Origin of the sequence: Gordonia sp. NPDC062954, assembly GCF_044543825.1 — a bacterium.
Classification (GTDB): Bacteria; Actinomycetota; Actinomycetes; order Mycobacteriales; family Mycobacteriaceae; genus Gordonia; species Gordonia tangerina.
Map to the genome: position 1 here is coordinate 57672 of NZ_JBITWL010000017.1, position 54878 is coordinate 112549.

Here is a 54878-nt window from a genome sequence, read left to right on the forward strand (position 1 = left end):
CCGAGTAGAAGACGGCGGTCAGACCCGCCAGGTTGTGCGGTCCGGCGATGCGCTGCACCTCCAGCAGGCCCGCGATCATGGCCATCCCGTAACCGCAGCCCAGCACGATCGCGGCCAGCAGTGACACCCAGACGGCGAGGGTGTGTGCGGCAGCTGCCGCGAGGGCCATCCCCGCGGCGAGCACGATCAGCGCGAGGACCGGCCCGCGTGCACGGTCCGGGTCGTCGAGCCGACGTCCGAGTGACTGGATCCCGAACCCTGCGCCCAGGCCCAGCACGCAGCACAGCGCGGCGAACGCGATCGGCGCGCCAGCGGTCCGGGCCGACATCAGCGCCGGGATGACCGCGTAGGCCGACGCCGCGGCACCGAAGACCCACGGCGCGACCGGGACCACGACGAGCAGGAACCGCCGGTTGAGTACACCTGTGATGCGCAGATCGTCGGCGAGTCGGCCACGGTCGGTGCCCCGGTACCGGGTCTCCGGTGCGCCGGCCAATGCAACGAGGGCGATGCAGGCGAGTGCGATGTTGACCGCGTACGGCGTCACCGTCGGCCACGGCCCCCATTGCGCGAGCACACCCGCGATGCCCGCCCCGACCCCGAAGCCGGCGGTCAGGCTCATCGCCGCCCGACGCGCCCCTACCCCGGCGCGGTCGCCGTTGCGATGACTGATCTCCGCCAGCCAGCTGCCCCCGACCGCCATCGACAGGCCCAACGCGACTCCGCTGGCCACCCGGCCGACGCTGAGCAGGGCCAACGAGTGCGGTCCGAGTGCCAGCAGCAGCGACCCCAGTCCGGCGAACATCGGCGCCGGCAACATCAACGGCCGCCGGCCGTACCGGTCGGACAGTGGGCCGCCGATCAACAGCGCCGGGACGATGCCCAGCACGTAGGTGAACAGCAGACTGTCGACGGCGACAGCCGACAACTCACCTTGCTGGCGGTACATCACCAGCAGCGGCGTGAACTCGTTGCCACCCCACGCGGCGGTGAACAGTGCAGCCGCCACCGGCGTCCACGAACCGGGACGCGACGACGCGGGCTTCTCGACCGAGGTCTGGTCAGTCAGCGTCATGTCCGAGGACCGAGGTCGTGCACGGATGCCAGATGCGCGGCCAGTGCCGCGGCGTACGCATCGCTGTCGCCGTCGGCGACCGCGGTGAGCAGTTCGCGATGGTCGGCCAGGATGCGGGCGGCAACCGTGTCGTCGCGGCGCACGCTCGTGGTGGTCATCCTTCGGTGCCGTTCGCCGAGGCTGACGAAGAAGTCGGCGAGCAGCGGGTTGTCGCCGGCGGTGACAATCAGCTGATGGAACTCCGCGTCGATGCGGGCGAATTCTGCGATGTCGGCAGGGTCGGCCGCGCGGTGGGCGGCGAGATTGCGTTCCAGGCGCGCGGCGAGATCGGCGCGTCCGGTGGGGTCGCCGGCCAACGTGCGCACGGCGTGTTCCTCCAGCAGGATGCGCGCCTGCACCACGTCGCGGGCCTCTCGGTCGGCAACCGGAACCACCAGTGCGCCGCGCTTGGGGTACAGCCGCATCCAGCCCTCGGCCTCCAACCGCAGGAACGCTTCCCGCACCGGCGTGCGACTCACGTCACATTCTGTAGCGATGTCACCTTCGCTGATCAGCTCACCGCCGACGATCTGGTTTGTGAGAATCTGGCCTTTGACCTCGCGATATACGCGTTCAGCTGCCGATTCACCGGTTGCGGACAACATAGATACAAGTTGTACCTTATCGACCCGATCGATCAATCGGGGGGCACCTTGATCGGCCTGTGGACACGGTGCGACACTGAGGCGGTTCCGCAGCCCGGCCACGAACGTGATCCGGGTCGCGACGGTTCGCCGTAGTGCCGAAGCGCACACGCTTCGCGCCACGGACCGGCAGTTGTAGGGGCGCCCCACCGTTGTGGCGCCATTGTAGAAACCCGCCATTCGATGCGGGTGATCCAGGAGGAACAACCGTGGCCAGCACGGCAGACAACGCCCCCACCCACCGCACTGCGTTCAACGAGCCGTCGATCGCCGAGTTGCCGATCACCGACGAAGAGATCTTCATGGCGCACGTGGGCGGCAAACTCTCGGTGGAGTTGCGCGCGCCGATCGACACCCAGCGCGATCTGTCGATCGCCTACACCCCGGGCGTGGCCCAGGTGTCACGGGCGATCGACGACAAGGCCGAACTGGTGAATCAGTACACCTGGACCCAGCGGCTGGTGGCCGTGGTCTCCGACGGCTCTGCCGTCCTCGGCCTCGGTGACATCGGTCCGCGCGCATCGCTACCGGTGATGGAGGGCAAGTCGGCGCTGTTCCGGTCGTTCGCCGGACTCAACTCGATCCCGATCGTCCTCGACACCAAGGACCCCGACGAGATCGTCGAGACCCTCATCCGGCTGCGACCGAGCTTCGGCGCGGTGAACCTCGAGGACATCTCCGCTCCCCGCTGTTTCGAGATCGAACGGCGCGTCATCGAGGCGCTGGACTGCCCGGTGATGCACGACGACCAGCACGGCACCGCGATCGTCGTTCTGGCGGCACTCAAGGGTGCGATGGCTCTACAGGAACGCGATCTGCGCGACCTCAAGGTGGTCATCTCCGGTGCCGGTGCCGCCGGTGTGGCGTGCGCCAACATCCTCGAACACGCGGGGGTGAGCGATGTGGTGGTGCTCGACTCAAAGGGAATCGTCAGCTTTCACCGCGACGACCTCAACGAGATCAAGCAGGAACTCGCCGAACGCACCAACCCGCGCAGCCTGTCCGGCGGCGCCGCCGAGGCGCTGGACGGAGCCGACGTGTTCCTCGGTGTATCGGCCGGTCAGATCGACGAGAACGCCATCGCCTCGATGGCCGACAACGCGATCGTGTTCGCCCTGTCCAACCCCGATCCGGAGATCCACCCCGAGGTCGCGGCGAAGTACGCCGCGGTCGTGGCCACCGGCCGTAGCGACTTCCCGAATCAGATCAACAACGTGCTCGCGTTCCCGGGTGTCTTCGCCGGCGCGCTCGACGCCGGTGCGCGTCGCATCACCGAGCGGATGAAACTCGCTGCCGCAGAAGCGATCTTCTCGGTGGTCTCCGACGACCTGCGGGCCGACAAGATCGTGCCGAGCCCGCTCGACGACCGCGTCGCCCCGGCGGTCGCCAAGGCCGTCGCCGAGGCCGCCAAGGCCGAGGGCGTCGCCTAGACCGGCCAGCCCGATTTTGTAGTACCAACATGCGGAAAACCGCATGTTGGTACTACAAAACGGGTCAGTCGCGCCCGCGCCATGTGCACAGACAGATCTCGTTGCCCTCGGGGTCGGCCAGCACCCACCATTCCGGCGCGAACTCGTCGGTGACCAGCCGACCGCCGGCGTCGATCGCAGCCGCCATTCGTTCCTCCACGGCGTCGTGTGGGAGCCACAGGTCCACGTGGACGCGGTTGCGCTGCGACCTCGGTTCGTCCATCTGCTGAAACCACACCCCGGGGAGGATGCCCGCCGGGTCGGAGAGGTCGATCGACGTCTGCTCGGGCTCGTCGTCGTAGCCGAGGACCGCCTTCCAGAACGGGCGGACCTTGTCGACCTCGAGAACGTCGATGCCCAACTCGAAGCGTCCCGGCGGGGCGGCCGCCGGCTCCAGAGCGAGGTCGGCCGCGATCGATGAGATCCGGTTGGCCAGCGCGACGTCGGCTTCGGTGAGTCGATGAGCACTGTGCGTGGTGAGCGCCAAATGCACTGACCCGTACCGCAGTTCCACATCTGGGTGATGCCCGGCCGCTTCAGCGGCCTCGATGATCCGGGCGACGAATTCGCCACCGCGCACCATGTTCTTGGTCCGGAAGGCGGCGTAGATGGTGTCGGCCAACACCCGCCACGGGTCGGAGAGGGCCTCGGTGGCCGCTGCCGCGCTGACTGGGGTTCCACTGGATCCGGTCATGATTCGACCCTACGGCGAGGACGTCGCGCTCGGTACCCTGTCGATGTGCTTCTTCCGGCGCGGGTTGCGCAGGGTGTGGCGGACGGGTCGGTCGACCTGGCCTTCCGCCGGTGGAAGGTCGCCCGGGTCTGCACGGGATCGACGTTCCTGAGTTCGGCCGGATTGATCGAGATCCTCTCCGAGCGGCAGGTCGACATCGAGGGGATCTCCGACGACGACGCGCGCCGCGCCGGCTTCTCGACAGCTGCGGCCGCGGTCGGGAAACTCCGCCGCACCGACGACCCCGTCTTCCGGATCGAGTTGAGGTGGGCCGGGCCCGACCCACGGATCGCCCTGGGCGCCGACGACGCACTCTCCGACGACGACGTCGCCGACCTCCGCACCCGGTTGCAGCGACTCGACGACCGGTCGTCGCACGGCCCCCGGACCCAGGCGACACTGCAATTGATCGCGCGACGACCCGCGGTCGTCTCCACCGAACTCGCATCCGAATTAGGCAGGCCGCGAGCTGATTTCAAACTCGACGTGCGCAAACTCAAGAAACTCGGGCTGACCCGAAGCCTTGACGTCGGGTATGAGCTCTCGCCCCGAGGGCGCGCTCTGCTGCAGCTGCTCGACGACCCGCGGGCCGGCGGCAGAACAGGTGACACACCGCCGACGTCAGAACGGCAACCGGATTGAGCATCGTCGGGACGGACACCACGAGTTTCGCCACGACGTTCGAGCAGAGCCGGACCCGGTTTGGTCGCGCGCCACCGGCTCGCTAGACTCGTGGGCGCTGCCACGCGCAGCACGCCGCCCTAGCTCAGTCGGTAGAGCAATTCACTCGTAATGAATAGGTCAGGGGTTCGATTCCCCTGGGCGGCTCCAATAAGGCCAGGTAGATCGCGGTTTACAAACCGTGTCGCCTGGCCTTTGTCGTGTCCAGGGCACGGATACGGCACGGAATCACGCCAGCTTGTCGAGCACGTGCCGCGTGTCCGGTGCATCGACGGCCCGCTCGACGTAGTGCCGTTCGGTGACCGCGGTTCCCGAGTGTCCGAGCTGCACCGACGCCGCGCCGACACCGAGCTCACGCTCGACCATGGTGCCGACCGTCTTGCGGAAGTTGTGCGGCTTCACCCAGGCGTATTCGTCGCCGCGGGCCTTACGCCAGGCGGTGCGGACGTTCGCCGGCCAACGTGCCGAGCCCGTCCGTGTGGGGAACACGAGACCCTCCGCTGAGGGGATACCGCGGTCGCGCTGTCGACGGAGCGCGTCGATCGCGAACTGCGGCAGGATGACGGTCCGCCAACCGGCCTCGGTCTTCGGATGGTCCTGGCGGTAGCAACCGCGACCCTTCGACGTGACCACGGTCCCGGCGATGGTCACCGCGACACGCTCGGCGTCGAGGTCGGTCAGATCCTGCCACCGCAGCGCCAGCACCTCACCGATCCGCGCGCCCGTGCCCAGCATCACGTCCACCACCTCCACGAGGTCGTAGGCTCTGCGCGGTCCGAGTCTCTGCTCGTCCTGCCACGCCTTAATCCGGCGCCGCAGCTCGTGCACGTCGGCGACGGTGAGCGCTCGCGGCTTCGACCGGGATGCCGGCGGCCGATAGGCGTCGGTGACCGGATTGTGCGGCACGCAGTCATACCGGGCGGCCAGCGCGAATGCCTGGCGCAGCACGACCCGCGCGTCCCTTTGGCCCGAGACGGACGGGACTGCACGCAGGAACCGGTCGATCTGGCTGGTCGTCGATTCCCGCAGGGTCACGGCACCGAGCCCGGGCTTGATGAGCTTCTCGACGGCCCGCTCGTAGTAGTCGACGGTCTGCTGAGCGCGGTCGGAGTTGCGGACGTCGCCCAACCAGCGGTCGAGGAGTTCGGCGACGGTGCTGTCGGCACTCAGTTCTCCGCCGCCAGCCACGCGGTGACGTTCCCGTAACGCATCCTTTAGTGCAGCTTCGGCTTTCGCGCCGGTTGCTCCGTGCGCCTTCACCTGTCGTGTGACTCCGTCGAAGTCCCGGTAACGGGCCCTTGCCATCCACCGCCCGTCGTCGAGCTGAGAGCGTGTGACCCGGCCGTACGTGCCGATCGCGAGACGCGGCCTACCCATAGTCTTCGCTGGTTTCGCTGTCCATCTGATCCGCCGGAACACCCCAGTAGAAGGGATATGTTGCCTGCCTCATCGAACGCTGCACTAGGTCGACATCCTTTGCACTGGTGCGCAGTTCGTCAATGACTTCCTTCGGCAAATCACTGAGCGTGCGCGCGTCGACCAGTGCGAGCGTGCCTGCGCCGACGCCGGCAGTTGCCTGCGCCCACTCGCGCGACATCGCCATCACGTCGATTGAATCGTCACCGGTCTGCGGTTGCGGCATCTCTCCCGAGAACATGCGCGCCGCATCTATCGCTCTGACTTTGAACCCAGGAGCATATTCCGTTGGCGCACTGGGAAGTCCCGGAAAGAGAATCTGAACCGGAGGCACCTCGAGAGCCATCGCGAGGACGATCACCTCCTGCACGGGCAACGCACCTTTGCGCCGCCCGTTCTCCGTCTCGGAAATCGTCGTCCGCGGCACGTGGTAACCGAGTTCGGAAGTCCGATCCGACAACCACTGCGCGGATCGCTTTCCTCGAAGCCGCTTTATCTCCGCGCCGACCCGCATTGTTGTATCGCTCACCCATGACGCCATGCAGTCAGAATACAGAGTTCTAGACGGACCGTCGTCGGCATGGTAGGAATGACGTGGCGCAGTCAGATAGATCATCGTCTGACGCACCACAGTCAACTAAGGAGCATGATGACCCCCGAAGAGATCGACGCCCTCGGCGTCAGCACCGACCTCGTCACCGCTGCGCGGGCACTCGGCATCAGCAAATCGACCGCCTACGCCGCAGCGCGGAGCGGCACATTCCCGGTTCGCACGATCCGCGTCGGGTCGCGATACGTCGTCCCGACGGCCGATCTGAAGGCCGCCCTCGGCCTCGCTGCATCAGCATGACTGCAGACCCAAATCGATACGCCACCCTCGACTCGCATGCCGATGCCGGCCTAGGTGCCGATGAGCCCGGCATCTGTCGGTTCACCCGGCCATGTGAACGTGCCGAACTGCATCAGGCGCAGCTCGACCGGCTCGCCGATGAGGCGTGGGAGCGGATGGACGAGGCGCGTGGCACCGACCGGTTCGACCGACTGCGTGATCTCGCGGCCCAGGCGAAAGACGATGCCGACGCCTTCGGGCGGTCTGTCGATGCGGCTCAGCGCGTGTTGCGCGGCCCAAATCCACCGACCTCGTTCCAGGAGCTCGTCGACCGGACCGCGACCGCCGATGACAGAAAGACGCCCCCGACCAGCACCGCCAAGCACCATGTCGAGGGCAACACCAACGATCACGAGAGGACCACCGATGTCTGATCAGAATACCTCGCCGACCAACTGGCGAGCGTACGCCGCCCAGCTCACCGCCCGCCAGCGGCGCATGTGCGAACGGTCCGAAGCCGAGTCGTCGAGCGCCGAAGCCGCCGAGATGGCACGGGACTTCGCGACGGGCAACGACTTTCAGCATCAGTGCGAGGCCGAACGCGCTTCACTCGACGTCCCGCCTGTCGGCGGGATCCACCATGCCGGCGAATGGTTCACCCCCGACGACGACCACCCGATGACCTGGCGTGAGCTCTTCGCGCACCGCCAGGCCTTCGGCGACGTCTCGGTCGAGTTGTGCATCACCGAGACGCTCGACGCCCAGGTCGTGTCCTCGGTGATCCTCATCGACATGCTCGGGAGCCGTGATTACGGCGAGCTCGACGCCACCCAAGCCCGCGCGTTGTCTACGCACCTTGACCATCTGGCGGCGCTGCTTGAGCGAGGCACACGATGAACGACGACCGGGTCGCACTGTACGTCGACGACTGGCGGGTTTGGCAGCATGCGGCCCGCCTGTCACCATCGATGATCGGTGAACGATGCCGGCTCATCGACCGGTTCGCTGCCGAGTCCGACTGTCAGCCCGCGCATGCCGACGCCACGGACATCGTGGTGTGGTTGCACTCGCACGACGACTGGGGGGACTCGACGATGGCGACCTACCAGTCGTACCTCGGCGCCTGGTTCAAGTGGCTGCAACTCACCGACCGCCGGCCGGACAATCCGATGATCAAAGTCGGCACCGCCCGCTACCCCGATCGGGAGCCGCGGCCCGTCACCGACGCCGACATCCCGCGGCTGATGGCCACCCGCATGTGGCGCAGCACGAGAGTCATGATCTACCTCGCACTCCTGGCGGGTCTGCGCGTCCACGAGATCGCGAAGGTCCGCGGCGAAGACATCGACATGTCCGCGCGAGTGATCTGGGTCAAGGGCAAAGGCCGCAAACTGCGGTCGATCCCGCTGCACCCGATCCTGACCGAGATCGCGTCGACGATGCCCGAGAAGGGCTGGTGGTTCCCGATGCGCGGCCACCCGGCGATGCATGTACACAGCAAGTCGGTCAGCGATGTCGTCGGCCGCACGATGCGCCGCGCCGGCGTCAAAGGAACCCCGCACTCGCTGCGGCATTGGTATGCGACCACGCTCCTCGACGACGGCGCCGACCTCCGTGTTGTGCAAGAGCTGATGCGCCACAAGTCGATCCAATCGACCGTGGTGTACACGAAAGTGCCCGATGCCCGCCGCAAACAGGCCGTTGACCGCCTCGACCCGATGCGCGCCGCGTGGTCGCCAACCAACCGTCGCGTCGAGGTCCCGATCGGAACCTGACCACCACGTGCGTGCTGCGGCCGGGACTTCTCACTCAGGGCCTGCCAACTCTCCCGGCCGCGGCGCGCCACCCCACCACGAGACACGAACGCGGAGAGGACATGACGACAGCACCAAGCATCGCAGAGGCAGGCCCGCCATCCACGATCCCCGTCGGCCGCTACGAATGGGAACGCCTGATTCGGGACGATCCGACGCTGTCCACCACAGCCAAGGCGATCGCGCTGGTCATCGGCACCTACGCCAGCAAAGACGGCGACGACATACACCCTGGCAACGACAAGTTGGCCGCCGGTGCGTCAGCGAGCCGGTCGACAGTCCAGCGCACCCTGGCCCTGCTGGCCGAGCGCGGTCTGATCACGAAGGTGCGGCAAGGCAACCGGTACCGCAACCGATCCGACGAGTGGCAACTGTCGATGCCGGACCTGCTCGCCGATCCTGTCGAGGAGCCAGCGTCCGAGCCGGACTCGGCGCAGCAAATCGCCAACCCAGCCGCGAGTTCGGACCGCGGCGGCGGCGAGTTTGCGACGCCGTTCGAACGCGCTCGCCGCAAGGTCTCCGATGCGCTCGATGGTCTCGAACCCCGATCGGCCGAGTGGGAGGCGCGTCGTGCCGAATTGGCGATCGAACTGGACACTCGGGTGACCCGATCTGAGGCGCGAGAGCTGCTGGAGTACTCGGAGATCGAGTACCGAGCGGTGATGCGACGGCGAGGACGCACGGCGTGAAGTCCGGAGCTCACATGTCGGCCCTGTGGATAACTCTGCGGGTCATCAGGCGACACACAGACTCCGAGTCTGTGTGTCGTCAGATGACACATAGAGATGTCTGCGGGTCATCAGGTGACACACAGAGATTCACGTGCAACCGGGTGGCCACTGATTCTCTCACGAGAGCGAAAGTCTATGTGTCACGGGAGGAAAGTCTATGTGTCACCCAGCGAAGTCTATGTGTCACTGGGAAAAGTCTATGTGTCATCAGACCCGAGTCTGTGTGTCACAGCTATGACACACCACCACCCATAGATCACCACCCAAGTAACCACCACCCAGGAGATCACCAGCCGATCGCGCGTCGCGGTCGCACCACCCACCAGCTGATGACGACGAGTGCGAATCGGTACGTGAGTAGACGCACGCGCGAGCAACGAGCCCCCTCGAAAAGAGAAACTGGGATGAATGATCACGAGCACGAGCACGACCACGAACCGCGCACGAAGCTGCTCGACCCCCTGGCCCGAGTTGCGCTAGGCCCCCACGGTTCCCCCGGGTTCGAGGCTGGCGAGACCGTCGACGCCGACGGGAACCGCCAACTCTGGATCGTCGACACCGGCCAGCTCGACGCCGACGTCGTCGATCTCGGCAACCAGAACCCGGTCCACGAGCAGGCGGGCCTACTTCCGTCCTCGTGGGATGACCGGATCGCGGCGGCGCCACTGCGCTGCTGCCGGCCGACCGCAGCGGGCCGGCCATGTCGCCAGATCGTCACCCGACCGGGTGTGGCCTGCGCCCAGCACCGGAGCGGAGCCCGCCGATGACACCGACGGGCCGCGCCCACAAGGGTCATGACGGAACTGTCGACCTGCTGGCGCAGATCCTCGACGGCACCAAAGAGCTACGTGGAGCCCGCGCGGCCTGTGCGGGCCGTGAAGCGTTTTTCGAGCCCTCACCCATGTCGGAACCCCAACAACACCGGTTTCGGCGGCGAGCGGCCGCGCTGGCCCTCTGCGATGAGTGCCCCTTGCTGCCTGACTGCCGCCGCTGGCTCGCCAGCGAACCCCGCAGCCGCTGGGTCGGCTGGACCGTAGCCGGCCAACTCATCACCGCGGGCGCCTCATGAGGGTTCACGGGCTTACCGCGCCGGCCCGCGTACGCCGCACCGGTGCCGCCGACCGGCCGATCCAACTGCGCATCGGCTCGACCCATCGTCTCGATGACCGACGCCGAAGCGCTGCAGCTCGCCGACCAACTCGTCGACGCCGCCGAACACCAGGAGAAACAACCATGACCCGCCAATGCAACGAGATGACCGGCCAGACAGGCTGGTTCCGATCCCCACACATCTGGCCTCTACTGGCCGACGTCACCGAACACGAGCTGATCCTGACGCCGAGAGGCAACGCCGAGGCGGGGGTGAGTAAATGAGCCAGCAACCGATCGCACCAGGTCTCGACGACGCCCGCCGCGCTGCGGCCCTCATCCTCGCCGTCCACCGCGACGACGCCGACGGGCAACGCGAAATCCTCGCTGCCACCGCGGAGTCAGGCCGACCACTCGAGTTGATCATCCACCTCGCCCACCTCGCCCACTGGCTTGCGCCCGACCGTGTCACTGACCAACTCACCGCCTACCTGCGTCAACTCGCCCACGACGAGGCGAACTCGTGACCGCGATGCCGGTCCGCGGTGTCATCCTCAGCGGCGACGACGCCCTGTTCCTCGCCGCCGCGTTACGCGTGCTCGACCAACTGTCCGGCCGATCGGGCCTTGGCGCCCGCACACGCGTCCGCGAACTCGAACGCCAACTCGCACGTTCCGGAGAATGTTCCGAAGCCCCAACAACGGAACAGACTCCCGACACCGTTGTGTCACTGTCACATTCAGACGGCACCATCGGAACCGACCAAGCCGCACGGCTACTCGGATGCAGCCGAGAGAACGTCCGCGGACTCTGCCGCCGCGGCGCGCTCCCCGCCATCCAAGTCGCCGGCCGCTGGCAGATCCCCGCTGATGCCGTCACCGACCGACTCACAGAAAGGGCCACCCGATGCCGAACCTCGACGTCACGGTCTACGAAGGACGCGACCTCACCGCGCGTGCCACCGCCACCATCACCACCTCCCGCTTCGTGAAGATCAGCGGGAACCTCGCCGACGGCGACGTCGCCGCAGTCGCCCCCGCCGACGCCGGCGGCCGAATCGCAGGCGTCGCCAAATACGGCGGCGCCACTGGCGAACTCGTCGGCCTGGCCCGCGGCAACGCACGCGTCGTGAGGGTCACCGCCGGCGAATCCATCGCCGCGTTCGCCGAAGTCGAAGTAGGCGCCTCCGCCAAGGCCGTCACCAAGTCCACCGGAGTCGCCGTCGGCTACGCACTGACCGCCGCCACAGCCGACACCGACGCCCTCATCAGCCTCTACTGAACCCGGAGCCCCACACCATGACCAACATCCTGACCCCGCAACTCACCGACCAGCGCGTCAGCGTCGCGACGATCATGTCGCAGCCCACCTGGATTCGCGTCAAGATCGGCGAGCTCGCGGAGAACAACGAACTATTGAGCGTTTTCTACACCCCACTCGGCACCCCCGTGCAAGGCGGCGGCATCCTGCACCCGCGGCTGTCCGGCGCCGAACGCTACACCGCCGACGACGTCGTCGAACGATCAGCGGGCAACGAATACCAGCGCGTGCGGGCCGTCGACCCCGAATACCGACTCGCCCTCGTCCGCGACTACGGCGCCTCCGTCGAGATCACCGACGAAGAGATCGACCGAGGTGACATCTCGGCGCTCAACAACAAAATCCTGCAGCTGACCAACACATTGGTGCGCAAGCTCAACGTGAAGGCCCTCGCCGCGATCGACGACGCGAGCCCCGACACCATGCCCGCCTCCGAGGCGTGGGACACCCTGGTGACCGTCGGCCCTCCCGAGCAGCTGACCCCGAACGCCCAACGCCCCCTCGCCGACATGATCCGCACCAAGCGGCTGTTCTCCGACGACCGCCTCGGATTCGTCCCCGACACCCTGCTCGTCTCCGCTACCGACGCCGAGAACCTCGCCGTCGGCTACGGCGAGGAACTCGACAAGGTGATGACCGCCGCCGGCCTGACTCTGATGACCAACCCGTACGTCGCAGAGGGGCGCAACTACGTGCTGCAGAAAGGCAAACCCGGCATCGTCGGCTACGAACGACAACTGACCGTCGACATCATCGACGAGCGCAAGTACCGCCACAAGCTCATCCAGGTGTACGCGGTGCCCAGCTACGCCGTCGACCGGCCCCAAGCAGTCAAGGTCATCACCGGCACGGTGACACCGTGAGCCTCGACGTCGACGGGTTCCTCAACGCCGAGCAAGTCGAGGAGCACGGCCTCACCGACACCGTTGCCGCCGCCCACCACACCGAGCGCCGCCGCCACCATCAACGCGTCATCGACGCCGCGATCGCCGACGGCCGGCTGCCGCAGAGCCGCCGCAACTTCTGGCTCAACCACCTCGACAAACACCCGGCCGACGCGAAGTTCCTCGCCAACATCCACCCAGCCACGTCGATCACCGACATCAACTGGCCCGACCGATAGAAACATCGGCGTCAAACTCACCGCACACCTGGTTCTCCATCCCCAGGCCGCGGAATGCATGGCGGCGAGGGTTCTTCTCGCACCGCGAGGCCTTCCTCCCGCAGACCCGCCAGCGCCGACACGATGCCCCCGCGATACCGCCACACGGTCCGCGGGGGCATCACCACATCACCACGCCGACAAGACAGGTGTTGCCCATGCCCAAACAGCACCGCAAATCCACCACCGCCCGCGGACTGGGCTGGACCCACCAACAGAACGCCACCCGCCTCCGACGCCGCCACATCGACGGCACACCCTGCTGGTGGTGCAACCGGCCGATGTACCTCGAACGTGAACGCAACTTCGACGGCCAACCACTCGGCGCCGATCACAGCACCGCCCGCAGCCGAGGCGGACACACCGCCGACCGCCTGCTGCACCAAACCTGCAACTCACAACGCGGCGACGGCAGCCGAGACCACCAACGCCCAGCCCTCACCGGACACACGCCCCAACCCGCCGGCCCCACCGACATTGGCCACCTCGCGATCGACTGCTGGCCAGACTGACCCCACCCCCTCAAAGTCCTGGCAGGGGGGTACACACCTGACCCCGCCGGTGAGCCGACCCCGCAAAACCACCACCCAACGCGGACTCGGCTGGGACCACCAACAACACGCCCGCGGCCTCAAGAGCAAGCACGTCGACGGCACACCCTGCTGGTGGTGCGGCCGCCCCATGTACCGCGACCGCACCCGCAACTTCGACTACGACCCCACCAGCCGCGACCCCGCATCCGGCAGCCTCGCCGCCGACCACAGCCAACCCCGCGCACACGGCGGCACCAAAGCTGACCGACTTCTGCATGGACTGTGCAACAAGGAACGCGGCGACGGTAGCCGCGACGACCAACGCCCAGCCCTCACAGGCACCCAGCCCCCACGACCAACCCCCAACGACCTCGGACCCCTCGCCATCACCTGCTGGCCCTGAGAACCACACACAGCCCCCGCACAACCCCACCCAGCACCCCCACCCCCCTCAAGTCTTCAGAGGGGGGCCACCCTGACTGCCACGCCGGTGGTCAGGGATTTTTTTGCGCGGCACTCCTGCTTTCCGTGCAGAACGATGCGAAACCGTCACCGTTAGCCGCTACGGTGATCCGCATGGCGACGTCGGGGCTGGAAGTCACCTTCCACCAGGGGCGAGAGCGTGCACAGGTGATGCGTTTCACTCACACGCTCGACGAGGTCGTGCGCTCTCTACGCGAGATCGATCAGGTATATCTCGCCCGCGCAGCGCGCGCTACGTGGGTGCTCGCCTCGCTGGATCAGAGGGCAAACAAACTGGTTGTCCGTCTCGAGGCGAGCAACGTCCCCAACGGCCGCGGAGTTGCAGACATGCTGGTGCCTGCCGAGGCGTTCGTCGAAGGCGCAGAAACGCTCCAACAGATTGCCACAGTGCCCCGGCTATTCCGTCCGCACACGGTTACGCGCATGGCCCACCTCGCAGTTCCAAAGAGCGGTGTACAGACAGTGTCGGTGGCGATGTACAACGGCAGTCGAGGGCCGTCGGTCGAACTCTCGGACCTCGAGCGCCGATGCAGCCAACACGATCCTGTCCGCGTTGACGGCGTCGAAAATCGCTTTCGCGACCGGTCGGGTTTTCGGGGTGCGCGAGGTGCGCAAGGGGAAAGTACGTGCATGACAACGCGACTCGCGCGGTGCAGCCTTTCAGCATCTCCTAACGTGATGCGGCCGTGCATCGTCTGGGAGGTGACCCTCGAGGACGAGCTCGCTGAGCTCGAAAGCGAGGCCGCGGACACGTCTAGGGCACGCAAACGACCGGAATAGCTGACTGAGTCCGCTCCACACACGACGGTCACAACCGATCGACCAGCGATAACCGGAATGAGCGAACCTCGACGTCCTATCTGACTCGACGGTTCTCAGTGAATAGGTCAGGGGTTCGATTCCCCTGGGCGGCTCCATTGATGCATTTCAGAGAACATGTCTCGGCCCCTCGGCAGTGGCGATGGCTCCCCGATCCAACACTTATCCAACAGTTTGCCCTGATGCAGCAACCACTCAGACGATGGCAGCGCGTGTAGGTGCGCGCGCCGCGCGGGTCTCTGCCCGGGGTCGGCAAAGTTGCAACTTTCTGTCAACAAAGTTCACAGCCCATCGCCGCAGGTAGAGCTACTGGAAGTCAGCCGAACTCCGGCAAGGAGCAGGTTGTCATCAACAATCAGCGGTCCGGTGCAGCCCAGAAGGGCACATAGCGCATCACTCGCGGCCCCGCCGCGGGGTCGTATGGCGTGACCAGTTCGGCGTCGATAGCCTCCCTGATAATCCGCGAGGCCAGTGCCTTGTTTCGGTCGGAGATCCCGAACCGCTCACGAATGCTGGCGTTGTTGGTGGGCTCGTTGCTCACGTACCTGAGGCAGGCGTGTTGGTAGACAGCGGACACCCTCTCCGGTTTGTCCATCTTCGTCAACGACTTAGGAGCGAAGATCGTCACTCGGGTTTGCTGATCTCGAACCTCGATCTGAGCAGGAGGCAGCTGATGGAACTCGATCTCGGACGCCACCTTGTCCCAGCCGCTACCGCGCTCCTCCGCAACGCCAATCTTCCGCATTGACGCTGCCAGAAACTCGTTGCGCGATCGCGCAGGCAGGTCAATGAACCGCAACGGGTCGAGGAGTGGGACACCCGGGTTCGTGATCTCCATACGATCATCGAAAATCTCCACCATAGGAGCGGTGCCGGTGATCGTGAGGTCTTGGTGGATCAGCGCGTTCGCGACCAGTTCTCTGATGACCAGTTGCGGAAATCTCAGTTCATCCATTCGCAGGCCATCCTGGATTACTTCACTGTTTGGCAGTTGGGCGGCTATGTAGGCGACCAGGCCCTGAAATCCGGAGGCGTATCCGCGGTGCCCGACTTGTTCCTTCTTTGCCTTAATTCTGGATGTGCCGTCATAGAGGATCACTCGTGGCGCTTTCCTCGCCAACCGCGGGAAATGGTCGATGTCACGCGCATACAGCAGGCCGCCACCGTTCGTGATCTGCCATTGAGACTCCACGTCGTGGCGTATCAGACCAGCATTCTCGAGTGCCTCGATGATCGCTGACCGGCTTTCTGGCAGCGGAGCTTTGTGAAGTGCGAAGAAGGCCGGGTAGTCGAGGAGTTGAACGATGTCTTCCACGGCCAGGTCACCTTTCGCCGTACCCTGCTCGAACGAATACGCCTCGAGCGCCCGCCACAGGCGCCGTTGGTGGTCAGGATGACTATTCAGCGGCTTCTTGTATGAGCCGATCCGGACGTACGGAATGTTCTTGAATGTGACTGGATGCTTGGACGCGGCGTCCACCCTCATGACGACCAGGTCCTTGCCCGCCTCCTCGACCGAATGCAGCGAGAAGTCGACATGCGGGTTCAGTAGTCGCAGTAACCACGGACGCAGGTCCTCGCTTCCCTTTTTCGCACTTTCCGGTCGAAATGACGTACCGACTATCGCGTGGGTTTCGTCGTGAACGCCCCAGACCATGAACGCCGTTTCCTGACCCGCGATGGCCGCGGAGTTGGCTAACGCAGAGATATACTCGCCGATCTCGACCGGATCCGCATTGTCGACCTTGAACTCCACCCACTCGTTCTCCCCCGAGAGCGAACGGAGCCGGTGCACGAGCGCACGCATGTCGTCGGGGTTGTTCCAATCCATACCGTTCATGATCGCCCAAGTCGCTCCCGAGTCACCTTCCAGGAGGCTGCCCGGGAAAGCTGGGGTGCATATCGACGAGGAAGAAGAAGGTTCGCGGACGTCGGCTAACCTCTTTGTGTGGCTCCGTCAGGCAATGCGTGGATCAGCCGGCAGGTCGGACTTGACGAGGCCGTCGAGATAGTCGCCAAGTGGCTCCGTGAGACTGGGCATGACTACCACCGGCGGGCCCTGCTGATTCCACAGAAGGGCGATCTACGACACCCAAGCCCAGCGATTGAGCAGTTCATTGCGAACCGCAACGTGGGCAGCAGCAAGAGCATGACAGCTCGGCCAGGAGGTCCGGTGCTCGCATTGGTCCCCCGATCAGAGCTGCTCGCCGACGCGATGCGTCTGGCCGACGGGAACGCCCTCGGTGTCGTCGAGCACGGCGAAGGTGAAGTTGCCGGCTGGGCTGCCGCGACGGGCGCAATCGACCTCAGCACTGGCATACCAGCTCCCGACATCGATTCGGATCTGCGCGAGGCCATGGAATCGGTGCACGATGCCGGCTACAACGGCTACTCGGTCAGAGACTCTTTTCTCCGCAAGCGGATCGATGAGGACGTGCGCATGCTGGTCGACGCAGGTTTCCCGTTCGGGTTTGTCGGGAATTACCTCGTCGGGTTGGGAGCGGGTGGCCACCGGCTTGAGGGGCTTGAAAAGATCTACCGCGAGTACGAGCGTCCGTAGCGGATTCGCTGCCGGCACCATCACCGGGACCCGCTACATTCGTCGATGTATAGAGACATTCACCACCGTGGCACGTGGCTGCCCTTCGTGCCGTCTTGGCTGACACTTCATCGACGGGAGTTGACACGGTGCGCCGAGCACCCAGTACGCAACGCGCCTGGAGGAGAATCGTCACTATGAGTAACTGGATTGCTGGCGCGGAAGGTTTCGCCCGACGTGCAATCTGGGAGGGGTACCTCGGCCCCGTCCAGGTGTTCTACGACTTCATGCTGACGCTGCAAGGGTTGCCCGGCTGGCCGCCGCTCGAGGACGTCGTCGCCGAGGAAAGCCTCACCGACTTCGTCGTCCGACGCGACGAGACACTCGCCGCCATCGATCGTCGCGAGGTGGCGATACCACCCGTATTCGAAGCGCCGGGCGTCGCGTATCTGTTGTTGCGCGCCGAGGACGTCGAGGACAACTCGGTGGTGACCCTGGTGCGCCGACCCCACATCGCCGATAGCCGGACTGCACATGACCACTGGCGGGTCCTCGCGGTTGGTGAGCTCGTCGAGGCCGAAGACATCGCGATCGCGTGACCGCTACCGCCGGCGGTGTCGTGACCCCCGGACCCGGCTGCGGGCTCCGCGCCGGCCTCTCACCGTCACCGTAGGGCTCATCTCCGGCTGCTCTTCGCGCTGCGACGGCACCGACCGCAGCACCGACCCGACGTGCATGGTGGCCGCGGTCGGCCCGCTGACTCGTAGCCGGGGTGTTCGTTGCGCCCATGCCCAGCACTCTCGGCGCACCGGGCATCCGACACAGGTCGCCGCCACCTCGCGGTGCCGCTCGTCGGCGGACGCGTAGCCCAGCGTCCGGTGACTGATGTCGGGATCGAACAATCGCGGATGCGATGTGCAGGCCGCGCCGTGAAGGTCAGCCGATCCGGCAAGGATCTGTTCGAGCAGGCTCACCACGTCATAGCTCGCCGGCCTCGCAGTGCGCCGAGCGGCGCCGGTAGTCGAGCCAGTCATGCGGTGATCGACCCCGGTCGTAGTGTGTCGGTCATGGTCCGATGTACCTCCGCATCCGACGCTTGCGGGCGGCGTCGACCTCCTGCGCGATCTGCTTGCCGCTCTTGCCGTCCGCGTAGATGTTCACGACCATCGGCGGCAGATCGCGAACGAGGTCTGTGAGGTTCTTGGTGACAGCGCCGTCCTCGGCACCGGTGCTCGCCGGATTGTCCTGCTGGTATTGGGAGATCGCCGACAGGATCGGTGGTGTCCCGGAGTATCCGAACGTGTCGAACACCGCCCCCAGTTGGCCGCCGAGGAACGCGTCAGCCACCCCACCCACACGGCTGCCGATGGTGGTTTGCGCCTTGCTGTTGTCGTAGCCGCCCAACAATCCGGGGGTCGCGGCGATACGGTCGTCGATCGACGTCACCAGCGGCGCCCGAATCGCATACGCGGGCAGATCAGTGAGACTCGACGGCAACGACTCGTTGAGCCCCTGCCGCTTGTTCATCTTGTTCTGCTCGGTCGCAGCCTTTTTCGCGGCCGCCTTCTCATCCTTGGCGCGGGCCTCCCCGATCGCGGTTTCCGCGATCTGCGCTTTCTCCGTCGCCGACGTCACCTTGTCGCGGGCCTTGCTCACCGCGGCCTCCGCGGCGGCGATCTCCGACGGCGACGACTTCGGATCCCCACGCACCTGATCGAGTTTCGCCTCAGCCTGCTCCTGACGGTCAGTGGCGGCGGCCACCGCATCACGGGCCTTGGCTGCCGCCAACTCGGCGCGCGCCTCCCGCGTCGGATCATCACCCAACTGGGCGGCACTGTTCGCCTGCCCCGTCTTCGTTTTCGCCTGATCCACCGCATCCTGGGCGGCATCGACAGCCCGCTGCGCCGTTTGGATGCGCTGCGACTTCGCCGCTGACTGTGACGCCCGCGCCTTCGCTGTCTTCCCGTCGATCGGCGCATTACGGGCCTCGTCGAGCCGCATCTGCGCGACCCGCAACTTTTCGGTCGCCGCGGCCTCGGCACGTTTCGCGTCGGTGACCGCCTGCTGCGACTTCAACGCCTGCGCGGTCGACGCCTCCCCGGACACATCACCGGCCGACGGAACCACATCGCTACCCGCCGACAACCCCGACGGCGCACCAGCATCCACCCCCGCCGTGTACGCACCCGTCGGCACACCACCACCGGCGACCATCGCGGCGGGCCAGTTCTCCACCCACACCGGGGTGATGCCGTTCGACTTCGCCGCGGCCGCCGAACCGATCGACGACGTACCACCTGCGTTGCCGTAACTCGCCCCGCCCGACGACCCGCCACCGCCGCCGGACCCGAACGGGCTGCCCGCCAAATCGACACCCGGTGTCGCGGTGGTTGGCGCCCCCGCATCCAGACCACCGAAATACTCGGGCGGAAGGTGGGCGTGGTCGGTGAAATCGGGGTGGTTGGCGCCGGCCGCCTGACCACCGAACTGGCCGTCGCCGCGCGCCCCACCCATCTCGAAGTTGGTGCCATCGGGCAGGGTGGCGGCGGTGTGCCCGCCGTACGGGCCGCCGTTGTACCAGCCCACGTTCAGCGACCCTGCCGGCCCCAACCCGGGTTGGAAGCCGCGGGCGGCGAGCTCACCGGCCTCCGATGCGGTCGCGAAGCGGGATCCGAACGGGTCTCGGCCGGTCGCATAGTTGGCGATCGCCGACACCGCACCCGAGCAGTCACCCCAGTTGACGCCACCCCACTCGTACGGTTTGCCCTCCACACCGCGCGCGAAATTGACCAACTGGTCGGCCGACACCTGCCCACCACCAGCGAACCCCGGGAGCAGTCCAGCGAGGTCGCCGTTGCGGGTGTTGCGGTAGTCGCCGGTGACGACAGCCCGCACAAACTCTGGTGACGGCGTCCACCCCCGCCGGATCGCCTCGAGGATCGGCAGTGTGCGGCGGTTGACGACCCGTTCGGGTTCCACGTATTCGCCGTCGGACAGCCGCGACAGGATGCTGTCGGAGGTGCCGGTGCCGGGCCCCGACGTCCGACCACCCCGCCGGTAGTCTTTCACGGGCCCGCCCGTCGCGTATCCGGCGATCAGGCCACCGCCGGCGTGCCCGCCGAGGAACCCCAGGCCCGGGATTTTCGAGATGATCCCCTTGACCGCGTTGAACCCGGACTCGATTTTGCTGAAGATGCTCGACAGGGTGTCCCACACGCTGGAGGCGACATCCTTGACCCAGTTGAACGCCCCGGCCACTATGTCTTTGAATCCGACCGCAGCGTCGCCGATGCGTTGGAACCCTCGCTTGAAATGCTCATAGATCGGCGAGATGAAGTCCCACGCCGCCGAGATCGCATTCTTGATGCCGTCGAAGGCCGGCACAACCGCGTTGTTCCACAACCACATGACGACCTCGACGACCTTGTCGATCGCCGACTTCCACGCGTCGAAGATGCCCTTGATGATGTCCCAGGCCACCCCGATAGCCCGCTTGATGCCGTCCCAGGCCGGCACTATTGCGTTCTGCCACAACCAGACCGCAGCATCACCGACCCACTTCACGGCGTTCTTCAGGGCCTCGAAGATCGGTTTGATGAACTCCCAGGCCGTCGACAGCGCCGACTTGATGCCGTTCCACACGGTGTCCCAAATCTTGCGGCCGGTCTCGGTCTTGGTGAAGAACGCCCACAACGCGACCGCCAACCCGGCGACGAGCGTGCCGATCAGGATGATCGGGTTGGCGCGCATCGCGATGTTCATCAGCGTCTGCGCCGCGGTGATCGCTTTCGTCGCAGTCGTCCACAGCTTGAACGCGCCCGCGATACCGACGATGGTGGGTGCGAGCTGGATCAGCATCGGCAGGATCGGCGTGACGAGGCGGATGATGTCGGCGAACGCGTCGCCGAGACCGGTGATCTGTGGCGCTGTCTGGCTGATGCCGCGGCCGATGGCCTCGATCGCTGGTGTCAGCGCCGGCCCCAGAGTCTTGGCGAGCTCCGCGATGATCGGCGCTACCTGTGTGCCGATCACCTCGACCACCTTCAGGAACACCGGCACGATTGCGCCCATCGCTTCACGCGCCGAGGTGAAGAATGTGGTCAGCGCGTTCTGACCGCCTGCACTGTTGGCGAACTCCGACACCTGCCGCAGCGACTGCAGCAGTCCGCCGAGCAGGTCACCGCCGCCAGCGGCCGAAGCCGCCCGGAAGACACCGCCGAGGATCGATCCGACTGTGCCAAGGACCTGCCCGAACTGGGTGGCCAGATCGACGGCGTTGCGGAAGAAATCGGCGATCTGACCTGACTGCTGGGCCTCGACCAGAAAGTCCGACAACGATCGGGTAGCACCAGCGATCCCGTCGGTCATGGGGGAGAACACGGCCAGCGCGCCCTGCGCTACGGCCGCCAACCCGGGCAGCAGGTTGCCGAGTGCGCTGCCGAAGTTGGCGCCGATGTTCGCCGCCCCCGCCAGGATCGCCGACAACGACTGAAACCCGGCCGTCGAATCCATGAACGCGAGCGCCGATTTCGCGCCCTCGTTGAAGCCGTCAGCGATCGTGAGCATCGCATCCCGCACCGCCGGGAGGTAGCGGTCCAGGGCGGCCAGCCGGTCCCCCAACCCGGCGAACAGTGCGTCCTGCACAGCCAACTGGGCGCCCGAGTTTTTCCACTCCGCCACCAACCCCTGCACCGCAAGCACAGTCGACTGGGCTTGTGGTGCGAGTTTCGCCAGCGCCTCATTGAATTTGTCGGCCTGCTCGGGGTCGAACGCGTTCTTGAACGCCTCCCCCATCCCGGCAAACGCCACTTTGAGTGTGGCAGTGGTCGCGGCGACCGCAGTCAACCCGGCGACACCGGCGCCGGCGGCAGCCCCACCCACAGCGAACAGGCCGGCACCCAACGCCGACACCAGCGGCACCAGCGACCCCACCGACACCACCGCAGCCCCAGCAAGGCCGGTCCACTTCGCGAACGACAACGACGCCTTGGCCGCCCCATCCGCCATGTCGGCGAACGGGTTCCCCCGCTGCCCACCCAACCGTTGCGACGTCTGCTGCACCCGATCCAGATCACGAATCAGGCGGGTCACCGAATCGTTGTCGATATCCAGGCGCACCTGCAGTGGGTTGCGATCCAACCACGTCTGCATCTGGGCGTGCACCCGGCGGAGGTCGGCGAACGCCTGCGTCGAATCGATGTGCAACTGCACCGACACATCCGTGTCGAGCGCCCGCCGAATCTGCTGCCCAGTGCGTTCGGCGTCGCGCCGCATCTTCCCGAACTCACGTTCGTAATGCGATGCCGTCTGTTGAGCTTGCCGTTTAGCGTGCTTCTCGAGGCCGTCGAAGTGGCGTTGACAGGCGCGCGTGGCCACAGCCACCGACTGTGTGAGTCGGCGCCGCAAATCCTCGTCGATGTCGCCGTAGTCGAGGCTGGCCTCGACGGACGCCTCAGCCCACGGTGCAGTCAATGTCGCGCTGGCCTTCCAAGCCCGGTCGCCCGGCCCACGGCCAGCAGCGCGTTACTGTTCGAAATTCAGAGTATCGCCAGTCCCCGACACTCCCCAGGTCTTCGAACCGCGCGTCTCAGATACGCGAGTTTGGGTCGAATTTCGGGCCCGATATCGAACCTTGCCCCCATGATGGGAACAACGTTTACGCAGGCCAGGCACTTTAATCGGTCAATAGAGGATACAATGCGAACCGTATCCTCCTGTGCCACAATTCTTTTCAAATCCATGAACGTGTCTTACGCTTTGCGGCATGACGATCAGCGAATACGGCAGCGCACCTTCAGGGACGTCGGAAACTGCCCGTGAGGCGAGGGCTCACTTGTCCCTCGCCTCACGGGCCGCGCGCATCCAAGCGGAGTCATCATCAGCCGTCACTCACGGCGCGGCGCCGAGCGACGAACACAACCATGGCGGAGAGGACACAATGAACGACCCTGAGGACACAATGCCCGGCAACGACCAGTGGTGGGACGACGAACAGACCTACAACGACACGGCGGTCTACCGGTCTGCATGGCTGCTGCAGCTGCCGTTCCCCGCCGAAACCCGCTCAGCCGGCGGCTACCGGCTCGGCGTGCACCTCGAGTACGAGTCCGACATCAACCTCACATCGAGCCTGTCTCTGGCGATCTGGAACGAACTCGCCATATCGCTCTCCGCCCAAGAAGCTGGCGACCTCGCCGCCGCCCTGCTACGCGGCAAAGGCATCATCGACGCCGAGTTCGACGCCGGCCTCGCCCTACTCACCGAGGACGGCACCGCATGACCACCGACCAATGGGGACTCAGCCACGGACCGGCCACCTACGTCGGACTGCTCGAGCGACAGTCGCTGCGCTGCCGGATCGTGCGCTTCCGCAAAGACAGCGTGGTCGTGCGATGGGCCGACGGCACCACCGACACCGTCCATCCCGACAACCTGCGACAGGACCCAGCATGAGACCCGCAATCCAATCCCGCACCAGCCTCCTCGACACCTGGTCACGCCCGATCGACCGTTGGGCTGATCGCTCCCGCGCCGGCGGAACCGCCGAATCGACCGTCCGGACCCGCTGCACCTGCCTACGCAACCTCGCCCGAGCCATCCAGGACGACACCGGCGACCCGACGCAGGTGACCGCCGAGGTGCTGCGCCGCTACATCGACGCCCGCACCTGGCAACCCACCACCTACCGCAACAACGTCAAGGCCATCCGCGCATTCTTCCGACACCTCCACGAGCAGGGCATCATTCCGGTTGATCCCGCCCGAACACTGCCAGTAGCGATCGGCGCGGCCGGTGACCAGCGCTTGCGGGACCGCGCATCCGCCAACCCCGAACGGCCGCTCACCGGCCCTGCACCACTCCCAGTCCCTTCGGCGTGGGCGTCGTGGATGGAGAGCTATCGCCGCTACATGCGAGCCGGCGGACAGACATCTCCCTCGGTGACCACCCGCATGCAGCAACTCGGCACCCTCGCACGCTGGATCGACCCCATCGAACCCGGCGAGGTCACCCTCGACGACCTGATCGACTACATGTCCGAGCGCGACGACTGGAAACCCGAGTTTCGTCGGTCCGTGCGAGGCAGCATCCGCGCGTTCTACGCGTGGGCGGTCGTCGACGGCCGCATCGAAACCAGCCCCGCCAATCACCTACCGCGCGTGAAGGCTGGCCAGAGCGATCCCCGACCAGCCAGCGAGCGCGCATACGCCGACGCCTTCACAGGCGCCGAGGAACGCATCAGGCTCATGATGCGGCTGTCCGCCGAACTCGGGCTACGCCGCGCCGAAGTCGCGTGCGTGCATGCCAGAGACCTCACGCGCGCAGACGAGGGATGGCAGCTCCTCGTGCACGGCAAGGGCGAGAAGGACCGCATGCTGCCAGTGCCCGACGGTCTGGCCGCGGCGATCCGAGCCGAGCTCGACGGGCATGTCCGCTATCTGTTCCCCGGCCTGGACGACAAAGGCCATCTGTCGCCGCGCCGCGTGGGTGAACTGGTCCGCCGACAACTCGGCGACACGTCGACCACCATGCATCAACTGCGGCACCGCTTCGCGACCCAGGCGTACGCGACGAGCCGCGACCTACTCACCCTGCAGCGACTGATGGGTCATTCATCGGTCGCGACGACTCAGCGTTATGTGGCGATCGATGACTCGACGATGCGCGCGGTCGTCAACGCCGTGTCGCAACACGGTCCGCGTCATCTCAACATCGCAGGCTGATGAGGGCGAATCATGACCACCACGGTTGAACCCACCCACATCGATCGGTGGGCTACCCACATGTACGCCGAAGGCAAGACTCGGCGCACCGTCCAAGACCGCACAGGAACAATGCGGAGGTTCGAACGCGACAGCGGAATGTCCCTGCTCGACGCAACAACCGGCGACCTCGCGATGTGGCTCGGTCGACCCGATCGTGCAGCGGTCACCAAGAGCGTGTTCCACTCCCACCTGAAGATGTTCTATGTCTGGGCCATCGGCCAGCACCTGCGCGAGGACAACCCGATGACGACCATCAAGGCCCCGAGACGTCCGCCCGCGCATCCCCGCCCGATCGCGCCCGAGCAGTACGAGCATCTCGTCGACACGGCCGACCGAGCCGACCTCAAGGCGATGCTGTTGCTGGCAGGGCTCGCTGGTCTTCGGGTCGCCGAGATCGCCCGGTTCGCTGCACGCAATCTCAACCTCGGCACCAAGACCATCGAGATCGCCGGGAAGGGCGGCGGCCGCTACGTCATTCCCGCCCACCCGCGACTGATCGAGCATGCCAAACAGATGCCCGCCTCTGGGTATTGGTTTCCGTCGCAACGTGCACGCCACCTCGGTGGCCGTGAGGTCAGCATGCGGCTGCGCCTGCACATGCTTCACAATGGTGTCCCCCACACGACCGCCCATCAGTTGCGGCACACATTCGGCACCCGACTGGTCAACGAAGGCGCCGATCTGCGAGTCGTGCAGGAACTGATGAGGCACGCGACGCTGCAGACCACCGCGATCTACACCGCTGTCTGCGACGAGCGGAAACGTTCAGCAATCGACCGCCTATAGATCAGATCATCCATTTGGACGATTCCAGGCAAACACGTGATCGCCTGTCGGGCCTCGCGATTACGATCCCGCTCGACCTACTCGGATTGGAGAACCCCCACTATGACCGGACCCGCTCTCAACCTCGTACCCATCCGCAAGCAAGGCGCCTGGGGACTGTGGTGGCTGTGCGTCATCACCTTCGGCATCTACTACCTCGTCTGGTACCACCGCATCAACCGTGAACTCGCTGCTTTCGTCCGCGAGGATCACGCCGCGTGGGGTCGCTGGTGGTCGCAGATCATCCCGTTCTACGGGCTGTACGGGCTGTCGAAGACGGCCAAGCGTCTCAACGACGCGCACGCGATGATCGGGTCGCCGACGCGGGTGTCGCCGGTGATGACGTGGCTGTGGTCGGGTCTCTGGTTCGCGTCGACACCGCGGTATGTGCAGCGGCGGATCAACACCCTCGCCGACATTCAGGCCAGCCATCAGGTCACCCGCCCCGCAGCAGCCTGACGGCGCGGATCGGGTCTCAGCTTCACGGGTCTTGACCGCGAAGTACGCCTGCGCCGCCGCCACCTCCGCCTTGTTCGGATCGCCGTTCATGGCCACGAGGTACGCCGCAAATCGTGTCAGTTCGAAGTTCTCCGCGTCTGGCCCCGGAGACCCGGTGACTTTGCGGGATACCGCAAAGTCACGATCGACGTCGTGCCCCTGGTTGCGAGCGGCTTTCATCGCACGAGTGAGCGGTACAACAAAGTTCCGCCAGGCGCTGTATCCCATCAGCGGCATTAAGTCACGAGCCGACCAGTACTCGGTGCCGCCCTCTCGCGTCTGACGGATCGCGTCGAACGCGCGAGCACAGGGAGTGGGTGACAAGCTGTCACTGACTCCCCTTTGCGTTGGAGGTCACCCCCCGCGGTTCCCCAGGTAGAGAGAGCGATCACTTGCCGCGGCGGGTGTTCACTTCTCGCATCCTGGCGGCGAGGTTGGCCCTGTAGCCGTGCCGCCACGCGACCGCCAAATGCCCGCGCCCAGTGAATGGATTCACGGCACCCACCTGGGCGCGGCGACCAGCATCACGGGCCGCGAACATCTCCGCAGCACTCGGCCGGTTCACACCGCCGCATCCTCGGTGAACATCTCCGAAGAGAGCTCATGGGCGCGCTGACAGTCCAACGCTCGCTGCACCTGAGCCGGATACCAACGGGCGTTCCCCGACCCGGTACGGACGTCGTCGGCCATCAGCCCCGAGGCGATCGCCCGCAGACTCTGCCCACGCGACGCCTCGCCGATGATGCGCCGCAACACATCGTCACCGAGCGCAGTCGGCTTCCCGAGGCGCACCCCAGCCGCCTTGCGCGCCGCCAGAGCGTCCCGAGTCCGCTGCGAGATCATGCCGCGCTCAAGCTCGGCGAACGTCATGATCATGTGCGCGGCGGCCCGGCCGTGCGGCGTGCTGGTGTCGGCGGCCATGTCGCAGGTGACCAGCTGCCAGCCCTCGCGGGTCGATCGGTCCAGCAGAGCCGCAGCGTCGGTCATCGACCGCGACAGCCGGTCCAGCTTGGCGGCCACCAGGATCGCCGCCTTGCGGTCACGCACCGTGGTGAGCGCGTTCGTCAGGCCCGGCCGCTTCGCCGGAGCAATCCCACCGGAGATGTCGTCGACGTCCCAGCCAACGATGGTCCATCCCTGCCGCTGCGCTTCCGCTTCGATCGTCGCCCGCTGCGCGGCGAGGCCGGCACCCGATGCTGCCTGTTCTTCGGTGGACACGCGCACGTAGGCGACAGCAGTGTTCGGCGGTGCAGACGCGGCGTTGCGACGGCGGCGGCCGGGGATTGGGTTGGTGGGTGCACTCACCACCCCACTGTAACACTGACGGTCGTCACCGTTACGTGTTACGGGGCCACTGTTACGGTTCGCGGTCAGCGACGGCACGCAACGCGAGGACTGCACCTTCGATCCGTGTGGCCTCACGTTCAGTTGCCTTGACCTCGCCGGCCTCGATCAGCGTGAGTATCCGCTCAAGGTATTCGGCCACAGTTACGGCGGTGGCGAGCCGTTGCGTGGGCGGGCCGGTGAAGGCCGCGCCCAGCGCCTCGGCCGCGATCGAGCGTGGTGTGTCCACGTCGGTCACGCTACTCACGATGCTGATCACCCCGCTCGTACGACCGGTGCGCCGGCGCCGACGTAGGTCCAGGGCGAGTCGATGTCGGCTCGGCGGTAGAGGTAGTGCTCGACCTGCTGCTCTGACAGCAGCTCTGACAGTGCCTCGATGGCGTCGCGGGACTCGATGATCTCGACACCCTGCTCACCGAACATCAGCTTCCACAGGTTCCGATTCATGACGTGAGTTTCCTTCCGATAAGTCCGGTCTAGGTGTTGGGGATCGCGGAGAACCGCAGCCTGCCTGCGGTTTCGATGTACGTGTGGGCCGGTGGCTGCTCAGCCGCGCGTGCCCGATCGACCGCGGCGACCTTGCCCGGGTCGGTCGGGAACCGATCGCCCGGCCAGGGCAGCAGTTCCTCCGCCGCGTCGACGATCGCGGTAGTGACGTACTCGAAAGGGCACAGGACGTCGCCATCAGCAGCCTGTTGCCAGTAGCGAGCGCCGTCGATGAACTCACGGAGCGCGTCGCGCACTTGGCCGTCCAACCGTTCCCACGTACCGGTGTCCGAATCCCAGGTGTGGAGTATTCCGAGGATGCGGGCGATGCCGCGCCCTTCGCTGGTGTAGCACTGCTCGGCGACCCACACCTGGGCGACCGACAGCGGTTCGAGCGGAGAAGGCAAAGCGTTCTGTTCGCCACGGCGCGCCCACGTGGGTGGAGGGTCGGTCGGGCGGGTGCGGATCGGCGCATCTGCTGGGGCGCGGTAGAAGGTGCGCAGGATCTCGCGAGCAGCCTGCTCGAGTGCGTCGAGGCGGCCACGGAGACGGTCGGTGGGCCATCCGGCAGCCGCAGCGTGTTCGGCGAGCTGTGCGCGGAACTCAGCGGGCCGAATCGGCTGCCACGTGTAGTAGCGGCTGCGACGCACTGGGGTGCCGTGTCCGTCGGAGCTGACACCGGCTGCGTGAGCCCAGGCGGCGGCGAGTTTCCACGGGTCGAACCGATGCGGCGCCTCGGTGGGCGGGGCCGGCTCCACGGCCTGTTCTTCAGTGTCAGCGTTGCTGATCGGGTGTGTTGGGTCTGTCATGGTGGGTTGGCCTCTCGAGTGTCGGCGGAAGATCATCGGCAGCTTTCGGGGTCGAAGACGGACCGGCGGGTCGCCGGATAGGTGTGCTGCGCGGACGCGGTCAAATTGCCTCGACCTGGTGCATGGCCGGCTTCGACGATGCGCGACAGCGCTTCTCGCAGAACGGTGACGAGGTCCGCGTCGCTCTGGATAAGAGCTGCAGCCACCCCGATGGTCTCGTCGATCTGCTGACGCGTCCGAGCGACGACGAGATCGCTGGCGAGCGCTGCGCCAACCTTTCCCGGATCGTGGCGGCCTTCGGCCGGTGTCTTGTGTGTGGGTGTCCTGACGATGTGACTGTTCATAGGTGGTCGTCCTGATGTCGGCTGCATCGTTCTCCGTCGTTGTTGACTGCTTGCTGGCAGAGGCGGCCGTACCGGGTGGGTGCTCCGCATCGGCTGGTGATGATTGGGGCTAGGTGCTGGCGGTGTGTTCCGTATATGCGGCGTCGTGCTGCTCGAATTGATATGGCGTTCTGGCGTGCCTGGGGTTTGGGTCTGCCATGTTCGTCGAGGTTGTCGAGGTCGATGAACTCGTCGGTCACTTCGCCGTCGGTGGTGTAGCTCGGTATCGCGCTGACGTGGTCGAGCCAGGGTTCCTCGACGCGGCAGCGGTCGCTTTCGATGGCGGCGCGCCTGCGCATGTCGGCGAGCTTGGCGGGCTGTTCGCGCTGTGCTTCCTCGATTTGCGCGAGGAGTTGGCGGGCTGCGGCAGCGCCTTTGTTGATGAGGTTCATGTCGGCGGCGTGCTGGTCGGTCATTTCGGGTTCCTTTCGGTGGTGATGGCGCCGAGGATTTCTCGGGCCGGAGGGTGTTGGAGGTAGGTGACGGCCCGGCGGAGGGCCGCGAGGGACCAGCGGCCGAGGAGTCGGTGGTTGCACCAGTGGCAGAGCAGGCCGCGGACGTCGCCGGTGGTGTGGTCGTGGTCGACTGCGAGTCGGCGGGAGCGGGTGGGTTTCTTCCAGCAGATGGCGCAGCGGCCGCCTTGGGCGATGAGTAGGCGGTCGTAGTCACCTGGGTCGAGGTCGAAGTCGCGGACGACGCGGGTCTGGTGTTCTCTGGCGGCGACGATCTTCTGGCGGGTGCGGTGGTGTTCGAAGCAGCGCGGCCCGGGCCATCGAGCTTCGAGTGTTGATTCGGGTGGGCAGTCTTTGCAGCGGCGGGGAGTCGTCATAGCCGACCTGCCGATTCTTCCGCTGTTGAGGTCGATCTCAGTCGCAGAGTCTCATCCCGGGCCACCCTAAGGGTGGTGGCCCGGTGAGACTGAGACCGTTTCGGTGAGATTCGCGTGAGACCTGCGTGAGACTCGTGAGACATCAGCGGCCACCCATCTGCTGACGACCCAGCTCGGTACCGACGTATGCTGGCCGCTTCTCGGTCCCGATGTTGCGGACAAAACCTTTGCCTTGCAGCGTTTTTAGTGCTCGGAAGACTGATGCCCGGCTGGCCTCTGACAGCTCGATCAGGACGCTGGTGGACAGTCCTGCGCTGGTTGGGGCGGTCTCAATGGCGTCCCACACTTTGGTCTCACTGGCCGTGAGATTTTGGCCTTGAGTCTCATCGTCGATTGAGACTGTTACGAGGGTGCGACGTGCGGTTTCTCTGACACCGGGCATCAGGTCCTGAGACACCGTGTGGTGCACCATGCGGAACTGGTGTTCGCAGCCTGACGGGGCGTCCTTGTGCTTCTCGCACTTCACTTTCGCGATGAGGTCGGCGCCCTCCATGCGTAGGTCGGTCCACACTCCGCCGTCCCAGGCGGTGGAGCCGCGCGGGTTGGTGCCGTTGCGGCCAGCGTGGTGGATCGCGAACACTGTGCAGCCGGCCGCGGCTTGGATTCGTTCGGCCGCGGCGATCGCTCGACCCTGCTCGGTCGCGCTGTTCTCCTCGAGCCCGAGAGTGCATTTTGCGCGGGTGTCGAGGACGACGAGCCCGGCGCCGACTTGCTGCGCAAGTTCGCAGGCCTCGGATACATCGACGACGTCGTTGAGTTGGATCGGGCAGGGCAGGACGTAGAGCTGCCCGTCGAGGCGGGCCGGGTCGTAGCCGGAGAGCTCGCACCATCCGAGGATGCGCGCTCGCAGTCCGGACGCGCCCTCAGCTGCGACGTACACGACTTTCTCGGCGGCGGGTACCGCGTGGCCCTCCCAGTTCTCTCCCAACGCGATGGAGCAGCTCATGGCGATCGCGACGAACGTCTTGTAGCTGCCGGCGGTGGCGGCGAGTTGGGCGAGGGTGTCGCGGTAGAGCAGACCTTCGAGCAGCGGGGTCGGCGGTTCGAGGTCGGCGAGCTCTGACACGGTGAGCAGGCGATCTCGGAGCGGGATGCGCCGCGCCGCGGTCGACTCTTCCGGTTCGTCGGTCAGCGGCGGCACACCCGCGTACGGATCGTCGGGCTCGGATCGCTCGAGGATTTCGCGTGCGACCGGCGAGTGGTTCGGTTTCACGCGATCACTCCCCCGCGGTCGGCGACCAGCGCCGCGAGGTCCCGGTCGCTACCGCCGCGACGCCATAGCGCGCGGGCCACGGGCGCGGGAAGCATCGGCGTGAGACCCGCGGCGAGTAGCGCATCGACGGCGTGCGCCCATGCGTCCACCGCCGCGAGGGACGCGTCGTTTTCGCACCGATGAGGCCATGGGTCGACAACTCCCTCACCGCACGTCGGGCATTCGCCGATCGCGAGATACGAACGCGCTTCGCCACGTCGGCGGAGACCGGCGGCGAGTTCCCGGGAATTGTCGGTGTCCCGATTACACTGGTGGATACGCGTCGTCGAGTCGTGTGTTTCCGAAAGGGTCCCGGTTGCCTCGGGGCCCTTTCGCTGTGTCATGGGCATGGGTGTCTCCTGGTGGTGGGAGAACCCGGCCCACGGCCAGCAGTTCGATTGCGTGAAGCGACAGAGACGCAGGTCATCTGCGGCGGTTATCGGAGACTCTTCGGATCGGTGACGTTGTCCGCCAGCCACTCTCGGACATCTTCGGGTCGATAGCGGACAGACTTCGGGCCGATCTTCAGGTAGCGAGGTCCGCGGCATTCGCTGCGCCACCGAGCAAGGGTGGCGAGATGCACATGAAGAAACTCCGCGCAGACTTTCGGAGTCCAGACTTCATCATCGGTCCGATTCGCGGATGCGCTTGCGGCTAGATCGGTTACGGGCATGGGTGACCGCCTCAAAATCGAGGTTGATCGCCCGGCCCACGGCCAGCAGCGCTAACACCCGCAGCCTAACGCACCTTGTCGCTCTCACCAAGTAACCTTTGCTTAGTCGTGTCGGAAGGAACAGGCGAATGGCGAGACGACGCTTCGAGATCGGCGAGATCGGCAAGGTCACGCGCACCCAGCTCGAACCCGGTAAGTGGCGAGCGAAGTGCCGTGTTCGATGCCGCGATGGCCGTATGCGTCTCGTGCAGTCCGACGCTACGTCCGGTGCCCGGGCGGAGGCCGCCGTCGTCAAACGGGCAGCTGAGGTGGCAGTCTCGTGTGGCCGCGGTTCATCAGCTGCGCGGACATCTGAACTCGTCCCGACATCCACAGTGAGTGCACTGGGCGCGAACTGGATCGCGCGGATCGAGGACCAGGGCAAGGTGGCGCCGCAGACGATCGCCGAGTACAGGCGATATCTGGGCCTGATCGACAGTGGCGTCGGCGCCTTGCAGCTTCGCGAAGTCACGCCCGGCGCACTCGATTGGTTCGTCTCGCACGAGGCGCCGGAACAGGCGAGCAAGGCGCGCATGCTGCGGATGGTGTTGCGCGGCATGTTCTCTCTGGCGATTCGCATGGACGCATACGAGGGTGTGAACCCGGCGACCGAGGTATCTGTCGCGGAGTCGAAACGTGAAGCCGTCCGAGCACTCACGCTCGACGAGCTACGCGCCTACCGAGAGCGGGTCCGAGAGTGGGAGCAGGACACCGACCGCAATCCGCGCCAAGGTGGGCGTCGGCGAGCCCGCGGAATGCTCGATCTCGTTGACATCCAGCTGGCGACAGGTGCACGCATTGGCGAGTTGCTCGCGTTGCGCTGGACTGACATCGACCTGGAGGCCGCAACGCCCACTGCGACGATCAGCGGAACGGTCGTGCGCCTGCCGGGGCGGGTCGCCGACGGCGGCGGCCTCGTGCGTCAGACGCACCCGAAGACCGACGCGGGATGGCGAACGGTGACGCTGCCAGGATTCGCCGTCGCCACACTGATGCGCGTGAAGGTGTCGGCACAGCCGAACCCTCACGACGTGGTTTTTCCGAGTGAGCGCGGCACTCTGCGGGATCCGCACAACGTTCGCCGGCAGTTGCGGGATGCGCGAGGCGATGAGTTCGAGTGGGTGAAGCCGCACACCTTCCGCAAGACCGTGGCCACCCTCGTCGAGCGAGAGGCTTCGCTGGCTGACGCGGCCGCCCAGTTGGGTCACTCCGGTACCGAGGTCACGACCCGTCACTACGTCCAGCGCGCACAGATCGCCCCCGACCTGACACGAGTGCTCGACCTGCTGGCACCAACCACCGACAGCTGACGACGAGAGGAACAGGCACGTGCCCATCGAATGGAACTCAGGCTGGGAAGACCAGCTTGCGAACGCGATCGGCGGACAGCTCAACCAGGTGGGTGCCAGCCTTCAGAGCATGCTCGAGACCGTGTCCCACGACTTCTCCGGACATCCAGTCGATGACGTCCGATCTGCGCTGGCATCGAGGTGGGCGGAGGCGACCGGCGAGGCCTTCGCCGAGCCGGGCCTGACCGCCGCTGCCGAGGCCGTGAGCCGCGGCGGCCGAATCGTGATCGAGTCGGGAAGCGTCGTCGCGTACGAACCTGGCGAGTAGCTACGCGATCCAACACTTATCCATCACTTTCGCATCCATCTGCCGCTATCAATCACTATCTGATATGACCAGGGACGTTGCGATCCGGCGAGGTCAGACGCAACATTCGCAACATTCGATAGCGACAGATGGACGGGCCTCGGCAAGAATAGGTCAGGGGTTCGATTCCCCTGGGCGGCTCCACCTGGGACCAGGGTCCCACCGCCAAACGTCTGCCGATCACCGGATCCCGGCCGATGCGCCCCGATCAGGGGTGGTCGAATCCTCGTCGACCGAGTCTTCGCCCGCTGCGCCGAGCTTCTCCCCCTCGATGTCCACACGCGGGATGAGGCGATCCAACCACTTCGGCAGCTGCCAGGCTCGGTCGCCGAGCAGAGCCAACACGGCCGGGATGAGCGTCATCCGGACGAGGAAGGCGTCGAAGAACACCGCGGCAGCCAGGGCGAAGCCCATCGCCTTGATGAAGGCCAACTCCTGCAGCATGAACGCGGCGAACACCGAGATCATGATCGTGGCAGCGGCCGCAACGACTCGGGCGCTGTGGGAGAAACCTTCCGCGATCGCCTCGCGCGCACTACTGCCGTGGACATACGCCTCACGCATCCGCGACACCAGGAACACCTGGTAGTCCATGGCGAGACCGAACACGATCCCCACCAGCATGATGGGGAAGAAGCTGACCAGCGGCTGCGGCTCGACGAGTCCGAACCATCCGTCCGAGAACAGCGCGATCGTGACGCCGAACGTGGCGCCAACGGTCAGCAGGAACCCGACGGCAGCGGTCAGCGGCACCAGAATCGATCGGAAGACCACCATCAACAGCAGGAACGCCAGACCGACGACGATGATGACGTAGGGCAACAACGAACTCGACAGCCGGTCGGAGATGTCGATCTCGATCGCGGTCTGACCTGTGACACCGTAGGTGAGACCGCGTTCGGCGACAGCGGATTCCATACCACGCAACTCGTTGACCAGGTCGTGGGTCGACTGGTCGGTGGATGCGCTCTCCGGGATCACGGTGATGATCGCGGTGTCGCGGGCCTCGTTCAGGCCGTCCGCCCCGATGACCGCATCCGCCACGTCGTCCACACCGCGCACCTGCTGCAGCAGTTGATCGAACTCCTGCATCCGTTCGGTCGGATCGGCAATGCCCTGGCCGTCGACCACCATCACCAGCGGCCCGTTGTATCCCGCACCGAACTCGTCGGCGACCATTTCGTAGGCCTGCCGCTCCGGCGTCGACGGGTCCGCGGTCCCATCACCCGGGAGTGCCAGTCTGAGCCCGGAGATCGGAATCGTCAGGATCGCCAGAAGGACGACCACGGCAACGGTGACCACTGCCGGACGGCGCATGACCAGTTCCACCCAGCGTCGGCCGTTGTGGCGGCGTTCGACCTCGTTCGGGGCGACGTCGGGTGCGTTGAGGAATCCCAGCCGACCGCCGAATGCCCTGCCGCCGAACAGTGCGAGTACCGCAGGCAGAAGGGTGAGCGCCACTGCGACGGCCACGGCCACCGTGCCGGCGGCCGCGATACCCATCGCCGTGAGGAAGGGAATGTTGACCACGGCCAGCGCGGCCAGCGCGATGAACACGGTCAGCCCGGCGAAGACCACCGCCGACCCGGCCGTGCCCACAGCACGGCCGGCCGCCTCTGCGCGGCTCGCCGATCGGTGCAGCTCGTGGCGATAACGCGAGAGGATGAACAGCGCATAGTCGATGCCCACCGCGAGGCCGATCATCGTCGCGAGGATCGGTGTCTCCGAGCTGAGTTCGAAGAAGTAGGACGCTGCACTGATGCCGAGCATGCCGACGCCCACGCCGACGATCGCGGTGATCAGCGGCATCCCCCAGGCGACGAGGGAGGCGAAGGTGAGGATCAGCACGATCGCCGCCACGGCGACGCCGAGCAACTCGGAGACGAACGAGATCTCCGGTTGAGGGAGCGCGGTGCCGCTCATCGCGACGTCGAGGCCGGCGGCGCGTGCATCCTCGGCGGCCTGTTCGATCTGCTCATGCGTCGATGCCGGCACGTCGGCGTAGCTGTCGAAGACGAAGCTCGCGCCGATCTGCGCCGCGGTGGCGTCGGCAGTGATCGGCGAGGTGATCTGCGCGTCCTGCTGGGCCTGTCCAGGCGTGTCGCCGAACGCCTGCTCGTGGAAGGTCACCACCTGCTGCCGGGCGGGCCCGGGAGCGTCGGCGGTGCCGTACATGGTGAACGGATTGACGACTGCGTCGGCTCGCACGCCGTCGATACCCTTGATGTCCTCGACGAGACCGTCGATCGCTTCCTGGTACAGCGGCTCGGTCAGCGGCGCACCGTCAGGGGTCCGCACCACATAGGTGATGCTCACCCCCTCACCGAATTTCGGCTTGTCGGGGAACCGCTCCACCATGGTGTTCTGGGCCTGCTCTGAGGGAATCCCCGGGATGGAGAAGCTGGTGCTCGCCGGCTTCGACATCACCGCGGCCGCCGCCGCCAGCACGATCAGGGCCAGCACCCAGACGCCGATGGTCGCGAATCGATGCTGGTAGCACCAGCGCCCGATCCGATAGAGGCGTTCAGCCACAGGATTGCTCCTCGCAGTAGTCGTAGTGGTCGTGGTCAGGAGTGACGGCGATCGGGGATGTCACTGGCAGCCGCGCCCGGCACCGGGTCGGCCATACCGGCTGCCGTCTGCCGGAACGCCGTCCTGAGGGTGTCAGCGATCTCGGGGCGCGGCTCTGGCAGGTCGGCCCAGTACTCGAGGGCCACACGCGCGGTGGTGAGCGCGCACTCGATGGCGAGGCGTCCGAACAAGCCGCGCCCGTCGTAGCCGCGGGTCCGGCACAGCGAGTCGAAACGCTCGTCGATGGCCTCGGCCGCGAGATGGGTGCTGTGGTGGGCGACGAACGACGGCTCGGTCATGGTGATGCGGAAAAGCGCGACGATCTCGAGGGGATCCTCGGCACCTTCCATGGTTGCGGCCTCACTAATGCTGTATTCCATTATCTGCCAGAGACTCGTTCTCAGGCCGCGATTCGGCGTGGGCGATGATCCGCGTGATGAGGTCATCGATCAGATGGATGATGGCCTCGACCTTGTCGGAGAAGTAATTGTGGAACGTGCGTGAGGAGACACCCACCTCGGCGCACACGGAATCAATCGTCACGCGGTCGAGACCGTCCCTGGCGGCCAGTCTCAGAACGGCGCGCGAGAGCGCCGTACGGGTCTCCGCCTTCTTCGACTCGCGCAGGCCGGGAGCAACAGTCATGCTTCCAGCGTGCCGTTCTTTCCGCCGAGTGCAAAGTTTCTGGCGAGTGCAATATTCGCGTGATCCGCCACTTCGCATGAGTTTTGTGAGCGCCGTCACTTTCTACGCCGCGGCGATTTCCCCGACGGCCATTCTCGGCGCCATCACCTCGGTCGTCGCCGTCCGGCGCGGCATCGCAGATATGACCCGCCTTTGAGCGGTCGACCTCGAGGGCCCGCAGGCGGCACATTTTCGACCTCCCGGTTTGCCTATAGTGGGATGCAGGACGTCGATCGCATCGGAGCAGGTCGCCGGGTAAGGAGCGAGGACATGTCTGACTTCATCAACAAGATCAAGGAAGAAGCCAAGGCCTTCTCCGCCGCGGTAGACCAAGAACTGACCGTCCTCGAGGGTGTCGACGGGTACGACCCGCTGCGCGAGGAAGACGAGACGTCCGATGACAACAGCGCCGGCGACGCCCCCTCCGACGACACCGAGGGCGGCGGTACCCCCGTCGCGGAGTAGACCCGCGTGGTCGCCCGTCGGCTGCCGGATCTGGCGGCGCTCGATATCGTCGTCACCGTCGCACGATCAGGCAGCATGGGTGCAGCCGCCCGCGAACTCGGAATCAGCCAGCAGGCAGTCAGCGCTCGGGTGCGCGGACTGGAACGCGAACTCGGGGTCGAGATCTTCATCCGCTCCGCCGGCGGCGTCGACGTCACTGCCAACGGCATGGCAGTGCTCGAGTGGGCCAACGCCCTGGTCGAGCGCGGCGCCCAGTTCATGACCGGCGTGGACGCCTTGATCGACGCCCGACATGCCACACTCGTGGTGGCCGCCTCAAAGACCGTCGCCGAATACCTCGTCCCCCGCTGGATCTCCTCCCTCACCCACCACACCGACGTGAAGATCTCGGTACGCCCGATGAACTCGGCCGAGGTCATCGAGACGGTTCACGCCGGCGACGCCGACCTCGGGTTCATCGAGAGCCCCGGCAGCACCGGCGATCTGACCGATACGCTGGTCGCACGCGACGAGCTTGTCGTCGTGGTCGCACCCGGACACGCGTGGTCGAACGGGCGAACCGTCGACATCGCCGAACTCGCTGCGACACCGCTGATCCAACGCGAACCCGGTTCCGGTACCCGCGTGACCTACGAAGCGGCTCTGCAGGATTCGGGCGTCAGCCCGACCGAACCGCTCATCGAACTACGGTCGGTGACGGCGATTCGATCATCGGTGCTGACGTCCTCCGGTGCAGCTGTGTTGTCACGGTTGTCGGTCGACGACGACATCGAGGCGGGTCGGCTGGTGCGGGTCGAAGTCAACGGCCTACAGATGATCCGCCCACTGCGCGCCGTGTGGTCATCGAATATCCGGCTGCGCGGCCCGGCCCGCGACCTGCTCGACATCGCTTCGAGCCACAAGTCAGCGACCCATCATTCCAACGGATGATTGCACCGGTTGCCCATTTTGAGAGACACTCGCCTTACTGGTGGCACAGCACACGACGAGCAGGGGTCTCGGTTGAATGGGAATGCGCGTGTCTCCAGAAGCGTTGATTGCGCACGGGATGGCTACCATGGCTGCTGCACATGACATCTCATCTCTAAGACGGTGCGGGAAGTACTGTCAGGTTCCATTATGGAACGATACCGAGCAACTCAGACTCAACGTATACGCAAACACAACCGATGCACCCGTCCCCGACTACTTCAATGGGCGGGTTGCCGAAATCGTCTGGGGTAGATTCCTCGGAAATGTAGTGTCGGCGTTGGCGTACTGATGACGACGACACTGACCCGTGCTCCACGGTCGCGCACCGCCGCACTCGTGCCCCCCGTCTTGTACCTCGGGCTCATCTACTACTTCTACGAGCCGGACGCACTGAAGATCGCCCTGATCTTTCCGCCAACCTTCCTGTGGTGGCCAGGGATCCCCGCTGCTCTACTCGCGGCGTCGTGGGCCGTATCGGACAGAACTCTCGCCGCATGGAAGCCCGAGCTCTCCGGTGAAGTCCGATATATCATCGGCGCATACTGTGCCGCTGTGTCGACCCTCGCAGTCGGCTTCGTCGTGATGCGACTGGCGGGCGGGTCCGCGAGTCAGAACATCCTGGACATCTACGTCCCGTGGGGAGTGGGGATGGTACCGGTGAGCGCAGCGGCAGCGTGGGCGTGGGCAAAGCTGGCCGACGAGCACTGAGTGAGTGGGCTTCCGCCCAGCACCTCAGCTTCCCGTCCGACCCGCGTGATTACTCACCGCTTGAGATCCGGATTCTCCGCGTACACCTCCTCGATCAGCGACATGTCGAAGATCTGCTCCGGTTTGATGGAGTAGCCGGCCTTCTCCAGGGCGATGATGTTCTCCTCGATCAACCCGTCCGTCATCGTCAGCAGGCCGTTGGCCTCGGTGTCCGGGGACACGACGAGTCCGTTCTGCGCGATGGCCTCCTTGGTCTGCTCCTCCTCCTCCAGACCCAGGTCGGCGCCGTACTTGGTGACCGCCAGACGGGCCGACCCGGCCGGGTCGGCGACCGCGTCGTACCAGCCCTGGATGTCGGCCTTCAGGAACGCCTTGACCTTGTCGCGCTCGTTGTCGATGGTCTCCTGACGCACCACCAGCGTCTCGGCGACGAGCGGCAGGTTGAAATCAGCGAACAGGAAGTTGGCATTGGGGAATCCACTGGCCTCCAAGGTGATCGGCTCGTTGGTGACGTAGCTGACCCACCCGTCGACATCTCCGGTGGTCAGTGGCGTGGGGTCGTATTGGACGGTGATCTTCTGCACGTCGGACTCGGTCATGCCATTGGCCGTGAGCAACGCGGCAAACACGTTCTCGTTGGATGCCTGCACACCGATCTTGCGGCCCTTCATCTCTTCCGGCGACAGGATCGGGTTCTCCGCCGACGACACGATGCAGAACGGGTTCTTCTGGAACGTCGCGGCGACCGTCATCAGCTGGGCACCTTGCAGGATGACCGGCGCGGTGAGTTGCGGGGCAGTCATGCCGATCCACACCTTGTTGGACGTCAGGCCGGTCTCCACCCCGGTGCCGGCACCACCACCGGTCAGCAACTCCGGGGTTCCGAGTCCTTCGGCCTCGTAATACCCATTCTCCAATGCCCAGTACTCACCGGCGAATTCGATGTTCTTCTGCCACGACAGCTGAACCTTCGGATTCATCGACGAGGCGGTGCCCGAGTCGTTGCTCCCGCTGCTGCACGCGGCCAGCAGCCCGGTCGCACCGAGAGCTCCGACAGCACCGCCGGCGGTCAACGAGTACCGCAGAAACGACCGCCGGTCGAAGGTGGCGCGTGAAAACGAGTTACTCATCTGTTCCCTTTCCATGTCCCCCCGGATGATCCGGAGATCAGTTCTGTTGCATGCCCATCCGCGCGAGCACCACCGTCTCGGCGACACCCACCACCGCGTAGACGGCGATCGAGGCCACCGTGATGACGAGGACCGACGCCCACAGTTCGTCGTAGGCGGCGGCGGGCAGCGCCTGCTGGAGCGTGGCGCCCAGCCCCTTGTTGGTGCCCAACCATTCCGCGACGGTCGCGCCGACGATGGCGCCGGGCACGGACACCTTTGCCGCGCTGAACAACGAGGGCACCGCCGCCGGGATGGCCGCCATCCGCAGCGCGGTCGCCGACGACCCGCCGTACACGGTGATCACATCGTTGATCTGCCGTGGCGCGTTGGCCAGCCCGGTCATGATCATCACCAGCGCCGGGAAGAACACCACGATCCCGCCCATCACCGCGACCACCGCCACACCGCGTCCGACGATGAGCGTGATCAACGGCGTCATCGCCACCAGCGGCACCGACCGCAGCAGCATCGCGATCGGCATGAACGTCTGCGCCGCGGGCCGCGAGAGGACGAACAACGCGGCGGTGAGGATTGCCGCCGTCATACCGACGACGAACCCGATCGCCGCGTCTGTCAACGTGATCCAGAGATTGTCGAGGATCTTGGCACGCGATTCGGCGGCGTCCGGGGCGGTGAACAGATACTCGAACACATCCGCCGGGGTACGACCGATGATCGGCCCGATGTCGGGGAAGGCGAGCAGGAACAGCCACCAGATGACCAAGATCAGCACGAACGACATCACCAGGGACCCGAGGAATCGGCCGATACTCCACAATCCGGTCGCGGTCATCGCAGCACCGCCATCCCCGCCGACCACCGGGTGGCGAACCGCGCCACCACGCTGATCAGTGCATAGGCGACACCGGCGATGGCACCGCTGATCAGCGCAATCGCCCACACCTCCGGGATGTCGCCGCGCTGCTGGGCGACGATCATCGCCGGGCCCGCTCCGGTGTCGGGCATCGCCAGGAACTCCCCGAGAACCGCACCCAGCACCGCGGCGGGCGCCGCGATCTTGACCGCCGCAAGCGTGTTGGGTATCGCCGACACCGACCGGACCCGGCGGAGCTGGGCGGCGCGCCCACCTCCATAGACCCGGATCAGATCCAGACTGCTCTGATGCGGTGACCGCAGTCCGGTCAGGGTGCCGATCATCGTCGTGAAGAACACCGAGATCGCCGCGAGAAAGACGATCATCGTCTGCACCTCGGCGAAAGCGACCTGGATGATCGGTGCGACCGCGATGATCGGCGTGCAGTAGGAGATGATTGCGAGCTGGGTGGCGAGGCCCTCGATCGGCGGGATCAGGACAACGAGAACCGCCAGCCCGATGGCCAGGCCGTTACCCCACAGGAACCCGCGCGTGGCGAGTTCGACCGTCGAGGAGAAGTTGTCGACATAGAACGCGAGCCCGGTGTCGGCGATCGTCGAGATGACCTCGCCCGGTGTGGGTATCGTGCCGCTGAACCAGTCCAGCGCGCCGGCGGTCCACCACAGCGCGATCAGCCCGAGCAGGCCGAGCAGCCCGGCGTACCAGCGGTTGGCACCACCGAGATCAGCCACGAGTGACCTCCGCGGCGGCGGTTCGCCGGTGGTCGTCGGTGCCGCCGAACAGCAACCCCGACAGATGGTCGTGGATCTTGTGGAACTCCGGGGTGCGCATCATCTCCGGGACCCGCGGGCGCGGCAGGTCGATCGGAACCATCTCGACGACCTTGCCGGGCCGAGGACTCATCACCGCCACCACATCGGACAGGAACACGGCCTCGGCGATGCCGTGGGTGACCATCAGCGTGGTGGCTGGTTTCTCGGTCCAGATCCGCAGCAGTTCGACGTTGAGCCGTTGCCGGGTCATGTCGTCGAGAGCGCCGAACGGTTCGTCGAGCAGCAGCGCGGTGGGTTTGACCACCAGCGCGCGGGCGATCGAGACACGTTGGCGCATACCACCGGACAGGGTGGCCGGCTTGGACTTCTCGAATCCGGAGAGGCCGACGAGGTCGATGAGGTCGCCCACCAGATCGTCGTCGGCCGGCATCCGCCCGACCTGCAGCGGCAGCTTGATGTTGGCCTCCACCGATCGCCACGGCAGCAGGGCCGAATCCTGGAAGGCGATGCCGAGTTCGTGATTGCGCTGCAGATCGGCCGGCGACTGGCCGTTCATCAAAGCGGTTCCCGTGGTCGGTTCCTCGAGTCCGGCCAGAATTCGCAACACGGTCGACTTGCCGCAGCCCGAAGGCCCGAGCAGTGACAGGAACGAGCCTTCCGGCGTCGCTATCGACACGTCGTCGAGTGCGGTCACCGTCGAGCTGCCCCGCAGCGCCCGTGTCGAGAAGGTCTTCGTCAGCCCGGAGATGTCGATGCCGGTTCCCGGCGGGCGCGTCGCGGCAGCACTCATGCAGCGTGACGTTAGGAGCCAGGTGTTGCTTGCTGATTACCGTCGAATTATCACTGTCCGCTTTCCGAACGGTCGTCACGAGGGGGGAATCTGATCACAGTGTGTGTCAGAACCCTTAGAGTGTGAGCAGAGCACGTGGCGTGTGACACAGACAACGGGAGGCCGCCGAGTATGGCATCGATCCGCGATCATCTTCAGACCTTGACGGACACGGTCGGCGCGGTGCGTGTCCTGCAGCGCTCCGGCGCTCTCGACCTCACCAAACCGCGCGAGCTGGCGACCGCGGTGAAGCGCAGCAAAACGCTCGGTGCGCCTGCGACGATCGTGCTGCACGGGGCTGAGGTGCATCCCGATGCGCCGGCGCTGACCGACGAACGCGGCACGCTCACCTTCGGTGAACTCAACGACAACGCGAAGGCACTCGCCAACGAACTCCTCGCGATCGGCCTCACCCCGGGCAGCGTCATCGGCGTTCTCGCCCGCGACCACCGGGGGCTGCTCACCGTGCTGGCCGCCGCCGGCTTGGCGGGCGTGCGGTTGGCGATGATGAACACCGGCTTCGGCAAGGCCCAGTTCGCGGAGGTCGCCGAACGCGAGAACGTGCAGGTGATGTTCTACGACGAGGAATTCATCGACCTGCTCGACGGCCTGCCCGACAGCCTTCCGCGCTATCTGAGCTGGGTTGACGGAAACCGGCCCGTCCCCCAGGGGGTGCGCACCCTCGACGACGTGGTCGCCGATGGTGACACCAGCTTGCCGCCGGAACCGAAGGAGGTCGGAGGTCTGGTCATCCTGACCAGTGGCACCACCGGCTTGCCGAAGGGCGCCCAGCGTGGGCGGTTCTCACCGTTCACGAGTGCGCTGTTGCTCGACCGCATCCCGATCCCGCAGAACGGTGCCGCGGTCATCGTGTCGCCGACCTTCCATTCCACCGGCTTCGCGGTGTGGGGAGTGGCGACAGCTCTCGGCAACAAGACCGTCGTCATGCGTCGTTTCGACGCCGAGAAGACCCTGGCGGCCATCGCCGACAATCGCGCCGAGGTCCTGGTGGCGGTGCCGACGATGCTGCACCGGATGGTGGCGCTCGGACCCGACGTCATCAAGTCCTACGACCTCTCCTCCCTCAAGATCATCGTCGTCGCCGGTTCCGCGCTGTCGCCGAACCTGTCCGAGGCCGTCCAAGACGCATTCGGCGATGTCCTCTACAACATGTACGGCTCCACCGAGGTCGCGATCGCGTCGGTGGCGACCCCCAGCGAGCTCCGGCAGGCGCCGGGCACCGTCGGACGCGCGCCCGTGAGCAGCCACCTCGCGCTGTACGACGACAACGATCAGCCGATCACCGACACCAACGTGCCCGGCCGACTGTTCGTGAAGAACGGTGCGCCGTTCGAGGGCTACACGGACGGACGCAACAAGCAGGTCATCGACGGCTACATGTCGACCGGCGATATGGCGCGTTTCGACGAGAACGGACTGATGTTCATCGAGGGCCGCGACGACGACATGATCGTGTCCGGCGGCGAGAACGTGTACCCCCTCGAGGTGGAGAATCTGCTCGCCGAGCATCCGCACGTCGCCGACGTCGCGGTGGTGGGGGTCGAGGACGACGAGTTCGGCACGCGGCTGCGCGCATTCATCGTTCGTGCCGAAGGCGCCGACCCGCAGGTCGATGACCTGAAACTGCACGTGAAGTCGAATCTGGCGCGCTACAAGGTGCCCCGCGACGTCGTCTTCATCGATGACCTCCCACGCAACGCCACCGGCAAGCTGGTGCGTCGGAAACTGCCGACCGGCCCGCTCACCTGAGTCGAAAGAATGCCGGCGTCAGCGACCGGCGCCCACTCGGCGCCGGTCGTTCATCGCCAGGCCGATCGTGGCCACCATGGCGTCGACGGCGAACTTGGGTTTCACGTTGACATCGAGGGCGGTCCGGCAGTCGAGCACGGCCTCCACACACCGGAGCAGCTGCTCGGGCGCGGCGTAGCCGGCCATCGGCACGGCGATGTCGTCGGTCTTGTCCGGATGCATGGCGGCCACCTGCGCCCCGACGGAGATCACCAGCGCATCCCGGAACAACGCCGCCAGATCCACCAGGGCGCGGTCGAGCATGTCCCGTTGCACGCGAGTCGCTCGCGACTTCTGCCGCTTCTCCAGTTCTTTGAGCGCACCGGCGGTACCGCGCGGAGGCCGGGCCGTGCCCTTGCCGGTGCCGCCCGCGCCGAGCGCGGTCCTCATCTCCTCGGTCTCGGACTCATCGAGTTCGGCGCTGATCGCCTTGGCGGCCTCCTCGGCCGAGCGCACCAGCGCCTCGGCCGCCGCATAAGCGGTCGAGTCTCGCGTGGCCGCCCGGGCCAGGCCCAGCGCCTTCTCCCGCTGTGCGCGCGCCTCGTCGTCGGTGGCCAGACGTTTGGCGCGGCCCACGTGTCCCCCGCACACTCCTGCGGCCCAGGCCGCGCGCTGCGGGTCGATGCCGTCGCGGTCGATCAACACGCGTTCGATGTCGGCGACCGCCGGGGTGCCGAGTGCGATGTGTCGGCACCGCGATCGCAGGGTGACCGAGATGTCGTCGGGGTCGACCGACGGGGCGCACAGCAGGAACACCGTCCGCGACGGCGGTTCCTCGACCGCTTTCAGCAATGCGTTGGCGGCCTGCTCGGTGAGCCGGTCGGCATCCTCGACGATGACGATCTGCCACCGTCCGGTGCCAGGCCGTCGGGCTGCTGCCTGCACCACATCGCGGGCTTCGAGCACCGACAGGCTCAGACCCTGCGGGACCACGTGGCGTACGTCGGCGTGGGTCTGCGCCATCACCGTCACGCAAGCGCGGCATTCGCCGCAGCCCACGGCGCCGTCGGGAGTCTGACACTGAAGCGCCGCGGCGAAGCAGGTCGCGGCCACCGAGCGTCCGCTACCGGGTGGACCGGTGAACAGCCACGCATGTGTCATCGAGGCCCGCACGGCCCCGGCCAGCGTGTCGCCGTCCGGATCGTCGGGCGGCGCGAACATGGAAACCGCCCCGGCGTCGCCCTCGTCGAGGCGCGCCGCGACCGCACGCGCCGCCCGGGCCGCGGACCGCAGTTCCTCGGCAATCGTCGCCTGGCCGATCATCCGATCGAAGACATTTGTCACAGTGCCAGCGTAATGCGCAGTTCGGACACGTCTTCGGGAACCGCGCGTGTTTAACAATTGCAAGCAGCCCGCTACCTTTGAAGCGTGATAAGACGTCGGTCTCGGTGGTCAAAGGGCCTGCATCTGGCCCGTTGGCTGGTGCATACGCCGTGGCCGATCCTTGCGCTGGACATGTTGCGCGCCAACGTCGTGGGCGCGTTGTTCACCTTCGCGTTCCTCCGGTTCGGCATGCCGTTGGAGGATTCCTACAGCCTCGACGAGATCACCGCGCTCAATCAGGTGATCTTCGCGATCTACCTGGTGGTCGCGATGCTGGTGGGCGGGTTCCTCAGCATCCACTTGTCCTTGCCGGTGTTGATCTGGCATCGGCGGCGCACCCGCCTGGACAACGCGAACGCGCGGCGCCGGGCGCTCAAGCTGCCGTATGTGCTGTCGGTGGTCAACCTCGGGCTGTGGACGGTCGGCGGCGTGCTGTTCACGATGGTGAACTTCTCCGTCTCGCACAAGAATGCGTTCATCGTGGCGATGGCCAGCGCGGTCGGCGCGCTGGTGACCTGTGTGCTCTCCTACCTGCAGGCCGAGAAGGTGCTGCGACCCATCACCGTCGCGGCGATGGCCAACGAACCCGACGCGGCTGTGGCCCCGAGTGTCACCACACGCATCGCGGTGTTCTGGGTGGTCAGCGTGGTCGCTCCGCTGGCGGTCATCATCGGTCTGATCATCCTGCAGCGTCTGGGCTGGATCGAGACGGACCCGGAGGGACTGCAGCGCCCCATCCTCTGGATGTCGGGCGCGGCGCTGGCGTTCAGCGTCATCGCCATCGTCCGGGTGGTGGCGGCCATCAACGACCCGATCAAGCAGCTACGCAAGGCGCAGAGCGAGGTCTCGGCCGGCAATCTGAACGTCGCCGTCAAGATCTACGACGGCAGCGACCTGGGCCTGTTGCAGGCCGGCTTCAACGACATGGTGTCGGATCTGCGGGAGCGCCAAGAACTGCGCAACCTCTTCGGCCGCTACGTCGGCGAGGATGTGGCCCGTCGCGCCATCGAGACCGGAACCGAACTCGGCGGCGAGGAGCGCTACGTCGGCGTGCTGTTCGTCGACATCGTCGGGTCGACGCGGCTCGCGGTAAACCGACCGCCGCGAGAGGTGGTCAACCTGCTCAACGAGTTCTTCCGGGTGGTGGTCGCCGTGGTCGGGCGTCACGGCGGATTCGTCAACAAATTCCAGGGTGATGCGGCGCTCGCCATCTTCGGCGCACCACTGGATCTCGACGACTTCGCGGGTCGCGCGCTGGCATCGGCACGCGAGCTGCGCACCGAGCTCTATCGCACGCTCGGCGACACCGACATCGGTATCGGGGTGTCGGCGGGTAAGGCCATCGCCGGCCACATCGGTTCCGAGCAGCGGCTGGAGTACACGGTGATCGGCGACCCGGTGAACGAGGCGGCGCGACTGACCGAGCTCGCCAAGGACGAACCCACCCGGGTACTCGGATCCGCGCGTGCGGTGTTCCTCGCCTCGCAGTCCGAAGCCGAACACTGGGATATCGGTGAGGGTGTGGAGCTGCGTGGACGCGGGATAGAGACCCTGCTCGCGCGGCCGCTGTTGGAGCCGGTGGACATCTGACGGGCGCGGAGGGGGTCCGTGTGGGGTCTCGATACGCTCCTCGCCTAGCGGCTCGGAGCTACTCGACCACCGACTGGTGGCGCCACCCGGCGGCGCAGTGGACCGACGGATTTCGTCGCCCCGCCGCTGATCGAGTAGCCGCGAACGGAGTGAGTCGGCGTATCGAGATCCTCGGATCGAGTAGCGTGCGAGCCGTTAGGCGAGCAGGCGTATCTCTAATAGGTCTAGCTGGTCGAGATCCTCGGATCGAGTAGCGTGCGAGCCGTTAGGCGAGCAGGCGTATCGAGATCAGTCCGCCGACTTCTTCGCCGTACTCTTCTTTGCCGCAGTCTTTTTCGCGGTTGCCTTCTTGGCCGCAGTCTTTTTGGCGGTCTTCTTGGCCGGAGCCTTCTTGGCGGCCTTCTTCGCCGACTTCTTGGCCGGCCCACGGGCACGACGATCCGCCAACAACTCCATCGCCCGTTCCGGAGTGATGGAGTCGACCTCGTCCCCCTTACGCAGGCTGGCATTGGTTTCGCCGTCGGTCACGTACGGTCCGAAGCGGCCGTCCTTGATGACCATCGGCTTGTCCGACACCGAGTCGTTCTTGCCGAGTTCACGCAGCGGCGGCGCGGCTGCCTGCCGACCCCGTCGCTTGGGTTCGGAGTAGATCTTGAGCGCCTCTTCCAGGGTGATGCCGAAGATCTGGTCCTCACTGGTCAGCGACCGAGAGTCGGTGCCCTTCTTCAGGTATGGGCCGTAGCGACCGTTCTGCGCGGTGATCTCGTCACCGGATTCCGGGTCCACACCGACGACACGCGGCAGAGACAACAGCTTCAATGCGTCGTCAAGGGTGACCGTCGAGATGTCCATCGATTTGAACAGCGACCCGGTGCGCGGCTTCGGGCCGGCTTTCTTCGCTGCCTTCTTGGCCGTCTTCTTGGCGGTCTTGGCCGCGGTCTTGGTCGCCCCACCCGACGTGTCGTCGAGCGGCACAACGTCTCCGTCGCCACCGGCAGAGCCGCCGGCCCCACCATCGCGCGGCGTCGGACCCGCCGGTACCGTGGCCGGCGCCTTGCCGTCGTCGTCACCGTCGTCATCCGATGGCAGGATCTCGGTCACATACGGACCGAATCGTCCTTCCTTGGCGACGATCTCGTTTCCGGTGAGCGGATCGTTGCCGAGCGACCGGCCCTCCTGCGGGGTGGCGAACAGCTTCTCCGCGACTGCCAGGGTCAGCTCGTCGGGCGTGATGTCGGCCGGGAGGTTGGCGCGCTTGAGATCCGGTTCGGCATCCGGCCCCGCGACGTTGCGCTCGAGATAGGGTCCATATCGGCCGACACGTACGAAGACCGGCCGGCCCTCTTCGTCGTCGAACAACCGGATCGAATTGACCTCGCGGGCATCGATCTCTTCGAGATTCACACCGACGAGCTTCTTGAGGCCACCGTACTTGGCGACCTCCGACTTGGCCGTCTCCGACTCTGCTTCGGTGTCGCCGAAATAGAAGTCGGTCAGCCAGCTGGTGCGGTTGGCCTGGCCGGCGGCGATCTGGTCCAGGTCGTCCTCGAGGGTGGCGGTGAAGTCGTAGTCCACCAGACTCTCGAAGTAGGCCTCCAGGAGGCCGACGACGGCGAACGCGATCCACGACGGGACCAGCGCGTTGCCCTTCTTCACCACGTAGCCGCGGTCCTGAATGGTGCCGATGATCGACGCATAGGTCGACGGACGTCCGATGCCGAGCTCCTCGAGCACCTTCACCAACGACGCCTCGGTGAACCGCGCCGGCGGATTGGTGGAGTGACCGTCGGCGTCGAGCTCGGTTGCCGTCAGCGCCTGCCCCTCGGTGAGGTTGGGCAGCCGGTTCTCGGCGTCGTCGGCCTGACCACCGGCGAGTTCGTCGACGGTCTCGACGTAGGCCGAGAGGAAACCGGGGAAGGTGATGGTGCGTCCCGACGCGGCGAAGGTACAGCGTTCGCCGGAGGTGGCGGTGCCGCTGATCCGCAGGCTCATCGTGGTGCCCTTGGCGTCGGCCATCTGCGAGGCGACGGTGCGCTGCCAGATCAGCTCGTAGAGCCGGAACTCGTCGGCCTCGAGTTGCCCACCGACCTGTCCGGGCGTGCGGAATGTCTCGCCGGCCGGGCGGATCGCCTCATGGGCTTCCTGCGCGTTCTTGACCTTGCGGTTGTACTGCCGCGGTGTCGGGTGGACGAACGACTCGCCGTACAACTCCCGCGCCTGGCTGCGCGCGGCGTTGATGGCCGACTCGCTCAACGACGTCGAGTCGGTACGCATGTAGGTGATGTAGCCGTTCTCGTAGAGCCGCTGCGCGATGCGCATGGTGCGGTCCGACGAGAAGCGCAGCTTGCGGCCGGCCTCCTGCTGCAGCGTCGAGGTCATGAACGGGGCGTACGGACGCCGGGTGTACGGCTTCTCCTCCACCGACGTCACGGTCATATCGGCACCGTCGAGGGCGGCAGCCAGGCTCGTGGCGCGCTCACCGTCGAGCACGAGCACGCCGTCGGCCTTCTTGAGCGCGCCTCGCGCGTCGAAATCTCGGCCGGTGGCGACCTTGGCGTCATCCACCGACACCAGCCGCGACGTGAACGTGCGCGGCGTCGACGAACTCTCCGCACCGACGTCCATGGTCGCCGCGATGTCCCAGTATTCGGCGGAGACAAAGGCCATCCGCTCGCGTTCGCGGTCGACGATGATGCGGGTGGCCACCGACTGCACGCGGCCCGCCGACAGCTTCGGCATGACCTTCTTCCACAGCACCGGCGACACCTCATAGCCGTAAAGCCGGTCGAGGATGCGTCGGGTCTCCTGTGCGTCGACGAGGTCGATGTCGAGGTCGCGGGGGTTCTCGGCCGCTGCCCGGATGGCCGACTCGGTGATCTCGTGGAACACCATCCGCTTGACCGGGATCTTCGGCTTGAGCGTCTCCAGCAGATGCCAGGCGATCGCCTCCCCCTCGCGGTCACCGTCGGTGGCGAGGTAGAGCTCGTCGACATCCTTCATCAGAGACTTGAGTTCGGTGACCGTCGACTTCTTGTCGGCCGAGACCACGTAGAGCGGCTCGAAGTTGTCGTCGACGTTGACACCGAGACGCGCCCAGGGCTGGCCCTTGTACTTGGCGGGGACGTCGGCGGCGCCGCGCGGCAGGTCCCGGATGTGGCCGCGGGAGGACTCCACGACATAGTTCGCTCCCAGGTACCCCGCGATCTTGCGGGCCTTTGTCGGCGACTCGACGATGACCAGTCGTCGGGTCGAGCTCCCCTTGGTGGGAGTTGCGGTGCTGGAATCGGCCACCGGGCGTCCTTTACTTCGCATTCGCTGATGTCGTCCGCGCCAACGGCCTCGTCACACGCACGACACTCGATCAGGTTTGTACCTTATATATAGCGTCGTCTGCACACTCGGATTCCCGTCGGCAAACCCCCAGTGTGGCAAATTACGCCGCTGCGGCCACATAGTGCCTGGTCAGAGGAATTTGCGAGGAATTTTGCGGCTTCGGTGGGTCGGCGGCATCACAGACCGTCGACATGCGGCCAATGCACGGCGGCATCGGGCACCGCAGGGGGTTCGCCGATGTATTCCAGGAGGTGACCGAGTCGCCTTTTGCCGGCGATGCGCAGCGCGTGCGACAGCCCCCGGCCGACCAGGGTGGGGGCCACGCCGACCCGCATCAGGGCGGTCGCGAGCGCGGGATGCGTGTCGGGCGCGTGGCTGTCGAGACCCAGCATGAATCGGTCGCCGTCGCGTTCGCCGGCGGCGAGGGTCCACAGCCGCAGGGCACGCGGTGACGGCACCCAGCCCGACGGCATCGCCTTGACCGCACCCGACGACCACCGGCGATGCAGGTCGTCGAGATCGTGGCAGGGTTGTGTCCGCGCGATCGGATTGCCCTCATCGGAGATCACGACCTCGGCATCCACCCCGGTCGCGGACATCTCCTCGACGAGCGCGTCGGCGCGCCAGCGTTGCGCCACCACGACCGAGATCCGCGTACCGCCGTCGGATCGAACCGCTTGTCCGTGCGCGGCGAGCAGACCCGACAGATCCTCGTACGCGGGTTGGTCGATCTGCGCGGAGAAGAACGACAACTGGCCCACACACCGAGATTACTGCCTGACCGGCCGCGTGCAGCGTCACGCATCGCGTCGGACACGATCACCACGGGTCGGCCAAGGCCACAAAAGAGTCGCTCCCGGCCACCGTGATGGTGACCGGGAGCGACTTCGCTCAAGCTTTCGCAGCTTGCAGGAGGTGACTCCTAGACGGCGCGGACGCCAGTGGCCTGCGGGCCCTTGGTTCCCTGGCCGACCTCGAACTCGACCCGCTGGTTCTCCTCGAGGGTGCGGAATCCCGAGCCCTGGATCTCGGAGTAGTGGACGAACACGTCATCGGACCCCTCGTCAGGCGCGATGAAGCCGAAGCCCTTTTCCGCGTTGAACCACTTCACAGTTCCCTGTGCCATTACTGCAATCCTTTACATACATTCCAACAGACGCGACACGATGGGTCTCGTGTCGTGGCCGGTCCCGACCGCCATACCTCGATAGTTCCCCACGGAAGAATCCCCGAAAACCTGCCTCAGTACCACGGTCACAACACGATCTCGGGAGATCACCGGGGTCCCGGCGGCTCACGAAAGCTGCGACCGCCCATAAGTCAATCACGTTCACGGCGCGCGCGATAGTCACCCCGATCAACCAGATTCCAAACCTGCCGATTTTCGCGGTCCCGACATCCGTCGGTAACATGGGAGATCCGTGTCGAACCGCGACACTGCACAATCGAACTCTCCAGGCAATGCACACTCCCACATTCGGGTCCGAGCTGCTCCGACGCAGTATCGCCGGCACCGACCCGTCCACCTCTCCGGTCACGCACATGTCGGTGATCGGCTCGCGCGCAGCCACTTTCGCCGACTGGCCGGAGTGGGTTCCAGCCGATCTCGTGGCCGCATTCGGGGCCGACGGAATCGATAAACCGTGGGCGCATCAGGTGACGGCTGCCGAGCACGCATTTCAGGGAAAACACGTGGCCTTGTGCACCGGTACGGCCTCCGGGAAATCGTTGGCGTATCAACTACCCATTGTGACCACGCTGTTGAAGGATCCGAATGCGACAGCGTTGTATCTTTCACCGACCAAGGCTCTCGGTGCCGACCAGATCCGTTCGGTCACATCACTGCTCAGCGCGGCCGGCGACAGTCGTCGCGGAGCGGCGGCAGGTGTTCGACGCCAGTTCACACATCTGCAACCATGCGCCTACGACGGTGACACCGACGTCGAGCTACGCCAGTGGGCGCGTGCACACTCCCGGTGGATCTTCACCAACCCGGACATGCTGCACATCGGCATCTTGTCCGGTCACGCGCGATGGCGACACTTCTTTCGGCACCTGCGCTACATCGTCGTCGACGAGGCTCACCATTACCGCGGGGTGTTCGGCTCGCACACCGCGTTGGTCCTGCGTCGACTCCTGCGGATCGCGCGCTCGGCCGGTGGCGATCCGGTGGTCATCGCGACCAGCGCGACCATGGCCGGCCCGGCCGAGGCGTTGACACGGCTCATCGGCGAACCCGCCGTCGCGGTGACCGAGGATGCCTCACCGCGCGGCGAGCGGACAGTTGCGCTGTGGGAGCCGGATTCTCTGCCCGCGGTGACGGGTGAGAACGGCGCACCCATCCGACGTTCGGCCGGTTCCGAATCGGCCCGACTGCTCGCGGATTTCGTTGTCGAGGGAGCGCGGACGCTGTGTTTTCAGCGCAGCCGACGCGGCGTCGAGCTGACCGCACGACAGGCCCGGCATCTGCTGGCGCAGACCGCTCCTGAGCTTGTCGACCGGGTGGCCGCCTACCGCGCCGGGTATCTGGCCGACGATCGGCGGCGACTCGAACGGGCCATCTCCGACGGTGAACTGGTGGGGGTGGCCACCACGAACGCGCTGGAGTTGGGCGTTGACATCAGCGGTTTGGATGCGGTGATCGTGGGCGGTTATCCGGGCACTGTTGCGTCCTTCTGGCAGCAGGCCGGACGCGCTGGGCGCCAACGCACTTCCGGAGACTCACTGGTGGTGCTGGTGGCCCGCGACGACCCCCTCGACACCTACCTCGTGCACCATCCCGACGCCTTGCTCGGGCGACCGGTCGAGGCAACCGTCACCGATCCCGCCAATCCGTACATTCTCAAACCCCACCTGCTGTGCGCTGCTGCCGAACTCCCGCTGCGCGAGGAAGAGATCACCGCCTGGGACGCCACCGACGCGGTGGCCGAACTGACTGCCGAGGGAAAACTCAAGAGACGCAAGGCCGGGTGGTATCTCGCCGCGGGCATCGAGCCGCATGCCGACATCGACATCCGCGGCGGCATCGGCGGTCAGGTGCTGATCGTCGACACCACCACCTCACAACTGTTGGGCACCGTCGACTCCGGTCGCGCGATGTCGACGGTGCATCCCGGCGCCCTGCACATCCATCAGGGTGAGTCATTTGTGGTCGACGAACTCGATCTGGACGACGGTCTGGCGCTGGCACATCCCGAGGAGCCGGACTGGACCACGTCGGCTCGCGAACTCACCGACATCTCCATCACCGACGTGGTGGACCGTCGTGACTGCGGGGATCTCGCCGTCTCCCTCGTGGAGGTGGACGTGACCCATCAGGTGGTGGGGTATCTGCGCACGCTGCTGTCCGGTGAGGTGCTCGATGCGGTGGAACTCGACATGCCCGCGCAGACGCTGAGCACTCGCGCCGTGATGTACACGCTGACCCCGGAGTCGCTGGAGGACGCCGGGGTGACCATCGGCGATTTCCCGGGCGCGCTGCATGCGGCCGAACATGCCGCCATCGGCTTGTTGCCGCTGGTCGCCTCCTGCGATCGGTGGGACATCGGCGGCCTGTCGACCAACCAGCACCCCGACACCGGCCTGCCGACCGTGTTCGTCTACGACGGTTACATGGGTGGTGCCGGTTTCGCCGATCGCGGCTTCGCCACCTTCGACACCTGGATCGCCGCCACCCGTGACGCGGTTGCGAGCTGCCGATGCGAGAGCGGCTGTCCGTCGTGTGTGCAGTCCCCCAAGTGCGGCAACGGTAACGATCCGCTCGACAAAGATGGCGCGATCAAGGTGCTGACGCTGTTGTGTCGGCGATACTCGAAGGATGA

Annotated in this window: 63 protein-coding genes, 1 tRNA gene and 1 pseudogene (3 of these 65 running past the window's edge); 36 read left to right on the forward strand and 29 right to left on the reverse strand. The window is 66.0% G+C overall.

Annotation, left to right across the window (positions count from 1 at the left end; genetic code table 11):
* A protein-coding gene (locus tag ACIGKQ_RS16365; protein ID WP_396574468.1) for an MFS transporter crosses the window boundary here: on the reverse strand, window positions 1–1075 show its 5' portion. 212 nt of this gene lie to the left of the window's left edge; only the first 1075 of its 1287 coding nucleotides appear in the window; it begins with the start codon at window positions 1073–1075; its stop codon lies off the left edge, out of view.
* Window positions 1072–1719, reverse strand: coding sequence for a GntR family transcriptional regulator (locus ACIGKQ_RS16370; protein ID WP_396574469.1), 648 nt, complete (start codon window positions 1717–1719; stop codon window positions 1072–1074). The genes ACIGKQ_RS16365 and ACIGKQ_RS16370 overlap by 4 nt, the downstream gene beginning before the upstream one ends.
* A gap of 248 nt (window positions 1720–1967) precedes the next feature.
* On the opposite strand from ACIGKQ_RS16370, the gene ACIGKQ_RS16375 reads away from it, so the two are divergent.
* Window positions 1968–3188 (forward strand): NADP-dependent malic enzyme, encoded by a 1221-nt coding sequence (locus tag ACIGKQ_RS16375; protein ID WP_328715264.1) that lies wholly within the window; start codon window positions 1968–1970, stop codon window positions 3186–3188.
* Between the two features lie 64 nt (window positions 3189–3252).
* Here the strand turns inward: ACIGKQ_RS16375 and ACIGKQ_RS16380 are convergent, their stop codons facing one another.
* A complete protein-coding gene (locus ACIGKQ_RS16380; protein WP_396574470.1) occupies window positions 3253–3921 on the reverse strand; it encodes a VOC family protein in 669 nt (222 codons plus the stop codon).
* Between the two features lie 45 nt (window positions 3922–3966).
* Between ACIGKQ_RS16380 and ACIGKQ_RS16385 the strand changes: the two genes are divergently transcribed.
* On the forward strand, window positions 3967–4602 hold the full coding sequence (locus ACIGKQ_RS16385; protein ID WP_287016304.1) for a hypothetical protein: 636 nt from the start codon (window positions 3967–3969) through the stop codon (window positions 4600–4602).
* Window positions 4603–4715: 113 nt separating this feature from the next.
* A tRNA-Thr gene (locus tag ACIGKQ_RS16390) sits at window positions 4716–4791 on the forward strand.
* Between the two features lie 78 nt (window positions 4792–4869).
* Here the strand turns inward: ACIGKQ_RS16390 and ACIGKQ_RS16395 are convergent.
* Window positions 4870–5829, reverse strand: coding sequence for a tyrosine-type recombinase/integrase (locus tag ACIGKQ_RS16395; RefSeq protein ID WP_396574471.1), 960 nt, complete (start codon window positions 5827–5829; stop codon window positions 4870–4872).
* A 181-nt stretch (window positions 5830–6010) separates the two neighbouring features.
* Window positions 6011–6598: a hypothetical protein gene (locus tag ACIGKQ_RS16400; protein ID WP_396574472.1), complete on the reverse strand. Its 588-nt coding sequence runs from the start codon at window positions 6596–6598 to the stop codon at window positions 6011–6013.
* Window positions 6599–6703: 105 nt separating this feature from the next.
* Here ACIGKQ_RS16400 and ACIGKQ_RS16405 point away from each other — a divergent pair, with 105 nt between their 5' ends.
* From ACIGKQ_RS16405 to ACIGKQ_RS16485, 17 genes are all read left to right on the forward strand, one after another.
* The gene (locus tag ACIGKQ_RS16405; RefSeq protein WP_396574473.1) at window positions 6704–6907 is read left to right on the forward strand and encodes a helix-turn-helix domain-containing protein; all 204 of its coding nucleotides are present in this window, start codon (window positions 6704–6706) and stop codon (window positions 6905–6907) included.
* On the forward strand, window positions 6904–7320 hold the full coding sequence (locus tag ACIGKQ_RS16410; RefSeq protein ID WP_396574474.1) for a hypothetical protein: 417 nt from the start codon (window positions 6904–6906) through the stop codon (window positions 7318–7320). The genes ACIGKQ_RS16405 and ACIGKQ_RS16410 overlap by 4 nt, the downstream gene beginning before the upstream one ends.
* The gene (locus ACIGKQ_RS16415) at window positions 7313–7783 is read left to right on the forward strand and encodes a hypothetical protein (protein ID WP_396574475.1); all 471 of its coding nucleotides are present in this window, start codon (window positions 7313–7315) and stop codon (window positions 7781–7783) included. The genes ACIGKQ_RS16410 and ACIGKQ_RS16415 overlap by 8 nt, the downstream gene beginning before the upstream one ends.
* Window positions 7780–8661, forward strand: a complete 882-nt coding sequence (locus ACIGKQ_RS16420; protein WP_396574476.1) for a tyrosine-type recombinase/integrase — start codon at window positions 7780–7782, stop codon at window positions 8659–8661. The genes ACIGKQ_RS16415 and ACIGKQ_RS16420 overlap by 4 nt, the downstream gene beginning before the upstream one ends.
* A gap of 101 nt (window positions 8662–8762) precedes the next feature.
* Complete coding sequence (locus ACIGKQ_RS16425; protein ID WP_396574477.1) at window positions 8763–9389, forward strand: helix-turn-helix domain-containing protein; 627 nt, start codon at window positions 8763–8765, stop codon at window positions 9387–9389.
* A 446-nt stretch (window positions 9390–9835) separates the two neighbouring features.
* Window positions 9836–10198: a hypothetical protein gene (locus ACIGKQ_RS16430; protein ID WP_396574478.1), complete on the forward strand. Its 363-nt coding sequence runs from the start codon at window positions 9836–9838 to the stop codon at window positions 10196–10198.
* Entirely contained in the window at window positions 10195–10500 is a 306-nt protein-coding gene (locus tag ACIGKQ_RS16435) for a hypothetical protein (protein WP_396574479.1), read from the forward strand. The genes ACIGKQ_RS16430 and ACIGKQ_RS16435 overlap by 4 nt, the downstream gene beginning before the upstream one ends.
* 42 nt (window positions 10501–10542) lie before the next feature.
* A complete protein-coding gene (locus tag ACIGKQ_RS16440) occupies window positions 10543–10668 on the forward strand; it encodes a hypothetical protein (protein ID WP_396574480.1) in 126 nt (41 codons plus the stop codon).
* Window positions 10665–10805: a hypothetical protein gene (locus tag ACIGKQ_RS16445; protein WP_396574481.1), complete on the forward strand. Its 141-nt coding sequence runs from the start codon at window positions 10665–10667 to the stop codon at window positions 10803–10805. The genes ACIGKQ_RS16440 and ACIGKQ_RS16445 overlap by 4 nt, the downstream gene beginning before the upstream one ends.
* Window positions 10802–11047, forward strand: coding sequence for a hypothetical protein (locus ACIGKQ_RS16450; protein ID WP_396574482.1), 246 nt, complete (start codon window positions 10802–10804; stop codon window positions 11045–11047). Before ACIGKQ_RS16445 ends, ACIGKQ_RS16450 begins: the two co-directional genes overlap by 4 nt.
* Before the next feature lie 5 nt (window positions 11048–11052).
* On the forward strand, window positions 11053–11511 hold the full coding sequence (locus ACIGKQ_RS16455; RefSeq protein WP_396574499.1) for a helix-turn-helix domain-containing protein: 459 nt from the start codon (window positions 11053–11055) through the stop codon (window positions 11509–11511).
* Window positions 11427–11801, forward strand: a complete 375-nt coding sequence (locus ACIGKQ_RS16460) for a capsid cement protein (protein ID WP_396574483.1) — start codon at window positions 11427–11429, stop codon at window positions 11799–11801. The genes ACIGKQ_RS16455 and ACIGKQ_RS16460 overlap by 85 nt, the downstream gene beginning before the upstream one ends.
* A gap of 17 nt (window positions 11802–11818) precedes the next feature.
* Window positions 11819–12703 (forward strand): major capsid protein, encoded by an 885-nt coding sequence (locus tag ACIGKQ_RS16465; protein WP_396574484.1) that lies wholly within the window; start codon window positions 11819–11821, stop codon window positions 12701–12703.
* On the forward strand, window positions 12700–12963 hold the full coding sequence (locus tag ACIGKQ_RS16470) for a hypothetical protein (protein WP_396574485.1): 264 nt from the start codon (window positions 12700–12702) through the stop codon (window positions 12961–12963). The genes ACIGKQ_RS16465 and ACIGKQ_RS16470 overlap by 4 nt, the downstream gene beginning before the upstream one ends.
* Window positions 12964–13160: 197 nt before the next feature.
* The gene (locus ACIGKQ_RS16475; protein WP_396574486.1) at window positions 13161–13514 is read left to right on the forward strand and encodes a hypothetical protein; all 354 of its coding nucleotides are present in this window, start codon (window positions 13161–13163) and stop codon (window positions 13512–13514) included.
* A 49-nt stretch (window positions 13515–13563) separates the two neighbouring features.
* The gene (locus ACIGKQ_RS16480; RefSeq protein ID WP_396574487.1) at window positions 13564–13938 is read left to right on the forward strand and encodes a hypothetical protein; all 375 of its coding nucleotides are present in this window, start codon (window positions 13564–13566) and stop codon (window positions 13936–13938) included.
* 173 nt (window positions 13939–14111) lie between these two features.
* Window positions 14112–14798, forward strand: a complete 687-nt coding sequence (locus tag ACIGKQ_RS16485) for a hypothetical protein (protein ID WP_396574488.1) — start codon at window positions 14112–14114, stop codon at window positions 14796–14798.
* 394 nt (window positions 14799–15192) lie between these two features.
* Here ACIGKQ_RS16485 and ACIGKQ_RS16490 read toward each other — a convergent pair whose 3' ends face one another.
* Window positions 15193–16668: an ATP-binding protein gene (locus ACIGKQ_RS16490; protein WP_287016305.1), complete on the reverse strand. Its 1476-nt coding sequence runs from the start codon at window positions 16666–16668 to the stop codon at window positions 15193–15195.
* Between the two features lie 117 nt (window positions 16669–16785).
* On the opposite strand from ACIGKQ_RS16490, the gene ACIGKQ_RS16495 reads away from it, so the two are divergent.
* Both ACIGKQ_RS16495 and ACIGKQ_RS16500 read left to right on the forward strand, forming a co-directional pair.
* Window positions 16786–17397: a hypothetical protein gene (locus tag ACIGKQ_RS16495; protein ID WP_287016306.1), complete on the forward strand. Its 612-nt coding sequence runs from the start codon at window positions 16786–16788 to the stop codon at window positions 17395–17397.
* A 176-nt stretch (window positions 17398–17573) separates the two neighbouring features.
* Window positions 17574–17975: a hypothetical protein gene (locus ACIGKQ_RS16500; protein ID WP_287016307.1), complete on the forward strand. Its 402-nt coding sequence runs from the start codon at window positions 17574–17576 to the stop codon at window positions 17973–17975.
* 3 nt (window positions 17976–17978) lie between these two features.
* Here ACIGKQ_RS16500 and ACIGKQ_RS16505 read toward each other — a convergent pair whose 3' ends face one another.
* Entirely contained in the window at window positions 17979–18410 is a 432-nt protein-coding gene (locus ACIGKQ_RS16505) for a WhiB family transcriptional regulator (RefSeq protein ID WP_287016308.1), read from the reverse strand.
* A gap of 31 nt (window positions 18411–18441) precedes the next feature.
* A complete protein-coding gene (locus tag ACIGKQ_RS16510; RefSeq protein ID WP_287016309.1) occupies window positions 18442–22848 on the reverse strand; it encodes a hypothetical protein in 4407 nt (1468 codons plus the stop codon).
* 466 nt (window positions 22849–23314) lie between these two features.
* Between ACIGKQ_RS16510 and ACIGKQ_RS16515 the strand changes: the two genes are divergently transcribed.
* The 5 genes from ACIGKQ_RS16515 to ACIGKQ_RS16535 all read left to right on the forward strand — a co-directional run bounded on the left by ACIGKQ_RS16515 (window position 23315) and on the right by ACIGKQ_RS16535 (window position 26423).
* Window positions 23315–23656 (forward strand): hypothetical protein, encoded by a 342-nt coding sequence (locus ACIGKQ_RS16515; RefSeq protein ID WP_287016310.1) that lies wholly within the window; start codon window positions 23315–23317, stop codon window positions 23654–23656.
* A complete protein-coding gene (locus ACIGKQ_RS16520; protein ID WP_287016311.1) occupies window positions 23653–23829 on the forward strand; it encodes a hypothetical protein in 177 nt (58 codons plus the stop codon). Before ACIGKQ_RS16515 ends, ACIGKQ_RS16520 begins: the two co-directional genes overlap by 4 nt.
* A complete protein-coding gene (locus tag ACIGKQ_RS16525; protein WP_287016312.1) occupies window positions 23826–25097 on the forward strand; it encodes a tyrosine-type recombinase/integrase in 1272 nt (423 codons plus the stop codon). The genes ACIGKQ_RS16520 and ACIGKQ_RS16525 overlap by 4 nt, the downstream gene beginning before the upstream one ends.
* Window positions 25098–25109: 12 nt before the next feature.
* Window positions 25110–25925 (forward strand): tyrosine-type recombinase/integrase, encoded by an 816-nt coding sequence (locus ACIGKQ_RS16530; RefSeq protein ID WP_287016313.1) that lies wholly within the window; start codon window positions 25110–25112, stop codon window positions 25923–25925.
* A gap of 102 nt (window positions 25926–26027) precedes the next feature.
* Complete coding sequence (locus ACIGKQ_RS16535; RefSeq protein WP_287016314.1) at window positions 26028–26423, forward strand: DUF4234 domain-containing protein; 396 nt, start codon at window positions 26028–26030, stop codon at window positions 26421–26423.
* Between the two features lie 111 nt (window positions 26424–26534).
* Here the strand turns inward: ACIGKQ_RS16535 and ACIGKQ_RS16540 are convergent.
* The 10 genes and pseudogenes from ACIGKQ_RS16540 to ACIGKQ_RS16585 form a co-directional block, all read right to left on the reverse strand.
* A pseudogene (locus tag ACIGKQ_RS16540) lies at window positions 26535–26699 on the reverse strand (phage antirepressor Ant); the annotation flags it as partial.
* A gap of 324 nt (window positions 26700–27023) precedes the next feature.
* A complete protein-coding gene (locus ACIGKQ_RS16545; RefSeq protein WP_287016315.1) occupies window positions 27024–27767 on the reverse strand; it encodes a recombinase family protein in 744 nt (247 codons plus the stop codon).
* 52 nt (window positions 27768–27819) lie between these two features.
* Window positions 27820–28044 carry a hypothetical protein gene (locus ACIGKQ_RS16550; RefSeq protein WP_287016316.1) on the reverse strand — a complete coding sequence of 75 codons (225 nt, stop codon included), beginning with the start codon at window positions 28042–28044 and terminating at the stop codon, window positions 27820–27822.
* A gap of 17 nt (window positions 28045–28061) precedes the next feature.
* Entirely contained in the window at window positions 28062–28253 is a 192-nt protein-coding gene (locus ACIGKQ_RS16555) for a hypothetical protein (protein WP_287016317.1), read from the reverse strand.
* Between the two features lie 29 nt (window positions 28254–28282).
* Window positions 28283–29101 carry a hypothetical protein gene (locus tag ACIGKQ_RS16560; protein ID WP_287016318.1) on the reverse strand — a complete coding sequence of 273 codons (819 nt, stop codon included), beginning with the start codon at window positions 29099–29101 and terminating at the stop codon, window positions 28283–28285.
* Window positions 29102–29133: 32 nt separating this feature from the next.
* A complete protein-coding gene (locus ACIGKQ_RS16565; RefSeq protein WP_287016319.1) occupies window positions 29134–29445 on the reverse strand; it encodes a hypothetical protein in 312 nt (103 codons plus the stop codon).
* Window positions 29442–29900 carry a hypothetical protein gene (locus ACIGKQ_RS16570; RefSeq protein WP_287016320.1) on the reverse strand — a complete coding sequence of 153 codons (459 nt, stop codon included), beginning with the start codon at window positions 29898–29900 and terminating at the stop codon, window positions 29442–29444. The genes ACIGKQ_RS16565 and ACIGKQ_RS16570 overlap by 4 nt, the downstream gene beginning before the upstream one ends.
* Window positions 29897–30313 carry an endonuclease VII domain-containing protein gene (locus ACIGKQ_RS16575; RefSeq protein ID WP_287016321.1) on the reverse strand — a complete coding sequence of 139 codons (417 nt, stop codon included), beginning with the start codon at window positions 30311–30313 and terminating at the stop codon, window positions 29897–29899. The genes ACIGKQ_RS16570 and ACIGKQ_RS16575 overlap by 4 nt, the downstream gene beginning before the upstream one ends.
* Before the next feature lie 142 nt (window positions 30314–30455).
* Window positions 30456–31586: an AAA family ATPase gene (locus ACIGKQ_RS16580; protein ID WP_287016322.1), complete on the reverse strand. Its 1131-nt coding sequence runs from the start codon at window positions 31584–31586 to the stop codon at window positions 30456–30458.
* Window positions 31583–31735 carry a hypothetical protein gene (locus ACIGKQ_RS16585; RefSeq protein WP_287016323.1) on the reverse strand — a complete coding sequence of 51 codons (153 nt, stop codon included), beginning with the start codon at window positions 31733–31735 and terminating at the stop codon, window positions 31583–31585. Before ACIGKQ_RS16585 ends, ACIGKQ_RS16580 begins: the two co-directional genes overlap by 4 nt.
* A gap of 691 nt (window positions 31736–32426) precedes the next feature.
* Here ACIGKQ_RS16585 and ACIGKQ_RS16590 point away from each other — a divergent pair.
* Together ACIGKQ_RS16590 and ACIGKQ_RS16595 are read left to right on the forward strand one after the other, a co-directional pair.
* Entirely contained in the window at window positions 32427–33647 is a 1221-nt protein-coding gene (locus ACIGKQ_RS16590; RefSeq protein WP_396574489.1) for a tyrosine-type recombinase/integrase, read from the forward strand.
* Between the two features lie 19 nt (window positions 33648–33666).
* Window positions 33667–33954, forward strand: coding sequence for a hypothetical protein (locus ACIGKQ_RS16595; protein ID WP_287016325.1), 288 nt, complete (start codon window positions 33667–33669; stop codon window positions 33952–33954).
* Between the two features lie 219 nt (window positions 33955–34173).
* Here ACIGKQ_RS16595 and ACIGKQ_RS16600 read toward each other — a convergent pair whose 3' ends face one another.
* The 3 genes from ACIGKQ_RS16600 to ACIGKQ_RS16610 are packed head-to-tail and all read right to left on the reverse strand — an operon-like array spanning window position 34174 to window position 37209.
* Window positions 34174–36525 carry an MMPL family transporter gene (locus tag ACIGKQ_RS16600; protein ID WP_287016326.1) on the reverse strand — a complete coding sequence of 784 codons (2352 nt, stop codon included), beginning with the start codon at window positions 36523–36525 and terminating at the stop codon, window positions 34174–34176.
* Between the two features lie 35 nt (window positions 36526–36560).
* Window positions 36561–36944 carry a hypothetical protein gene (locus ACIGKQ_RS16605; protein WP_287016327.1) on the reverse strand — a complete coding sequence of 128 codons (384 nt, stop codon included), beginning with the start codon at window positions 36942–36944 and terminating at the stop codon, window positions 36561–36563.
* Window positions 36928–37209 (reverse strand): TetR/AcrR family transcriptional regulator, encoded by a 282-nt coding sequence (locus tag ACIGKQ_RS16610; RefSeq protein ID WP_287016328.1) that lies wholly within the window; start codon window positions 37207–37209, stop codon window positions 36928–36930. Before ACIGKQ_RS16610 ends, ACIGKQ_RS16605 begins: the two co-directional genes overlap by 17 nt.
* Window positions 37210–37518: 309 nt before the next feature.
* On the opposite strand from ACIGKQ_RS16610, the gene ACIGKQ_RS16615 reads away from it, so the two are divergent.
* The 3 genes from ACIGKQ_RS16615 to ACIGKQ_RS16625 all read left to right on the forward strand — a co-directional run bounded on the left by ACIGKQ_RS16615 (window position 37519) and on the right by ACIGKQ_RS16625 (window position 39393).
* Complete coding sequence (locus ACIGKQ_RS16615) at window positions 37519–37713, forward strand: hypothetical protein (protein ID WP_287016329.1); 195 nt, start codon at window positions 37519–37521, stop codon at window positions 37711–37713.
* Window positions 37714–37719: 6 nt separating this feature from the next.
* Window positions 37720–38643 (forward strand): LysR family transcriptional regulator, encoded by a 924-nt coding sequence (locus ACIGKQ_RS16620; RefSeq protein ID WP_287016330.1) that lies wholly within the window; start codon window positions 37720–37722, stop codon window positions 38641–38643.
* A gap of 330 nt (window positions 38644–38973) precedes the next feature.
* A complete protein-coding gene (locus tag ACIGKQ_RS16625; protein ID WP_287016331.1) occupies window positions 38974–39393 on the forward strand; it encodes a hypothetical protein in 420 nt (139 codons plus the stop codon).
* Window positions 39394–39446: 53 nt separating this feature from the next.
* Here ACIGKQ_RS16625 and ACIGKQ_RS16630 read toward each other — a convergent pair whose 3' ends face one another.
* The 4 genes from ACIGKQ_RS16630 to ACIGKQ_RS16645 are packed head-to-tail and all read right to left on the reverse strand — an operon-like array spanning window position 39447 to window position 42963.
* Window positions 39447–40523: an ABC transporter substrate-binding protein gene (locus tag ACIGKQ_RS16630; RefSeq protein ID WP_396574490.1), complete on the reverse strand. Its 1077-nt coding sequence runs from the start codon at window positions 40521–40523 to the stop codon at window positions 39447–39449.
* A 37-nt stretch (window positions 40524–40560) separates the two neighbouring features.
* A complete protein-coding gene (locus ACIGKQ_RS16635; protein WP_287016333.1) occupies window positions 40561–41358 on the reverse strand; it encodes an ABC transporter permease in 798 nt (265 codons plus the stop codon).
* Complete coding sequence (locus ACIGKQ_RS16640; protein WP_287016334.1) at window positions 41355–42131, reverse strand: ABC transporter permease; 777 nt, start codon at window positions 42129–42131, stop codon at window positions 41355–41357. Before ACIGKQ_RS16640 ends, ACIGKQ_RS16635 begins: the two co-directional genes overlap by 4 nt.
* Window positions 42124–42963: an ABC transporter ATP-binding protein gene (locus ACIGKQ_RS16645; RefSeq protein ID WP_287016335.1), complete on the reverse strand. Its 840-nt coding sequence runs from the start codon at window positions 42961–42963 to the stop codon at window positions 42124–42126. The genes ACIGKQ_RS16640 and ACIGKQ_RS16645 overlap by 8 nt, the downstream gene beginning before the upstream one ends.
* 171 nt (window positions 42964–43134) lie before the next feature.
* On the opposite strand from ACIGKQ_RS16645, the gene ACIGKQ_RS16650 reads away from it, so the two are divergent.
* Window positions 43135–44772 (forward strand): acyl-CoA synthetase, encoded by a 1638-nt coding sequence (locus ACIGKQ_RS16650; protein WP_287016336.1) that lies wholly within the window; start codon window positions 43135–43137, stop codon window positions 44770–44772.
* A gap of 18 nt (window positions 44773–44790) precedes the next feature.
* On the opposite strand, the gene ACIGKQ_RS16655 is transcribed toward ACIGKQ_RS16650, so the two are convergent.
* On the reverse strand, window positions 44791–46095 hold the full coding sequence (locus tag ACIGKQ_RS16655) for a DNA polymerase III subunit delta' (RefSeq protein WP_396574491.1): 1305 nt from the start codon (window positions 46093–46095) through the stop codon (window positions 44791–44793).
* A 171-nt stretch (window positions 46096–46266) separates the two neighbouring features.
* On the opposite strand from ACIGKQ_RS16655, the gene ACIGKQ_RS16660 reads away from it, so the two are divergent.
* A complete protein-coding gene (locus ACIGKQ_RS16660; RefSeq protein WP_396574500.1) occupies window positions 46267–47724 on the forward strand; it encodes an adenylate/guanylate cyclase domain-containing protein in 1458 nt (485 codons plus the stop codon).
* Window positions 47725–48012: 288 nt separating this feature from the next.
* Here the strand turns inward: ACIGKQ_RS16660 and topA are convergent, their stop codons facing one another.
* The 3 genes from topA to ACIGKQ_RS16675 form a co-directional block, all read right to left on the reverse strand.
* Window positions 48013–51015, reverse strand: a complete 3003-nt coding sequence (gene topA / locus ACIGKQ_RS16665) for a type I DNA topoisomerase (RefSeq protein WP_396574492.1) — start codon at window positions 51013–51015, stop codon at window positions 48013–48015.
* 218 nt (window positions 51016–51233) lie between these two features.
* A complete protein-coding gene (locus ACIGKQ_RS16670; RefSeq protein WP_287016567.1) occupies window positions 51234–51818 on the reverse strand; it encodes a hypothetical protein in 585 nt (194 codons plus the stop codon).
* Window positions 51819–51979: 161 nt separating this feature from the next.
* Window positions 51980–52183: a cold-shock protein gene (locus ACIGKQ_RS16675; protein ID WP_004022110.1), complete on the reverse strand. Its 204-nt coding sequence runs from the start codon at window positions 52181–52183 to the stop codon at window positions 51980–51982.
* Between the two features lie 335 nt (window positions 52184–52518).
* Between ACIGKQ_RS16675 and ACIGKQ_RS16680 the strand changes: the two genes are divergently transcribed.
* A protein-coding gene (locus ACIGKQ_RS16680) for a DEAD/DEAH box helicase (protein WP_396574493.1) crosses the window boundary here: on the forward strand, window positions 52519–54878 show its 5' portion. 4 nt of this gene lie beyond the right edge of the window; only the first 2360 of its 2364 coding nucleotides appear in the window; its start codon is at window positions 52519–52521; the stop codon falls past the right edge of the window.
* Window positions 54875–54878, forward strand: partial view of a hypothetical protein gene (locus ACIGKQ_RS16685; protein ID WP_396574494.1) — the 5' end (the start) only. Its footprint extends 542 nt past the window's final position; only the first 4 of its 546 coding nucleotides appear in the window; the start codon lies at window positions 54875–54877; its stop codon lies beyond the right edge, outside the window. Before ACIGKQ_RS16680 ends, ACIGKQ_RS16685 begins: the two co-directional genes overlap by 8 nt.

Coding starts and splice junctions, on each gene's coding strand:
- ACIGKQ_RS16370 (WP_396574469.1), bottom strand. CDS start 1,719: ATGTTGTCCGCAACCGGTGAATCGGCAGCTGAACGCGTATATCGCGAG.
- ACIGKQ_RS16380 (WP_396574470.1), bottom strand. CDS start 3,921: ATGACCGGATCCAGTGGAACCCCAGTCAGCGCGGCAGCGGCCACCGAG.
- ACIGKQ_RS16400 (WP_396574472.1), bottom strand. CDS start 6,598: ATGGCGTCATGGGTGAGCGATACAACAATGCGGGTCGGCGCGGAGATA.
- ACIGKQ_RS16405 (WP_396574473.1), top strand. CDS start 6,704: ATGATGACCCCCGAAGAGATCGACGCCCTCGGCGTCAGCACCGACCTC.
- ACIGKQ_RS16410 (WP_396574474.1), top strand. CDS start 6,904: ATGACTGCAGACCCAAATCGATACGCCACCCTCGACTCGCATGCCGAT.
- ACIGKQ_RS16415 (WP_396574475.1), top strand. CDS start 7,313: ATGTCTGATCAGAATACCTCGCCGACCAACTGGCGAGCGTACGCCGCC.
- ACIGKQ_RS16420 (WP_396574476.1), top strand. CDS start 7,780: ATGAACGACGACCGGGTCGCACTGTACGTCGACGACTGGCGGGTTTGG.
- ACIGKQ_RS16425 (WP_396574477.1), top strand. CDS start 8,763: ATGACGACAGCACCAAGCATCGCAGAGGCAGGCCCGCCATCCACGATC.
- ACIGKQ_RS16430 (WP_396574478.1), top strand. CDS start 9,836: ATGAATGATCACGAGCACGAGCACGACCACGAACCGCGCACGAAGCTG.
- ACIGKQ_RS16435 (WP_396574479.1), top strand. CDS start 10,195: ATGACACCGACGGGCCGCGCCCACAAGGGTCATGACGGAACTGTCGAC.
- ACIGKQ_RS16445 (WP_396574481.1), top strand. CDS start 10,665: ATGACCCGCCAATGCAACGAGATGACCGGCCAGACAGGCTGGTTCCGA.
- ACIGKQ_RS16450 (WP_396574482.1), top strand. CDS start 10,802: ATGAGCCAGCAACCGATCGCACCAGGTCTCGACGACGCCCGCCGCGCT.
- ACIGKQ_RS16455 (WP_396574499.1), top strand. CDS start 11,053: ATGCCGGTCCGCGGTGTCATCCTCAGCGGCGACGACGCCCTGTTCCTC.
- ACIGKQ_RS16460 (WP_396574483.1), top strand. CDS start 11,427: ATGCCGAACCTCGACGTCACGGTCTACGAAGGACGCGACCTCACCGCG.
- ACIGKQ_RS16465 (WP_396574484.1), top strand. CDS start 11,819: ATGACCAACATCCTGACCCCGCAACTCACCGACCAGCGCGTCAGCGTC.
- ACIGKQ_RS16475 (WP_396574486.1), top strand. CDS start 13,161: ATGCCCAAACAGCACCGCAAATCCACCACCGCCCGCGGACTGGGCTGG.
- ACIGKQ_RS16485 (WP_396574488.1), top strand. CDS start 14,112: ATGGCGACGTCGGGGCTGGAAGTCACCTTCCACCAGGGGCGAGAGCGT.
- ACIGKQ_RS16490 (WP_287016305.1), bottom strand. CDS start 16,668: ATGGATTGGAACAACCCCGACGACATGCGTGCGCTCGTGCACCGGCTC.
- ACIGKQ_RS16500 (WP_287016307.1), top strand. CDS start 17,574: ATGAGTAACTGGATTGCTGGCGCGGAAGGTTTCGCCCGACGTGCAATC.
- ACIGKQ_RS16505 (WP_287016308.1), bottom strand. CDS start 18,410: ATGACTGGCTCGACTACCGGCGCCGCTCGGCGCACTGCGAGGCCGGCG.
- ACIGKQ_RS16515 (WP_287016310.1), top strand. CDS start 23,315: ATGAACGACCCTGAGGACACAATGCCCGGCAACGACCAGTGGTGGGAC.
- ACIGKQ_RS16520 (WP_287016311.1), top strand. CDS start 23,653: ATGACCACCGACCAATGGGGACTCAGCCACGGACCGGCCACCTACGTC.
- ACIGKQ_RS16525 (WP_287016312.1), top strand. CDS start 23,826: ATGAGACCCGCAATCCAATCCCGCACCAGCCTCCTCGACACCTGGTCA.
- ACIGKQ_RS16530 (WP_287016313.1), top strand. CDS start 25,110: ATGACCACCACGGTTGAACCCACCCACATCGATCGGTGGGCTACCCAC.
- ACIGKQ_RS16535 (WP_287016314.1), top strand. CDS start 26,028: ATGACCGGACCCGCTCTCAACCTCGTACCCATCCGCAAGCAAGGCGCC.
- ACIGKQ_RS16555 (WP_287016317.1), bottom strand. CDS start 28,253: ATGAATCGGAACCTGTGGAAGCTGATGTTCGGTGAGCAGGGTGTCGAG.
- ACIGKQ_RS16560 (WP_287016318.1), bottom strand. CDS start 29,101: ATGACAGACCCAACACACCCGATCAGCAACGCTGACACTGAAGAACAG.
- ACIGKQ_RS16565 (WP_287016319.1), bottom strand. CDS start 29,445: ATGAACAGTCACATCGTCAGGACACCCACACACAAGACACCGGCCGAA.
- ACIGKQ_RS16570 (WP_287016320.1), bottom strand. CDS start 29,900: ATGACCGACCAGCACGCCGCCGACATGAACCTCATCAACAAAGGCGCT.
- ACIGKQ_RS16575 (WP_287016321.1), bottom strand. CDS start 30,313: ATGACGACTCCCCGCCGCTGCAAAGACTGCCCACCCGAATCAACACTC.
- ACIGKQ_RS16590 (WP_396574489.1), top strand. CDS start 32,427: ATGGCGAGACGACGCTTCGAGATCGGCGAGATCGGCAAGGTCACGCGC.
- ACIGKQ_RS16605 (WP_287016327.1), bottom strand. CDS start 36,944: ATGGAATACAGCATTAGTGAGGCCGCAACCATGGAAGGTGCCGAGGAT.
- ACIGKQ_RS16610 (WP_287016328.1), bottom strand. CDS start 37,209: ATGACTGTTGCTCCCGGCCTGCGCGAGTCGAAGAAGGCGGAGACCCGT.
- ACIGKQ_RS16615 (WP_287016329.1), top strand. CDS start 37,519: ATGTCTGACTTCATCAACAAGATCAAGGAAGAAGCCAAGGCCTTCTCC.
- ACIGKQ_RS16625 (WP_287016331.1), top strand. CDS start 38,974: ATGACGACGACACTGACCCGTGCTCCACGGTCGCGCACCGCCGCACTC.
- ACIGKQ_RS16630 (WP_396574490.1), bottom strand. CDS start 40,523: ATGAGTAACTCGTTTTCACGCGCCACCTTCGACCGGCGGTCGTTTCTG.
- ACIGKQ_RS16635 (WP_287016333.1), bottom strand. CDS start 41,358: ATGACCGCGACCGGATTGTGGAGTATCGGCCGATTCCTCGGGTCCCTG.
- ACIGKQ_RS16645 (WP_287016335.1), bottom strand. CDS start 42,963: ATGAGTGCTGCCGCGACGCGCCCGCCGGGAACCGGCATCGACATCTCC.
- ACIGKQ_RS16650 (WP_287016336.1), top strand. CDS start 43,135: ATGGCATCGATCCGCGATCATCTTCAGACCTTGACGGACACGGTCGGC.
- ACIGKQ_RS16660 (WP_396574500.1), top strand. CDS start 46,267: ATGTTGCGCGCCAACGTCGTGGGCGCGTTGTTCACCTTCGCGTTCCTC.
- ACIGKQ_RS16675 (WP_004022110.1), bottom strand. CDS start 52,183: ATGGCACAGGGAACTGTGAAGTGGTTCAACGCGGAAAAGGGCTTCGGC.